The following is a 56,564-nucleotide window of genomic DNA, read 5'->3' as shown; positions in this document are numbered from 1 at the left end:
TAGTTGTCGTAAACCAAATTTCTCACTTTTGATGCTTACTTTTTATATTTTCTAACTAGCAACTTGAATTAATTACTTTTATTAGTTCATTAATCGGTAAACTGGGTATTGAAGATGAGCTTTTTCATAATATTTAGAATGTTTATAAACCCAATCCAGCTGTGCTTCGCTGTTTTTTGCAAAAGCAGGATCTTTAGTGATCTTGGTTTCCAATTCAGTTTTTAGAACTGGATTTTCTTTGAGAATCTGTGCTGCTGAATCTTCAAAGACATATTCTGAATAGCCTTCTTTTTGCTGCAGAATGGTGTCAAAAAAGTTCCAGTTAAAAAAGGAATCTACTGCTTCTGGCTCTAAGGTTTCCAGCAGGTATTTTACAGCCTTTTGTTCTGTCGAAAATACATAATCTCCTTTTGAGAAAGCAATTTTTTCTGTAGTTGTAATCAGTTTGGTATTGCGGTGGGGATAATGTCCTTCATAAGCCTGGCCCGAAGTTTTGAAATCGGATATTCTGTAGCTTTCTACTTCAATAATGGTATCTTTTTTTAATTGACTGTATTGGCAATTATTACTTTTTAATAAATCAATGACATTCCAATAGTTTTTTGAAATGATATACGCATTTGGGATGATTATATCTTTCACAGACTTATATTCTTTTATATAAGGAACGTTCTTCTGATATGGTTTTGTTCTGTCATAAAATAATCTTTTTCCAGTAGTCACTTCGCTTTTTTTATAGGAAGCTTCATATCCGGAGAATAAAAAAGCGGTTGCTTTAGAACTGTCAATTTTCCATTCAACTGGATATTTTTCTTTCGGTTTGTATTGTTTTTCGTTTTTAGCGCGCAATTCTTTTATTTTCTGGTGGTTTAATTCAATAAACTTTAAAGTACTAATCATATATTCATAGGTAGCTTTCACACGATCTGCATATTTTTTCAGCATGTGTGTCTCTACTACAAAACCAATTGTGTTGAATAATGAAGCATACCCGGTTGTGTATCTGGGTGTATCCGAAAATTGAGTAAAACCATTGTCAGGAGTTTCTCCAAATGCATTGACATAAGGTGTTGTTGGAATGTTTTTCTGTTCCAGATCTTTTTCAATAAACGGCATCATCTCGGTATTCATGTAATCGCCTAAAATGACCCCAAGTTTATTGTGCTGTGTCATAATATAAGTCAGTTTGTACTGATAATCGGCGCCATTGCTAACATGGTTGTCGATAAAAACATCCGGGTTTATTTTATGATAAATTTCAACAAAACTTTTGGTGTTTCGTGTGTCAGATTTAATCATATCCCGATTCAAATCATAGTTTCTGGCATTACCACGAAAACCATACTCTTCCGGTCCATCCTGATTGGCTCTTGATGTTGAGTTTCTATTCAGAGCACCGCCAATATTGTATACAGGTATAGTAACAATAACAGTGTTTTTAGGAGCTTTTATTTTATTCAGGGCCAGATCCCGAAACAGCTGCATCGTTGCATCTATGCCATCCGGTTCTCCTGCATGAATTCCGTTATTGATAAGCAATACTGCTTTATTTTTTTGAATTACATCAAAATCGAATTTTTTTTCGGTATTAAAAGTAATCATGTATAAAGGTTCTCCGCTATCTGTCAAACCCATTTTCTCCATTTTTACAGTTGAAAATTCACGAGCCAAAAGTGTATAAAAAGCTATTGTTTCTTTATAATCTGCCGATTGGTTTCCATTTCCTTTTTCATAAAAAGTATTGTATCTGTCATTTTGCTGAGCAAAAACTGAAACTGTAAGCAGCAGGAAACAAAAGCGGATAAATTGCATAAGACTAATTTTGTAGATAGGTTTCAAATGTAATTAATTTAAAATTATTTTTTTGTCCAAAAAAGTATCTTAGATTTGTTATACTTCAGCAGTTTATTGTATTTTTTAAAGCCTGTTTCAAAATGAAAAAAAGAATTCTGTTAATAGCATTTATCTGTAATATTCTTTATGCTTTTCCGTATACTAAAAATAGAACGTTTTTTTCTGCCAAAAGTGAAATCCTAAAGTCAAAACTGGCAGTTAATATAGATACCATTACTGATACGGTTAAAAAAAAGGAAAAGAAATTTGCTTTTATGCCTATGCCTACCTTAACGTATGACCGTTCTCAGGGAGCTGGAGCAGGGGTAATTGCCATGGGACTTTTTAAGGCTGATAATTCCAAAAAAGCACCTCTTTCCAGAGTTATGGCAGTTGGTAATTATGCTACAAACGATTCTTATTATATGATGCTGGGAACGCGTCTTTATTTGAAGGAAGATTATTGGAGAATACTTACAGCCGTTGGATTTATAAATTATAATTTTCAGGCGTTTCAGGATTTTGAGGATGGCGGTACTGGAGGAGTTACAGGTGTTTATGAAACGCCATATACGACAAAGGGAAGTTTGTTTGCTTTTGCACTGCAGCGAAGAGTTTTCGAAAATTTTTATTTAGGAATCGGGGGATTCATGATGCGTTCAGATGTAATCGTTACGCTTCCTGATGGAAGTGAGGCTGTGGAGCTAAATAATATTAATTCGCTTTCTGTACCCATTACTTATGATACTCGCAACAGTGTTTATAACCCCAGTTCAGGAATCTTTATAGATGGCAGATTCTCTGTAATTCCTTCATGGCTGGATAACAAGGATGATTTTATAAAAACAATGTTATATGTAAATCATTATAAAAAGTTAGGTGATCATAAAATTTTAGCAAGCCGTTTTGCGATGAAAGCTAATTTTGGCGATGTTCCATTTGCTTCGCAGGATTATATCGGTCAGACAGATCTAAGAGGTTATACACAAGGGGAGTATAGAGGAAATCAAACCTACACCGTTCAATCTGAATTTCGAAATAATTTTTACAAGAAATGGGGATATGTCGGGTTTGCAGGACTCGGAATTGCTTATAGAAAATCCGAAGAAGGTGCTGCGTCTGGTGATTGGTATAATTCTGGTGCTTCATGGAGCAAGCCATTGCCCAGTATAGGTGCTGGTGCCCGCTATCAGGTAATTGAAAAAGCAGGGCAAAAAGTAAATGCAGGAATAGATATTGCTGCTGGCCGTGGAGACTGGGGTTTTTATTTTAGAATTACCGAAGCTTTTTAAAAGTACCTGGGCTGTTTTTATGAAATAAAGGAGCTAAAGCAAAGTATTATTTTTGATTACCTTTGCAAAATGAATAAAAAACACCACTCCAACAATATATTGCTGAATTTAGGCATCGAAAGCCTGAATGAAATGCAGGAAACTGCACAGGATGTTATCCTGAATGATAATAATGTTTTATTGCTTTCTCCAACAGGTTCGGGAAAAACACTGGCATTTTTACTGCCGGTTTTAGAAATGCTGCAGCCCGAAATTTTATCGGTTCAATGTCTGATTTTAGTTCCTTCACGCGAACTTGGACTGCAGATTGAGCAGGTTTGGAAAAAAATGGGAACTGATTATAAAGTAAATGTGTGCTACGGCGGACATTCTATTGATACCGAAATCAAAAACCTGAGTAATCCGCCTGCTGTTTTGATAGGAACTCCCGGCCGGATTGCAGATCATATTGACAGAGGTACTTTTCGATTAGATAAAATACAGACTTTAATCTTAGATGAGTTTGATAAATCGCTGCAATTGGGTTTTCATGAACAGATGTCTTTTATTATTGGAAAACTTTCAAAGCTTAACAAGCGTGTATTAGTTTCGGCTACATCAGATATTGAAATTCCAAAATATACAAGAGTTGTAAATCCTACAGTTCTTGATTTTATTCCGACAGAGGAAGAAAAGGAAAGTAATCTGGAGACCAAAATGATAATCTCGAAAGAAAAAGATAAATTGGGAAGCTTGTTCAATTTGATCTGTTCTTTAAAATCACAATCGGCGATTATTTTTTGTAATCATCGCGATGCAGCAGAACGCATTAGTGATACTTTGAACGAAAAAGGAATTTTCTCGACTTATTATCATGGCGGAATGGATCAGGAGGAACGCGAAAGAGCCTTGATTCAATTCCGTAATGGGAGTATGAGTTATTTAGTGACTACTGATTTGGCGGCACGCGGATTGGATATTCCCGAAATGAAACACGTAATCCATTATCATTTACCATTAAAAGAAGATGAATTTACACATAGAAACGGAAGAACTGCCCGTATGCAGGCCTCTGGTACCGCTTATCTTATTGTAAATGAAAGTGAAAAAAAGCTCGACTATGTTGATTATGGAATGCCGGTTCTAAATGTAGAAAACAATACAAATCTGCCAAAACCGCCCGAGTTTCAAACTATTTATATTAGCGGCGGAAAGAAAAATAAGTTAAATAAAATTGATATCGTTGGTTTCTTTTCTCAAAAAGGAAAACTCGAAAAAGGTGATTTAGGATTAATTGAAGTAAAGGATTTTATTTCGTTTGCAGCTGTAAAATATAATAAAGTGAAAGAGCTGCTTTATAATATTAAAGACGAAAAAATGAAAGGTAAGAAGTTTAAAATTGAAGTTGCCAGAAAGGTGATTAAGAAAGAGGAAGAATAATCAGTACTCAGTTTGATTCTAAAATTATTCATGAAAAAACTACTTAATTTATTCGACTTCTCACAGAAAGTAAATTATAAAACTGAAATTTTAGCGGGGTTTACTGTAGCTATGACGATGATTCCAGAATCATTATCGTTTGCAATATTGGCTGGATTTCCGCCTTTGATGGGTTTATATGCCGCTTTTATAGCAGGTTTTGTGACAGCAGTATTTGGAGGAAGACCAGGATTGATTTCAGGTGGAGCAGGTGCAACGGTGATTGTATTAATTGCTTTGATGAAATCGCATGGGCTGGAATATGTTTTTGCTGCTGTAACTTTAGCAGGCGTACTGCAAATCTTAGTTGGTGTTTTTAAATTAGGGAAATTTATTAGACTGGTGCCACGTCCAGTTATGTTTGGATTTGTAAACGGATTAGCAATTGTGATATTTATGTCGCAGCTGGTGCAGTTTAAAACAGTTGTCAATAATAAAATAGTCTGGCTTTCTGGAGATCCAATGTATATTATGGCTGGTTTAACGGCTTTGACTATTGCGATTGTGATGCTGGTGCCCAAATTGACAAAAGCAGTTCCAGCTTCATTGATAGCTATTATGACGGTCTTTGCATTGGTTTTTTTCTTTGGAATTGAAACTAAAACAGTGAAAGATATTGCATCAGTCAGCGGTGGTTTTCCTCCATTTCATATTCCGAATATTCCACTTAATTGGGAAACTTTTCAATTGATTTTTCCATATGCTTTAATTATGGGAGCTGTTGGACTGACCGAAGGATTACTGACTTTAAATTTAGTAGATGAAATTACAGGCACTAAAGGGAATGGTAACCGCGAGTGTATCGCACAGGGAAGCTCTAATATATTGAATGGTTTTTTCTTTGGGATGGGAGGCTGTCCAATGATTGCACAGACTTTAGTAAATCTTTCTGCGGGTTCTAGAGCGCGTTTGTCAGGAATTGTGGCTTCATTGACTATTCTTCTGATTATTTTATTTGGAGCACCTGTTATCGAGAAACTGCCAATGGCTGCTTTGACAGGAGTAATGATCATGGTTGCTATCGGGACATTTGAATGGGCTAGTTTAAAAATTATCAATAAAATGCCAAATCACGATGTTTTTGTTGTTGTAATAGTAGCTTTGGTCACCGTTTTGCTGCATAATTTGGCTTTGGCAGTTTTGATTGGAGTTGTTGTTTCGGCTTTAGTTTTTGCTTGGGAAAGTGCCAAGCGAATTCGTGCCAAAAAGTATATTGATGAAAAAGGAGTGAAGCATTATGAAATATACGGGCCTCTCTTTTTTGCATCAACAGCTGTATTTACAGAGAAATTTGATGTGCTTAATGATCCGGATGAAGTGATTATTGATTTCAAAGAAAGCCGCGTTGCTGATATGTCAGCTATTGAAGCTTTGAATACAGTTACACTGCGATATTCTAAGATTGGGAAAAAAGTACATTTACGGCACTTAAGCCCTGACTGTATCAGATTATTAAAAAATGCGGAAACAATTATTGATGTAAATATTATTGAGGATCCTAATTATATGGTAGTTAATGTAAATTAGGCTTTATAATTTTGAATGTATAGTATAATTTTTTTTTGTGAAGCTGTTTTTTATTTGCTATAATTGAAATTACAAACAAAATAATCAATTTTATGTTAATAAAAAAAAGGATTGATAAAGGAGTTAAATTTTTTTATTATTATGTTTGCTGGCAAATACTTACCAAGTAGAGTATATCATTAAAACCCCAGATAAATTATGAAAAAAGTTATTGCGATTGCTGTTTTGTTTATTAGTTCTATTGGATTTAGCCAAATTAAAGTTCTTGAAACTGTTCCTGTTGAAAAATTAGGCAGAGTAAATAATAGTTTTTATGTACAAAAAATTGGTGATGAGTTTACATTTTTCTACACTACAGTACAATCTGATGATGATGAGCCATCTTTAAAGGCTTTTACATTCAAAAATGTTGACAATGCATACCAGAGCCTTTATGGAATCATAACTAAAGGATTTACTGCAAGCCCTTTGAATGATGTGAAATTGGAATTACCTAATAATTTCGTTTGGCTTCATTATATTGCAAGCTCTGACAAAACTACCGTGCAATTTATGGTTTCCAGTAAAGAAGCAGGTTCTACTCATATTTCTGAGCCATTATCAAGAGAGCAGGTAGAAAAATTATTTCAAAAAAGCTAGTTGAAGAAGAATTAAGATTTTAGAATTAAATAGTAAGACTAAAATTGGCTGCACAAAAAAAGTCCTCGGAATCGAGGACTTTTTTGTGCAATCTGTAATCTGGCAGACTATATCTTCTTAACGTACTGCGTGATAATTACTATCTGCTGTCCATCTACTTTTCCTTCAATGTATTCTGCATTTTCGTGATCTAGGCGAATGTTACGTACCGAAGTTCCTTGTTTGGCAACCATGCTCGATCCTTTTACTTTTAGATCTTTAATTAAAACAACCGAATCTCCGTGTGCTAAAACCACACCGTTTACATCACGGTGGATGATTTTGTTTTCATCATCTTCTCCTTCGCCTGTGGCTTGAGCCCATGCCAGCGTATCTTCGTCCAGATACATTTGCTCCAGTAAATCTTGATTGCGCAAACGGCTCAGCATTCTCCAAGCCACAACTTGTACAGGAATATTTTCATTCCACATACTGTCGTTTAGGCATCTCCAATGGTTTAAATCTTCATGACCAGGATTTTCTATCTGATCGATACAAGTTGAGCAGGCATAAATGCTTTCGTCTAAACCTCCTTTTTGGGTAGGCAATACTTGGAATTCTTTTAGGTTTTCGGTGGCAGCACATAATTCACATTGGGAACTGCTGCGTTTATTTAATTCTCTTTCGAAGCTCATTATTTTGTTTGTGTTATTTTTGACTGCAAAATTATGGTTAATTATAAATTTTACAAGTTTGTAGTAGTATTATTGGTGTAATATATTTTTAAAAACAAGATTTTATTAATGATGCAATAAAATATTACTTATGCAATTTAACCCTTACCGCTTCGGGAACCAGCATTTCATATTCTCCATGATTTCGGATAACATCTCTCACGATACTCGAACTGATATAAGAAGTTCGGGCTGCTGTTAATAAAAAGACAGTTTCAATTTTGGACAATCGTCTGTTCGTGTGAGCGATGGCTTTTTCAAATTCGAAATCGGCGGGATTGCGGAGTCCTCTCAGTATAAAATCGGCTTTAACTTTTTGACACAAATCGATGGTTAAGCCTTCATAAGTAATAACCTTGACTTTAGGCTCGTTTTTGAATGTTTCCTCAATGAAACGTTTTCTTTCTTCGAGTGAAAACATGTATTTTTTTTCGGCATTCACACCAATGGCAATTACAATTTCATCAAATAATGAAATTCCTCTGTTAATGATGTCTTCGTGTCCCAAAGTAATTGGATCGAATGACCCTGGAAATATGGCTTTTTTCATTTCTAAGATTTAGAGTTTAGTAGTTTTTCAATTCTAGAATCTGGAACAATCCAAAGCATAGCTACAGCTATATAAATTAGTCCAGAAATCCATGGAGATGCGAAGGCAAGCGGAATTGCCAAAAGATAGGCTAGTGCTGATATTTTGCCTTTTAAGTCCTTTTCGACGGCACGATGCAGAATAGAATCTTTGCCTTCCAGTTTTATGATTTTATTTTGAAGGAGATTATATGCGATGGCACACATTAATAAAACAAAGCCATAAATACTCATTGGCGTTGCAGCAAAATGATGTTCTCCAATCCAGCTTGTTGCAAACGGAATCAAAGACAGCCAAAAAAGTAAAAAAAGATTGCCCCACAAAATAGAACCATTCACTTTTTTGACAACCTGAAACATATGATGGTGGTTGTTCCAATAAATTCCGACATACAAAAAACTCAAAATATAGCTTAAGAAAACTGGAATCAAATGTCTTAAGGATTCAAAACTATCTTCTTCGGGTGCTTTTATCTCCAAAACCATTATGGTGATGATAATTGCTAAAACGCCATCGCTGAAAGCTTCAATTCTGGTCTTGTTCATTTTTTTATTTTGAAGATTGTTAGACTCTGCTAAGATTCTGAGATTTTTCGAATAATTATTTAATTTCTAAACATGAGACTTCAGAATATTCAGATGAATTAATAAAATCTTTTATGATTGAGTTTTTAGAATTTATTATATCTGCCAGAAAATCTGTTTTTGTATTGCCAAAACGAAGCCAAATTATTTTTGGAGGATGTCCTTTGAAATTCGATATATCAAAAAAATCAGCGTCAAATGTAACTATTGTGAAATTATTTTGTTTAGCATACTGCCAAATTTCAATATCTGAAAAATTTTCAATCCCTAGTTGTCTAACCTGTTTAGCTGTTGGAAAATTAGAAGCTATTTTGGCGACAATCCTGAAAGAAATATTTTGGTCAAATAATAAATTCACGATGCGATTTGAATTTTATGTTCTCTTTCAGCAGCATAAGCAAGACATGCTTTAATTTGTTCTGCTTTAAGTTCAGGGTAGTCTTCAATAATTTCGTTGATTGACATACCATTTGCCAGCCAGTTTAAAACATCAAATACCGTTATTCGGGTTCCAATTATTGTTGGCTTCCCAAATCGAATTTCAGAATTTATTGTGATATATTGTTTATAATCAACCATTTTTTTAGTTTCTAAGTTACTAAATATACTAAGGATTTTTAAAAGATGCTAAGTTTCTAAGTTATATTGATTGTTTAAAAACTTAGCATCTCACAAACTCAGTATCTTAATTAAGAGCTAACTCAATAGCATTGGTAAACAGATCTGTCAATGAAATGCCGGCTGCCTTGGCTTGCTGCGGAATTAAGCTTTCTGTTGTTAATCCTGGGATAGTATTCATTTCCAGCATGTGCGGTTCGCCATTTACAAAGATGAATTCGCTTCTGGAGAAACCTTTCATTTTCAAGACTTCATAGGCACGTTTTGCAGCTTCGCTTACTTTTTGGGTCATTTCGTCGGAGATTCTGGCTGGAGTTATTTCCTGAGATTTCCCTTGGTATTTGGCTTCGTAATCGAAGAAATCATTTTCTGAAACAATCTCGGTAATCGGCAGAACGATTATTTCTCCCTGATAGTTGATAACTCCGACAGAAACTTCGGTTCCGTCAAGGAAACTTTCGATGATGATTTCGTTATCTTCTTTATACGCAACTTCGATTGCAATTGGCAGTTCGGCTTCGGTTTTTACTTTGGAAATCCCGAAACTTGAACCCGATTTATTTGGTTTTACAAAACATGGCAGACCAACTGTTTTTACAATTTCGGCAGTATTGATGCTGTCGCCTTTGTTTAAATAGTAGGAAGTGGCGGTTTTTATACCGTATGGTTTTAAAACAGAAAGCATGTCACGTTTATTGAACGTTAATGCTGCTTGGTAATAATCGCACGATGATTGCGGCATTTCAATTAATTCGAAATATGCCTGCATCAGTCCGTCTTCTCCCGGTGTTCCGTGAATGGCATTAAAAACACAGTCGAAAGTAATTTTGGTACCGTTTACAGTTGTTGAAAAATCATTTTTGTCTATTGGAAATTCATTGTCATTGTCATCAACATACACCCATTTTTCTTTGAAAATGTGGATTCTGAATCCGTTATATTTTTCTTTGTCAAGAAATTTGTAAACTACGTTTCCGCTTATTAAGGATATTTTGTATTCGCTGGAATAACCGCCCATGATGATGGCAATATTTTTCATAAATTTAGTTTAATCGATTAAACGTCTAACCGATTAACCGATTAAACGCATACTAAACAAAATTATCATTTTTTTTGAAACGAAATAGGTTTATCTTTGCGGGAAACAAAAATATTTATGAGCTTAAAAAAATATCTTACGAGTCGTGTATTTTTTGGACAAGTGCTTTTGGCATTTGCAATTATTGTAGCTATAGCATATTTATTTATGCATTGGCTGACTTTTACAACAGATCATGGTCATGAAATTTCGGTTCCTGATTTGAGAAAATTGACAGAGGAGCAAGTAGAAGATAAGCTGGACGAATTGGATTTGGATTATGAATTATTGGATAGTGTTGATTTTAGGGGGGATTATCCAAAATATAGTGTTGTTGAGCAGGATCCTATGCCTGGAACTAAGGTAAAAGTTGGCCGAAAAGTATATATTAAGATTAATTCGTCTGGGTTTTCCTCTGTACGAATTCCGGATCTGATAGAAAAAACATATCGTGAAGCTGTCCCTACATTAAAAGCCTTAGGACTTGAAGCGGGGACAATTACGTATGTGCCTAATTTAGGAAAAGACATGGTTCTTGAAATGCGTTATAAAGGAAGAAATATGAAAGCGGGAGATCGTGTTTTGAAAGCTTCAAAAATTGATTTGGTTTTGGGAGATGGAAAAGAGAGTTATCAGGAAGAAGAACCTGTAGACAGCACTGCTGTTCCAGTAACAGATACAGAAACGCCTACGAATGAGCAATAATATTGAATCAATAGAAGACTTAGACGAAGAATTATTTGAGCATTACAGGTTTGAAGTGCCGAAAGGGCAGGCTATATTGCGAATTGACAAATACCTGATGAGTCTGATTCCAAATGCAACAAGGAATAAAATTCAGAACGCCGCTACGGACGGGAATATTTTTGTGAATGATTTGACTGTAAAGTCGAATTACAAAGTGAAACCCTTTGATGTGATTCAGATTATGTTATCACATCCGCCATTTGAAAACAGGGTGGATCCGGAGGATATTCCGCTGGATATCGTTTATGAGGATGATGCACTTTTGTTAATCAACAAACCGCCAGGTTTGGTGGTTCATCCCGGTCACGGGAATTATACCGGAACTCTGGTGAATGCCTTGGCTTTTCATTTTGAGAATCTGCCAATGAACAGCAGTGAGCGTCCGGGACTGGTTCATCGAATTGACAAGGATACTTCGGGATTATTGGTTGTTGCCAAGACTGAAGCAGCAATGACACATCTTGCGAAACAATTTGAAGCCAAAACATCCGAAAGAGAATATATTGCGCTTGTTTGGGGAAATGTTGCCCAAGATGCAGGAACTATTGAAGGGAATCTAGCGCGCCACCTGAAAGACCGCATGCAGATGGCTGTTTTTGCCGATCCCGAAATTGGAAAACCAGCCATTACACATTATAAAGTCTTGGAAAGATTTGGATATGTGACTTTAATTTCCTGTAAATTGGAAACTGGAAGAACACACCAGATCCGTGCGCACATGAAACATATCGGGCATCCGCTTTTTAATGATGAGCGTTACGGAGGCCACCTGATTCTGAAAGGAACAACATTTACAAAATACAAACAGTTTATCGAGAATTGTTTCAAAGCTTTGCCACGTCAGGCACTGCATGCAAAAACACTTGGTTTTGTTCATCCAAATACAGGTGAAATGATGCGTTTTGATACTGAATTACCGCAAGATTTTCAGGATTGTATTGAGAAATGGAGAGGCTATTCTAAGTCGCACCATGTGGATGATGAGGAGTAAGGTTTAACGGTTTAAAGTTTAAATTTGTTTAATGTAGTATTGTAATGAAAAATTTAAAAAATATAAGTGTATAAGAATATTTAAGAAAAAAATAGAAATATAAAATATTAGCGTTTCGCTTTAAAATCCTGTATCTGAAAGGTCGAAAATTTCAAATAGCACGGGAAGGTAAAAGTGGAAACGCCTGCGGTAAAGCGTGGGCGTTCCTTTTGCTTTGTGCTATCGGTATTCGACCACCGCAGATGCAAGCAATTGGAATTAGCTCACGCCTCTTTTTACCGCAATATGACCGCCAAACAATTTCAATACGAAATACAATCTTATCAAGAGGACTGCATTAGTAACATAATTAGTCTTTTTGAAAATTTACGCCAAAGTAAATCTTTTAGCGATGTGTTTGCTGAACATCACAGCGTGCAGAAATATAATTTTCCTGTTCAGGACAGTAAAAATATTGATGTGATGATGGAAACTGGAACGGGTAAAACCTTCACGTTTATCAAAACCATTTTTGAACTTAATAAAAATTTTGGTTACAAAAAATTTATTGTTCTTATTCCAACCGTTCCTATTCGTGAAGGGACAAAGACAAATTTACAGGACACCAAAGAATATTTTAAAAGTTTTTATGCCAACGAAAGGGAAAAAGAAATTGAAACTTTTGTGTATGAAGGCGGAAACATTTCTGCTGTAAAACAATTCATCAGCACTTCGCATTTGTCGGTTTTGGTAATGACTCCAAGTTCGTTTAATAGCCGTGACAATATTCTGAATCGTCCGTTGGAATATGATATCAGCATACCCGAATTATTTCAAAAAAACCAACAGCCTCCAAAGTCCTATTTAGAATGTTTGAAGCGTTTGAGTCCAATTGTAATCATGGACGAACCGCATCGTTTTGAAGGAGATGCTTTTAAAAAATATTTTCAGGGTTTTGATAATTACTATTTGCGTTTTGGTGCAACATTTCCCAAAAAGAAAGATAGTCTGCCACTCTCCAATGTGGCTTTTGTTTTGGATAGCATATCGTCTTTCAGACAAAATCTGGTCAAGAAAATTGTAGTTTACACTCAAGACGTTGTTGAAAATACTGATACACTTGTAACAATCGATAACAAAAAGGCAATCGTAAATACATTAACCAACGGAATTTGTGCCAAAAGAACTTTAGGCGTTGGAGGGATTTTTAATGGTAAAAATATCAAGAAAATAAACAAAGACAGTATTGTTTTAAATGACGATACGATTGAAAAAGTAGATTATTCTTTGTCTGATGAATCGTTACGGACAATGATTAGAGAAACGATAAAGATTCATTTCGAAAAAGAAAAAACCTTATTTGCGCAGGGAATAAAAGCATTGACTTTGTTTTTTATCGAAAGCGATACTTCCTTGTTTCGTGGAGGAAATCCAAAAATCAAAACCATTTTTGAAGAAGAATATAAAAAGCAGTATTCAGTAATCACTAATCAGTTGTCAGATAAGGACGCTTATAAAAAATACCTGCTAAATGACTTTGATGAAAATGGAGTTTTACAAGTGCACAAAGGTTATTTTTCTGGGGATAAAGGTAATGCTGATGAAAAAATAAAAGCAGGAGTGGATGAAATCCTAAAAGACAAAAAGAAATTATTGTCGTTTGAGAGTCCAACTCGTTTTATTTTTTCCATTTGGGCCTTGCAGGAAGGCTGGGATAATCCGAATGTTTTTACGATTTGCAAACTTTCTAATCAAGGAAGTGAAATATCCAAATTACAGCAAATTGGGCGAGGTTTGAGAATTTGCGTGAATCAGGATTTGAAACGCAACACACTAAAAGCTTTGAACGAAAATCAAGAAGAATTTTGGAAAATCAACAATCTTGATGTTGTGGTTTCCAACAAAGAACAAGGCTTTGTAGAAGCTATTCAGAATGAAATTTTGAGTAATTCGTTCTTTATTTCTGAACAGCAATTTACCGAACAGGAATTGATAAAACTACTGAAAGAAAAATCAGATTTTGATGATGACACCATAATAACTTTGGTAGATGATGTTTTGAAAGAACACAAAATGATTGTTAGAAAAGCAATTGTTGACGGACAAAAAATTTATGAAAAAGCTCCTGATTTTTCGGTAATTCTTAAAGCTCAAAATTTACCGCCGGCACAAACTAAAGTCTTGGAAAATCTCTTTGCTTTTGATGCCAGGGAATTTATTCAAAAAGGCGAAAATAAAAAAGAGAAAAAGAAAGTTTTTATCAAACCGAAGCATTTGCAGGAGTTTCAAAATCTTTGGAATACAATTAATAAAAATGCTTTTTATATGTTAGAAACTTTAAACGAAGCAAATGAAAATCAACTGATTCAAAACATAAAAGACGAAATCGAAAAGTTAAATATTGACGAAATTTTACTGCAAACCATTCGTGCCGAATTGAATATTGATAAAATAGGGGCGAATGATGCCATTACCGAAAAATTAACCGATACTGTTTCGTACAAAAGCAAGGTTGATTATTTAGAATTTGTGCGCAATTTATCTAACAATACCAAAACGCCGATTGCTTTTGTAGTAAAGATTTTCAATGCTTTGCCAAATGATTTTAAAAGTAAAATGCTGTGCAATAATCCCGCACAAGCGCTGAAAGAGATGGCTAAAATCATCAATAAAAACCTGATGAATACACTAAAAGCCAATGTGAAATACGATGGTATCAGCGGAAGTGTTCTGCCGAATGTTTTCAAGACCGAAAACGGAAAAACATATTTGGAAACAGGAAGCGTAGGTAAATTTCAAAAAGAAATAGAGACCGATTTTTCACTGAAAGAAAAATGGGTTTTTGAAGAGGTAATTGAATACGACAGCCAGTTTGAAATTGATATTATCGAAACCGATCCGAATATTGACAGCATTGAAGTTTTTGGGAAATTGCCACAGCTAAAAATCAAAACGCCTTTTGGAAATTACAATCCTGATTTTTGCTACGCCATAAAAACCAGCGAAGGCAACAAACTGTTTCTGGTAGTAGAAAGCAAAGGCTATGACACCATAACCGAAGTTTCGGATGATGAAAAAGCAAAAATTGATTTCTCTAAAAAATATTTTGAAGCATTAAACGAGCATTACAAAAACGAGAACGTAAAAATTTCATTTAAAGAACGTATCAACAGCACGCAATTGGCGAGTTTGATACATGAAAATGGATGAATTACTATTTAAAATATCAATAGAAACGGGTTTTAACCCATTTTATGAAAATGTGTTTTTGTGGCTTTAGCCAAAGTTCAAGCCAGGTTTGGCTAAAGCCAGATTGGACTATAATTTTAAACATCGGGCTAAAGCCCGACGCAATTAAATAATTAAAGAAATGAACAGAAAAGAGGAATTTATCAATTCGGGATTTAAAGTTGTAGAAACAATCGCTGACAATAAATTATTAAATTTCTTAAAAGAAAATTACCCAACCCTTATTCGTGATAATGAAATTAATATCAATGAATTAAAGGCTTTGGCGGGTTTGCCTGTCGATGAAAAAGTAAACGGTTACGGATTGAACTTTGTTGGCAGAAATTTTGCCCGAGCCAAATATGCTCAAAAAACTGAAAAAGAAGTAAAGGTAAACCAAACGCTTTCTAAAAATTTTGACACCACACAAAATTTGGTTTTAAAAGGCGATAATTTAGAAAGTCTAAAAATCCTGAAAAGCCATTATACCGAAAAGATAAAGTGTATTTATATTGATCCGCCTTATAACACTACCAGCGACCAATTTGTTTATCCCGATAAATTTGACAAAGAAGAAACCGAAGTTTTAGGGATTTACAATAATTTAAGCGAAGATGATTTTGCGAGAATGGATTTTAGTTTCAAGAGCAAGAAAAGCCACAGTGGCTGGCTGGCATTTATATATCCACGTCTTTTGCTGGCAAGAGATTTATTGAGCAAAGACGGCGTTATTTTTATTTCGATTGACGATAACGAACAAGCCAATTTAAAGTTGCTTTGTGATGAGATTTTTGGGGAGGAGAATTTTGTGGCGAATATAGTATGGCATAAAAAATATGGTGCTTCAAATGACTCAAAATATTTTTCAGAGGTGCACGATCATATTTTACTGTATGGAAAATGTAAAGAGAATTGGTTGCCGAATTTATTTGAAAGACCTAGCGAATTAAACGCAAAATATAAAAACCTTGATAATGACGAAAGAGGTGAATGGATTGCTACAAATTTATCGGTAAAAACATACAGTAAAGCAAATGATTATACTATTACAGGTCCTAACGGTGATAATTTTATACCTCCTCCCACAAGGTCTTGGGTTGTTTCAGAAAAGAAATATTTTGAATTGTTAAAAGATAATAGAATTACTTTTGGAAAGGATGGCAAATCAAGACCTTATCTTAAGACGTTTTTATCAGAAGTCCAAAACGGAATAGTGCCAACAACAATTTGGAATTATAATGAAGCAGGACATAATATTGGAGCAAAAAGTGAATTAAGAGATTTATTTATTGGTTCTACTGTTCCATTTGACACACCTAAACCAACAAAACTTATAAACAGAATCCTTCAAGTTTCAACAAGTCCAAATGACATAATCCTCGACTTCTTCGCTGGTTCAGGCACAACAGGTCACGCAGTTATGCAACTCAATGCAGAAGACGGAGGAAACAGAAAATTTATATTGTGTCAAATAGATGAACCTATTGGTCAAGATAAACCAGCCTATCAATTTTGTTTGGAAAATAATTTACCGCCTGTAATATCTTCCATAACCATAGAAAGACTAAAGCGGGCAGGCGAGAAAATTGCCAGTCAAATTGAAGAAGAAAACAATAAAACAGGTCTTTTTGAAGAAAACAAAAAACAAATTCCGGATGTAGGTTTTAAAGTTTTTGATAGTGCCGAAGCTCCAAAATTAGAAATGAAAGACGGAATGATTGTTTTTCCAGAAGCTAATACAGATACGCATTCACGCATTTACAATATGATTTTTACTGTTGGTCTGGACGAACCGACACAAACACCCGAAGTAGTTGTGGAAGATGCTATTTATAAAATCGGGAAAAATTATTATATTACTAATTCGGAAAAAGTTAATAGCTCTGATTTTTCAAACGCTATAAAAGATGGTAAAGTTTTCATAGACGGCTGGACAGCAAGCCTGAATGCTACTTTGCAACTTTATAAGGAGGATGTGAAGATTGTGTTTTGATACTGAATTACCGCAAGATTTTCAGGATTGTATTGAGAAATGGAGAGGCTATTCTAAGTCGCACCATGTGGATGATGAGGAATGATTTTTTAAGTCCTTAGTAAATTAGTCTCTAGTCCTTAGTGAAAAGTATTCTTTAGAGTTACTGAACAAATAGAAAAAAATAAAAGAGAAGCTTGAATTTATAAACTCAAAGCTTCTCTTTTTTTATGTATCAATAAACTCTAATTGCTAAGGACTAATCACTAACAACTAGGGACTATATTTAAACAGTTTCCGCTGGATTTGAAGTATCCGAAGGGTTAAAATCAGTTGATGTATTATCCACTTTTTTCACACGTTTTGGCTGTTTTTTCATTTGTTCTCCAATAATGTTCGAAGCCGAGAAACTAGTTACCATATTATTCAGCATATCACTTGCAGCTTGAGGTGAATTTGGCAGTAAAATTAAGTTAGAATTTGTATCGGCGCCAATTGCCTGAAGTGTATCATAATGCTGTGTAATCACAATCAGAGCTGATGCTTCCTGCGAATTGATTCCAACTTCGTTCAATACTTCAACACTTTCTACCAGTCCGCGCGCAATTTCTCTTCTTTGATCGGCAATACCCTGACCCTGCAGTTTTTTACTTTCGGCTTCGGCTTTTGCTTTTGCAACAATTCTGATTCTTTGTGCTTCCGATTCGAACATGGCAGCCGTTTTTTCTCTTTCGGCAGCATTAATTCTGTTCATCGCATTTTTCACCTGAATATCCGGATCAATATCAGTAACCAGAGTATTGATGATATCATAACCATACGCCATCATTGCTTCGTTTAATTCTCTTTTTACAGCAATTGCAATATCATCTTTTCTTGCAAAAACATCATCCAGAATAAGTTTTGGAACCTCGGCACGAACTACGTCAAAAACGTAAGCCGTAATCTGATCATGCGGATATTCCAATTTGTAGAATGCTTCATAAGCGTGTTCCGGAATGACTTTAAACTGTACCGAAATTTTCATTTTCACAAACACATTGTCTTTGGTCTGTGTTTCAATAATTACATCCAATTGCTGGATTCTAAAGTTTACACGGCCTGCAATTCTGTCAATAATAGGCACTTTAAGCTGTAAACCTGAGTTGCGGATACTCAAAAACTTACCAAAACGCTCAACAACAACCGCAGTCTGCTGTTTAACTGTAAAAAAGGAAGAAAAAAGAATAATCAGTCCGAAGACTAAAAGAGCAATCATAAATGGACCCATGAGTTTTTTAGATTTAAAGTTAAAATTATTATACGTGATGTCAGTATAAAAGTTACAAATTTTATGGAATCATCTTACCTCCTGGAGTAGTATTTTTCTAATCAGCATTTAACTATTATTTGTTTTTTGGAGCAGAAGCATTAGGTATTTTTGGAGATATGGGTTCCTGCTATCCGTTGCAATCTTTTTATTTTTAAAGGAAAAATAAAAAGGATTTCCTCTTCTATCAGGGCTAAGGAGAGAAATAAGGCTTTTTTGTTATGATTTTTTTCGTCTCGAATGGTCATTGCGAGGAACGAAGCAATCACATTTGCTGTATTGTTCTAAGTGAGATTGCTTCGTTCCTCGCAATGACTTTGGCGATAGAACTATTTACAGGAAAATTGCAATTAAGAAACAAATGCTTTTATCACTCCTTTAGACCCTGTTGAACCCGACTGTAATTCCAAAACCGAATTGGGTGCAAGATTGGGTTCCATTCTATGTGAAACAAACAGTATGGTTATGTTCGTTTCTTTCTTAATTGTATTGATGAGCTGTATGACCAAAGCCACATTATGATCGTCTAATCCTTCAAGCGGTTCGTCTAAAATTAATAATGGCGGATGTTTTAGAACTGCACGGGTAATAAGCGCAAGCCTTTGCTGACCAATAGAAAGCCGATTGAAAATTTTCTTTTTCAGCGGAGTCATTTCGATTACATCAAGCCATTGCGAAACAATTTTTCGCTGTAAGGTTGTCGGCTGTCTGTACAATCCAATTGAATCAAAAAAACCGGAAAGAATCATTTCTTCCAAAGTAGTATTTCTGTTAAATAAATCGGTCATCGATGTTGAGAAAGACCCGATTTTCTTCTTGATTTCCCAAATGCTTTCACCGCTTCCTTTTTTTCTTCCAAAGAGTTCAATATCCTGACCATAGCCTTTGGTGTTTTCACCTGTAATCAGCGATAAAAGGGTACTTTTTCCAGAACCGTTCGGGCCAATTAACTGCCAGAATTCCCCTTGTTTAATAGTCCAAGACAGCGAATCGATGATAGGTCTTTCATCATAAGAAACACAAACGGAATTCATTTTTATTAGAATACCGTCTTTGAAAATCTCTTTGTGAATGGGTATTTTATATTCATTATTTTCAATTGAATGTTCAATTGTACTGATATCTTTTAGTTCAAATGAGTTATCATTTATCTGCGCTTTATTGGCAATAAAAGGAAGCAGATCAATAGTTCTGTTTACTAACTGAATAATACCAACCGAATGCGAGATGGATTTAATCTCGGCTGACAATTCGATGCGTGAAGCAATATCTAAATGATCCATAGGATTATCCAGAATAATATAATCAGGTTTTTGTCTGAGGCAGTATTTTAAAAATTCTTTTTTTCGTTCACCCGATGAAAAAGTGCGCAGGTTTCGGTGTGAGTCAGCGGTGGCTTCAATGGAATCGTGTATGTATTCTTCTTCAATTAATTTCTGAATTGAAATATCAGAAAACAAAATCCCTTTCAGGTTGTTAAAAACTGATAATTTACCTATTATTCTGCCTGATAATAAGGTGTCTATGAAGCTTTTTTTGTCAACCTGATTGGATAAAAGAATGTCCCAATGTTTCATTTTGCGTGTATTGAAGTAAAAATTTAAATTTGGCAAAATTAGCCATAATTTAAATTTTGAAAAAGATTATTCAGCAAAAAAGCCTCAAAAATGAGGCTTTGTATTGTTTTAAGAAAGTTAGTTAGAGTTCTCTGTCTGCAATTTCAGGTTCTTCTTCTTTTTTTTCTGCTTCTTCTATTTGGGCTATTGGTTCTTCAAGCTGTTTTGGTTCTTCTTCATTTTCGTCGCCCTTGTTTTTAGAAAACCATCCTCTTATTTTATTTTTGAAAGCACCAAAGAGACCTAGAAACCCTAATACAATCAGTTTTCCAAATTTGGCAATTACTGCTAAAAAACCAACTTTGGCCAAAACTTTACCAGCAACTAGTCCGCCAATTGTCCAGGCCGCAACTTCATCTACATTGGAATCAAAGTCTTCATATTTGTATCCATCATTAAATTGAACGATGTCAAGTACTTTGTTAATGTCTTTTTGTACCAAAGGCAATTCATTCTCAGTTGCAATAGCATTCAGTACCAAAACACCTTTTCGCCCAAGAATTCTAACATTATAGTTTAAAGTATTCACAGAACTCTGTCCAAATTTGATTTCTTTTGCCCAATGCAGTATTTTCCTGTCCTGGTCATAAAATGGTTTTGCAGCCCAGCCTACAATTGTTACTGGTTCATATCCTGCTTTTTGGCGTTCTTTATTTTCCTCGACTGTTTCTTTCTGCATTTCAGCAAGCAGATCATCATAGTTCACATCATCAGCATCATCGTCTTCAACGTGCCCGATTTCGTCATATTGAATATTAAATACATATCCATTTTGACTTAAGACCCCTTGATTTTCAGGCAAAAGCAATCCTAATGTTAAGTTTTCGCCTTTCGGATTTCCCCAGATATCAACTAAAACTCTTTCAGCCTGCACTGGTTCAAGATATTTAAACCCTTTAGGAATATTTATTTTTCCAATTCCGTTTTTTAAATCAATGGATCCATGCTGATATTTAAATGATTTTTCAATTGAATCCATCTTTTTTAATGTGTTTTCATCTTGAGCAGACATACAAAAAGTGAACAGGCAGGTAATAAGGGTTAAAACAGTTTTTTTCATTTTAAAGGGGGGATAGGTTTGTTAAAATAGTAGTTAAAAGACTATTTTTATCCAAATGTAAGTTTTGTTTTTAATATATGTTAATTTTTTTTTAAATTTTTACAGATAAAAAAAAATATATTTTTATGACCACTTAAAAAAGCTGCCTGCCGGAAAAATAGAATTGAAAGAACAGTTATTTAATAGGATAATTTGTTTCAAAAGCTTTAAAACGATTATCCAGATCCAGTGTTAATTGTTGTTTTACTTTGGTGTCCTGAATAAAGCTGTAATTGATACTGTTGTAAACAAACTGCTTGATTTCACTGTAGGTAATTGCCGGATATCTTTTAGCCAATAAAACATACTGCTCAGTCATATTAGTGCGCAGTATTCCAGCATCGTCGGTGCTGATGACAATTGGTACACCAAATTCTTTATATAACAAAATAGGATGACGGTTCTCTTTTACTTTCAAAATAAATTCGTTGCTCGCAAGATTGATTTCTATAGCTATTTTGTTTTGAGCCATATAACGCAGTAAATCATAGCTTTTCTGTTCATATGCGATATCGACTCCATGACCAATTCTATTGGCTCCAGCGGTAAAAACAGCCGAATTGATATGCCATGTCAATTCTTCCGGGCGAACTAATCCTAAAGTTAATTCACCTGCGTGCATAGCGTATTTTACTTTTGGAAAATGGCTGTGGCAATACTTGAACATCAGCATGTGTAATTCATAATCTTTCATCGAAGTTTCTCCGTCTTCGGGAGAAACAATATTGACTCCCGCCATAAGCGGACTGCTGTCGGCCGAGATAAAAGCTACTACCAGATTTTTGAATAAATCGACAGGCTCCATAAAACGCAATACAAAATTCTGATAACGCATCGTGAATTGACTGTCATCGATTTTGAGGTCTTTGTGCATTTTGGCAACAAAGTTTTCATTAAAATCGGAAGCATATTTTTTGGCATCTTTTTTAATGAAAATGGCATATAGCGAATCCAGAGACTGCATTACGGCTTTTTCGTTTTTATGGGCAGTTATTTTTCGCAAATAGGTATTGTATTTTGCTAAATCATCTGTTTTTATAGCACATGGAATGGTCGATAATTGGGTTTCGATGTAGCTTACATTTTCTTTGACTGCCCTGTTTTTTAGTTCCAATAGCCCTGCTTCAAAATTACCACTGATAGCAGGCTCAAATTTCATAAAAGATTCAAAAAACAATTTATCCGATGGATAGTCAACATTGTTGTAATCTTTGACTGACCATTTCTGCATTATTTTTTGTTTGTAGGTTTCCAATTCTCCGTTCTTTTGCAAAGCAGAAAATAAAACCCATTCATTTCCAGATTGTTTCTCTTGGCTTACGGCCATTGTTAATGTGTTGATATAAAAATCTTTGGCAATGGCGTGAGCTAATAATGGCTCTGCATAAATAGATCCAGAATAATGATGATGCAGATCGCCACCTTTGGGCATTTGAGAAAAGAAAGCAGTCAGCAGCGCTTCGTTATTTCTAATTTTTTCGAAATACTGATCTGCCGATTGCGCAAATACAGCATGGAATAAAAAGTAAAAAAGAGGGGTGAAAAATATCTTCATTTTATAAATTTCATTCAAATGTAACAATTATTGGGGAAATTGTTTTTGGATTGCTTTAAAAATTGATTTATAAAATGGCAGTTCCCATCTGATATTTCTATCACAGCATCAAACAATTCAATTTATTGTTTGTCAATTATAGTTTTCAATTTGTATTTTTGAACCTACAAACAGTTATATATGAAAATTGTATTATCGCCTGCCAAGTCATTGAATTTCGAAAAAGAATTACCAACATCTCAGCATACTTCCTCCTCTTTTTTAAAAGAATCCAGACAAGTCCATAAAGTTTTAAGACAGCAGTCTCCAAAATCGTTATCCGATTTGATGTCAATTTCGGATAAATTGGCGGATTTAAACTGGAAACGCAATCAGGACTGGAAAACTCCTTTTACGCCCGAAAATGCCAGACCAGCTATATATGCTTTTGATGGTGATGTCTATACAGGGCTTGATGCGTATACGATTCCAGTCGAAAAATTAGGCCAGCTTCAAGATAGCCTGCGAATATTATCGGGATTATATGGGTATTTGAAGCCATTGGATTTAATACAGCCATACCGATTGGAAATGGGAACCAGACTGCCCATTGGCGAAAGCAAAAACTTATATGAGTTCTGGAAAAAGACACTTACCAGTTCTTTAAACAAAGAACTTAAAAAAGACGAATTGTTTATCAATCTGGCCAGCAATGAATATTTCTCGGCTATAGATGTAAAAGCATTGAAAGTTCCTGTCATCAATCCCGAATTTAAGGATTACAAAGATGGAAATTTGAAGATTATCAGTTTTTTTGCCAAAAAAGCCAGAGGACTTATGGTTCGTTATATTTTGGATACCAACGCTCAGACTCTTGAGGATTTAAAAGGTTTTAATTATGATGGCTATCAGTTTGATGCCAATTTATCCAAAGGAAACAATCTGGTTTTTACGAGATAGATTTTAAGCTGTTGAAATACACCCAGGCAATAGCGTTTAGAAAACAGAATAAATTTTAAGGTTTTCCGGGAGTAATATCGAAAGCCAAAATTTGCTGCCGATTAAAAAGATTCCCACAGATTTCTTATGAAACTTAATAGAATCTGTGGGAATCAGTGTAATCAGCAGTAAAAATATTTATTTAATTTCCGCATTTCCATTATATTTTGGATCAAAATCTACCATCCATTCGATACCGTATTTGTCTCTAAACATTCCAAAATAAGAACCCCATGGGCTATCATCAATTGGCACTTCGATATTGCCGCCCGCCGAAAGTCCGTTGAATAACTTATCGGCTTCTTGACGGCTTTCTGCGCTAATAGATATTTTAGACCGGTTTTCATTTTCATTTACGCGTCCCATTATTTCGGGAACGTCATTTCCCATCAAAATATTTTTGCCGATAGGCAGGGCAATGTGCATTATTTTATTGGCTTCATTTTCTGATATTGGATTATCAGGGCTTGAGATGTCTTTGAAACGCATAATCATTGCGAACTCTCCGCCAAATACTGATTTGTAAAAATTGAATGCTTCTTCGGCATTGCCGTTGAAGTTAATGTGTGGATTGATAAGTGCCATAATATTGCTTTTTGTATTAATTTATAGAGGAATTAATTTTGTGATAAGAAATATAGGAAGCCGTCAAAATACCTAAAAAGATTAATGGGAAAAAGGATTGAAAATTCATTCCATCTATAGCAAAATGACTAATGCATGCAAAAATAAAATCGAAAGCAAAGCCGGCATATGCCCATTCTTTAATGCGTTTTGATACTTGCGGAATGATTAGCGACAGCGCACCTAAAACTTTGAAAACTACTAATGCATTTCCAAAATATTCAGGATAACCCAAATGCCGAATACCCTCTTTGGCCATTTCTGTCTGCGAAGTAAACGCAGGAATTAAACCTTCCATTATAAAGATCAGCCCTGTTGTTACCCAAAAAATGATTTTTTGCTTTTTCATAGTTTTATTATTTATTGTTGAGGAAATTTTGACATATCCATAAAGAAAATCTCCCAGGTGTGTCCATCAAAATCTTCTATGGTCCGCTGTTGCATAAACCCATAATCTTTCATTTCGACAGGTTCTATTCCTCCTGCTTTTAAGCCATCATCCATTATTTTATTTACAGCTTCAACATTTTCCATCGATAGCGAAAAAAGTCCCGCAATGTTTGTCTTAGTATCAGCAATTGGCTTAGATGTAAAGGATGAAAATTTTTCGTGTGACAAAAGCATCACAAAAATGCTTTCATTCCATACCATGCATTTTCCTGTTTCATCAGAGAATTGCGGATTGTTGGAAAATCCTAATGCAGTATAAAATTGCACTGACTTCGCAAGGTCATTTACTGGCAAATTAATAAAGATCTGTTTGTTCATTTTGTCTGTTTTTTAAATTTAAAACTTATTAAGGATTAAGAATAATGTTTTTTTTAAACATATAAGTCATATAAGTTTTGGTTATATCTGCTGTTGCACTTATATAACTTAAGTAATAACAAGTTCATATAAGTTTTGATATTTATTATGCTTATATGACTTATATGTTTGATATTTTTAAGCGTCAGGAATGTTAGGCTCAACTAATTTTTTTAATTTTTCTAAAGATTCCTGCCATCCTAAATAACACATTTCTGCAGGAATCATTTCTGGAATCCCTTCCTGAGTGATTTTTATATCGGTACCGCATTGTACTTTTGTGAGCCATACTGTTGTAATCATTTCGCCAGGCAGATTTGGGTCATCAAATTTATCAGTGTACTTTAAAAATTCATTTTCTTTCAGCTCTAAATATTCTCCTCCAAAAGAATGTGTGCTGCCTGTAGTAAAATTAGTGAAAGACATTTTATAACTGCCACCAATCTTAAGATCTAAATGATGAACTTTGGCTACAAATCCATAAGGAGGTATCCAGGAAGCAAGAGCATCGGCATCTGTAAGGGCACGATATATTTTTTCGGGACTAGCAGTGAAAACTCTGTGTAATGTTACGTTGTTGCTTTTCATTTGGTTTATTTTTAATTGTTATTTGTTTCTCTCGTATAATTAAGGAGCCAATGGTTACCGTATTTGTCTGTTAAGCCCCCAAAAATGGCACCCCAAAACGTATCTTGCAATGGATGAGCAGAACGGCCGCCAGCTGATAAGGCTCCGTATAACTTTTTAATTTCTGATTCGCTTTCGCAATCAATCATTAAAGATAAATTATTCCCTTTAATGAATTCGTTTTGCGGTGCCATATCTGTTGCCATTATCACCACATTCCCATTGGTTAGCGAGGAATGTAAAATACAGTCTTTCATTGTTTTTGGCATCTGCGCGGAGGCTGGTGATTCGCCAACAGGTTGAAAATACAATTCGCCACCTAAACATTCTTTATAAAAGTGCATCGCCTCTTTGCAATTGCCGTTGAAAGTTAAATAGGAAAGGATATTTTTCATAAGAGTACCTTTTTAAATTTATAAGTAATTGAATAATACAAAGATGGTGCAGTAATGTGAAAAAAGGATTGTGTATAAAAGACAAAAAAAAGGTCATTTGCGACAAAATGTTTTTTAATTTAGTGATATGAAAAACGTATCAATTTTAATACCCGAAAATTCGGTTATGCAAGCCATCGCAGATCCGCAATATTGTTTTAATGCAGTAAATCAGTTTTTGGCCGTATCTGGGAAAAAGCCTTTATTTAATGTAGAACTGGTTGGTTTGAAAAAAGAAATTTTTATAAACGAAGGTAAATTTTCTATTCATACCGATGCATTATTGAAAGATGTAAAAAAAACAGATCTGGTTATTATCCCTGCTTTGTTTGGAGATATGCCTCAAGCCATTGCCTCCAACAAGAAAACTATTTCGTGGATTACTGATCAATATAATAATGGTGCCGAAGTGGCTTCGCTTTGCGTAGGCGCCTTTCTGCTGGCCTCTACAGGTTTGCTTAATGGCAAAAAATGTTCGACACATTGGGGATTTCAAAATGAGTTTAGAGAAATGTTTCCCGAAGTCGAAGTTCAGGACGGCAGTATTGTTGCCGAAGAAGATGGGATATACTCAAGTGGCGGTGCAAATTCCTATTGGAATTTATTATTGTATCTGGTTGAAAAATACACAGACCGTGAAACTGCTATTCTTACTTCTAAATATTTTGCCATAGACATTGACCGTGAAAGCCAGTCGGCTTTTGCAATGTTTCAGGGTCAAAAAAGCCACACTGACGAAGCCATAAAAAACGCGCAGAACTATATTGAACAAAATAGCAGTGAACGTATTACTGTCGAAGAATTAGCCGCAATTATTGGCTTAGGCAAAAGAAGCCTGGAACGCAGGTTTAAGCTAGCTACCAACAATACGGTTTTAGAATATATTCACCGTGTAAAAATTGAATTTGCTAAACGGAGTTTTGAAAACAGCCGCAAAAATATTAATGAAGTAATGTTTGATGTGGGGTATACAGATACAAAAGCATTTAGGACTACTTTTAAAAAAATCACTGGGCTTTCTCCTGTTGAATACCGTAATAAGTACAATAAAATGGTGAAGAGTAATTAGTTTGTTTTTGTATTGGGAAGTTGTTGTTGTTCAAGTAGCGATTGAAATCTTCATATGTCTTCTGAATTCGAATAAATTATTCGGATAAGCACTTTTTGTACTTCTTTTCAAATATAGGAAATAATGGCTACAAATTTATAAGCAAATAAGAAAGGCTAAGCAGTAGATTTACTCCCGCTAAAGGGTAGTTTCACTCCGTGTTTTTGGTAGGTAAAGGGGGTATAAAGGGCAGGTATGTCCCCTATAAGCCCCCGTTGTGCTGAAAATTAGCAGTTTAAAGCAATTATTAGCCTCTTATTGAAACATAAAAAAGCCGAATTCGTAGGATTCGGCTTTTCTGTATTCTAAAATCTGTAATCTAATCTAATGCATAGCATCGGCAGGGTTTACTTTGTTTTTCCCTTTTTTGACCAAAAGAATGATAGGAATGCAGCATAAAAACATGATTCCCAGATAAAGGAAAATATCCATATATGATAGTACGGTACTTTGTTTCATTACTGAAAATTCAATCACTTTATGGGCTTTGCTCAGAGCTTCGTTACTGCTGAATCCTTTGGACATAAAGCTTCTTTGCAATCCTAGGATCCGCTGCTGTACCTGATAATTGCTCGGGTCTAAATGGGTGAGTAAATTTACTCTGTGTTCCTGACTCCAGCGGGTGATAAATGTGGTAATAATAGCAATACCAAATGATCCTCCCAATTGACGCATCATTCCTGTAAAAGCGGCTCCCTCTCCAATATGTTTTCCTTTTAGGGTCGAAAGTGAAAGCGTGGTTATTGGTACAAATAATAATCCCAATCCAATTCCCCTTAAAATCAATGGCCAGTATAAATGTTCTACTCCAGTATCGGGAGTCATGTTGCCGTACATCATAAAACAAAAGAAGAAAAAGATTAAAAATCCAACCGCTACCATATAAGTCTGCGGTACTCCTTTTTGAATTAAATTACCAATAATTGGCATCATGAAGGCTGTTGTTATCGAACCCGGAATCAGTAATAATCCCGCATCGGTTGCCGTCCAGCCCAATATGGATTGAGTATAGATGGGTATAATTAATGTTGAACCATATAACCCGAAACCAAGAATGAAACACATTACGGTTCCTATCCTGAGGTTTCCGTCTTTTAGAACACTTAAATTTACAATTGGATGTTTATACGTGAGTTCTCTCCAAATAAAGAGTATTAACCCCATAATAGTTACTACGCTCAAAGCAGTAATTAAAGGGTCGTTGAACCAATCGTCCTGCTGTCCATGCTCTAAGACAAATTGTAAAGATCCGATGAAAGCTGCCAATAGTATAATGCCCCACCAATCGACCTGATTGGCTTTTAGCTTTTCTCCGTATTTTGGACTTCTTACAAAAGAAATTGCCAGTACGGTTGCAATAATTCCCAATGGGATATTGATGTAAAATATATATGGCCATGAATAATTATCAACTAGATAACCTCCTAATGGAGGGCCAAGGGTAGGTCCAACGATTACACCCATACCGTAAATAGCTTGTGCCATTCCACGTTTTGCTATGGGGTAGCTCTCGGTAATAATAGTTTGTGCGGTTACCAGTAAGGCTCCTCCTCCCATACCCTGTACGAATCGAAAGGCTACGAGTTCCCAAATGTTTGTTGCGTTACCGCAAAGGAAAGAACAAACTGTAAAAAGTATGATCGAAGCCACAAAGTAGTTGCGTCTTCCAAATTGCTGTGATAACCAGCTTGTCATTGGAATTACAATAACATTTGCAATTGCATAGGCTGTAATTACCCATGCAACATCGGTTAAAGTCGCTCCAAGACTCCCTCGCATATCGGTAAGCGCTACATTTACGATGGTGGTATCAACAATTTCCAGCAAGGCACAAAGTACTGCTGTTATTGTGATAAGAACACGCCTGTAACCGTATTCGACTAAATCGTCGTCGGGTGCTTGTACTGTTTTTGTCATTTTTATATGAATTTTAAATTCAGTGATTAGTGAATAGTAAAGAGTAATTAGCCCCAAATTACTAACAGCTATTCACTAATCACTAACAGTTATTTTATTTCAAATGAACATCAACATCTGCATTCATCCCTGGGCGCAATAATTTTACTTTTTCAGGATCATTTGTTGCATCTAAACTGATTTTTACAGGCAGTCTCTGAATAGTTTTTACGAAGTTTCCTGTAGCATTATCCGGTGGCAATAAAGAGAAACGAGAACCTGTTGCTGGTGAAAATGATGTTAATGTACCTTGAAAATCATAGTCAGGATAGGCATCTACTTTTACAGTTACTTTTTGGCCAACAACCATTCTGTTTAATTGTGTTTCCTTAAAATTGGCCACAACCCAAGCTTCGTTATTATTGATGATATAAAATAAAGACTGTCCAGCCTGTACCAATTGTCCTGGCTGTATATCAATTTTAGAAACCTGGCCATCAATAGCCGCAGTTACTACTGTGTAAGTCAAGTTTAACTGAGCAGCTTCCAATTGGGCTTTAGCTTTTTTAATATTAGCGGCAGCTACCAGTGTCTGTTTATCCGAAACTCTAGATTTAGCTTCAATAGCTGATTTCTGGTAAGAACTTGCTTTTTGCTGCTGCTGCAGAATACGTACCTGGCTTTCGGCTTCTTGCTTGGCTGCCAATGCCTGCTCGTATTGCTGTTTGGTGATTGAATGGGATTTGTATAAATTTTCATAACGGATATAATCGCTTGTAGCTCTTCCTAATCTGATTTTGGCAGTTTCAATATTCCCTCCGGCAGATTGTATATTGGCATTCGAAACAGCAACACTTGCCAATGCGCTTCCTATTTCTTCCTTGGCAGATTCAAAACTGCTTTCGGCACCTATGTAAGCAGCATTTGCTTCTTCAATTTTTAACTGATAATCTCTTTTGTCGATGGTAAATAAAGTATCTCCTTTTTTTACAAAATCATTATCCTTTACATACACTTTGCTGATATATCCTGAAACCCTTGGAATTATTGGGTTCATGTTTTTCTCTATCTGAGCATCATCTGTTTCTTCATGTTTTTGTGAATGCAGGTATTTTGTGATTCCATAAGTTCCTCCAACTAGGATTAAAACCGATAGGATTATAATGAATTTTTTGTTTGTTTTTTTCTTTTCCATGATATGGTTAGTTATATTTTTGAAAGGTTGAAGGTTTGTGATAATTGACCAGTAGCCGAAAGCAATTCGTAGTATTTCTGGATAACATCTACTTTGGCAATGGTTTCACTGATTCTTGATCTAAGCTGTTCTACATCTGCATCTAATAAATCATTGGTGTCCGAAAGGCCATTGTCATATTTGTCTTTTACGATTCGGTAATTTTCGGCAGATTGTTCGACAGCTTCAGTCAAAACAACGCTTTGCTTTACAGCCAGATCATAACTGGTAACGGCTTGCTGTACTTGAATACGGATATTGTCTTTTAATAATTCTTCAGAATTTTTGACTTCAAGGGCTTTGCTTTTTGCCACTTTTACTTCGGTTCCATTTTTCAGGATTCCGCTGATATCATAGGAAAGACCAACACCAATAAACATGGCATTTTCTAAGGTTATGACATTGCTGAGGTTTAAGGCAGCATATCCGCCGGTTATGGCAACACTTGGGTAATAATTGGATTTTGCTATATCAATACTATTCTGAGAGGCTTTTTCCTGATATTGCAAAGCTTCCAGATCCTTTCGATGCTGCAATGCAGGCTGTTCATCGGCAGGGATACTGTTTTTAGGAAAAGTGATTAAATCTCCTTCGTTGACAGCTAGTTTTGTTCCTGTTGGCAATTTCAGCAGAGTTACCAGATAGTAATTAATAACTGTTTCGTTATTGATTGCTTCATCAAGTGACAGCTGAAGTTTAGAAACCTGAAGCTGTGCTTTCAATAAATCATTTCGGGGTATGATTCCATTTTTTTCCATAGCAGTAAAATCAGTTACACGCTGTTGTGCGCTTTTCTGATTTTCTTTTATAAGTTCAATGGTTCTTTGTGCTTTATATAAATTGGCATAATAACTTATTACCCTCATGGCTACATCTTCTTTGGTTTTAGAAGCCATTGCATTTTCTGCCTGATATAAATTATCATGAAGCTTAATGCCGTTTTGAATTTTCATTCCAGAATAAATGGGTACTTTTAAACTGGCTTGGCCAATAAGCACCTGATCTGGAGCTGGAAATGCACCCGATCCAGCATCAAAATCCAATTTGATAGTTGGCTCCGTCAAATGAAGATACTGACCAGTAAGTTTTAAATCTGGATACTGATTGTTTTTTACCGATTGCAGTTCCTGTTTTTTTGTATCGACTTTGGTGTTTGCCAATGAAACTTCATTGCTTTTTGTCCAAGCCAATTGTATTGCCTCTTCCAGCTTTAAATTGGTCTTCTCTTGGGCAGTCATAGATGAAATTCCAACGAAGAAACCTCCAAAGAGTATTAAATAGCTAATTTTCATGTGTTAAAAAGGCTTTAATAGTTTGTTGAATATGCATTGTTAAAGTTGTTTTTATATAGGTATTGTATTTTTCTTCGGTCTCTAATTGAAAGAGTTCCTGATAAAAAGGCCTGTTTAAATGAAAATGAAAATAGGTGCCAAGTATTGTTGTTGTAAGAAGCGGAATAACAATATCTTTTCTAAAAACTCCATCCTTTTGGCCATCTTCGATAATGGATTCCAGTACCTTTAAATTCCCTCGTTTTAAATCAGTAAAAGCCTGTAGATTGATTACCCGCTGGCTTGTAGAAAATTCAAAGTGCATAATTTTGTATATGCATCTGTTGGTATTGATTTTGTCTATGTAAAGAGCAACCAGCTTGTTAATCTTTTGGAGTGGATCTAAATCTTCCAGCATTAAATTATCCAGCTGCAGTTTTATGCCAGAGGCTCTGTATAAAATGATAGACTCCAAAAGCTGTTCCTTAGAACCAAAGTAATAGGAAACCATAGCAATGTTTATTTTGGCTTCTTTGGCTATGTCTCTTATCGATGTGCCGTCAAATCCTTTTTCTGCAAAAAGATTTTCAGCCACCAAAAGAATCTGTATCTGTTTGTCGTTAAAATCCGTTTTCACAATCGTATTTTTAAATTCAGTGCAAAATTAAACAAGTGTTTAAATTAAACGATTGTTTAATTTTATTTTAACTTTTTTTTAACAGCTTAATCTTTGGAATCAATAGCACCCAAATTTACATAATTTTGATGTAAAATGGTTGGAGTATGAGTGTAATTAACTGTTTTTGAGATTAATGTAAATTGTGGATATCTATTTTGCGATTTAAGTATTTTTTCTGCTGTAAAATCTATCTTTGGCATCCTTAAAAAAATATATATGAGCGCAATTTGGTACGAATGCAAAATTAAATACAGAAAAACCGACGAAGCAACAGGAACACAAAAGGTTACTACAGAACCTTATCTGGTAGACGCCGTGTCATACACAGAGGCAGAGAGCAGAATAACCGAAGAGATGTCTGCCTATATTAGTGAAGAGTTTAAAATCACCAATATTAAAGTAGCTAATTTTGCCGAAATTCATCCTTTTGAAAATACAGACCGCTGGTTTAAGACTAGAGTTTCGTTAATGGCTTACGATGAAGAAACTGGCAAAGAGAGAAAATCAAACATGTATTTACTGATACAGGCCAACGATGTAAAGGAGGCCTTTGATAATACAGTTCATGTTATGAAAACTACTATGAGCGAATATACGATCCCAGCAATATCTGAATCTCCTATCATGGATGTTTTTCCATATTTTTCGGGTGAAGATGGAGAACTGGAAGAATTGGAAAAGTTTAATGCACGTAAAAATTCCAAGCCAGAAATAATAAAGAATAGCGATTTTGAAGATCCTATGGAATTTGAAACTGTTTTAAAAGAGGAAGAGCAGGACGTTTAAAACATAGATTTTTTTTTATGTTTTTTAAAGCATCAAGGGTAGTAGAAAACAAAGATTAGCCATTATTATTTTGGCCTGTTTTTTTTCTTTTGCCATTTTGATGCTTTTTTTTTGTCTGACTATACTATATTTATAAAAAAATAGTGACATTTGGAGTTGCAATTATTTAGATTGGATATGGAAAAGAGAAAAAATGAGTTTAGTTATGAGGAGCTTCTTCATAAGGTTAAGGAGCAGGAATTGCTGATAAAACAGCTCAATGATGAAAAACTGGACTTAGCCAATTTTGAATATTTTATAAAAGATTCTTTGGATCTAGTATGCATTGCAGATTATGATGCCTATTTCAAGATGGTAAATGATGCCTTTACTACAGCGCTTGGATATTCTAAAGAGGAATTATTGTCGAAGCCATTTCTGGAATTTATCCATCCCGATGATATAGAATCTACCTTATCTACATTCAAGCTTTTAGCAAAAAATCTGCCGGTAATCGATTTTGAAAACAGATATATCAGGAAAGATGGAGAAATAGTTATTCTGCAATGGAAAGCTAATTTAAATACAGCCAATAATTTAATATATTCAATCGCCAGGGATATTACCGTTTTTAGAAAAACTCAGGAAAAATTATTAGCCAGCGAAAAGTCACTGAATGAAGCTCAGAAAATTGCCAAAATCGGAAGCTGGGATTTTAGCCTGATAACCCAGGAGCTGAATTGGTCTAATGAGTTATATGAAATTTTTGAATTTGAAAAAATCCCAAATGACACGGAGCTTTACGGGAAATATCTGTCTTGTTTTCTGCCAAAAGATGCCGAAGTATTAAGGATGAATATCAACAAAACTATCGCTGATAGGCTGCCATACGAAATGGAGCATCAGATCATCCTGCCCAATAAGATTATAAAATGGGTTTTTTGTACCGGTGTTGCAATGGTAGACAGCAATAATAACGCGGTTGCCCTGAAAGGAGTTGTTCAAGACATCACCCAAAAAAAGCAAATGGATGAGACGATAAAGGCCAAGGAAATGGCTGAAGCGTCCAATAAGGCAAAATCCGATTTTCTTGCAAACATGAGTCATGAGATTCGAACACCGCTTAACGGAATTATCGGTTTTACTGATTTGCTTCTGAAAACTGATTTCGACAAGGATCAGCTGGAATACCTTGCAACATTAAATGATTCTGCCAATACCTTAATGGAAATTATCAATAACATTCTTGATTTTTCCAAGATAGAATCAGGCAAACTGGAATTGATTTCGGAAGAGATTGATATTTATGAATTGTCAAATCAGATTATAAATTTATTTAAATACGAAGCCAATCACAAAAAAATTGATTTGCTGCTGCACATTGACCGTGATGTTCCACAATTTATAGCAGGAGATTCTTTCCGTCTGAAACAGATATTAGTCAATTTGCTGAGTAATGCCATGAAATTTACTTTTTCGGGACATATTAAACTAAATATTACCCAAGCCGATGCTGATGAAAAAATATCAAAAATTAAATTTTCGGTAGTAGATACAGGAATTGGAATTAAGGTTCAAAATCAGAGGAAAATTTTTCAATCCTTTATTCAGGCTGATAATACTGCAACCAGAAAATATGGAGGGACTGGTTTAGGACTGGCAATTTCAAGCCAGATTTTAGCATTAAAAAACAGCGAATTAAAATTAAGCAGTTCCTATGGAGCGGGCAGCGAATTCTTTTTTATCATCGCTTTTGAAAAACTTATTCGAAAAAAAGAGAATCCAGAAGCCAAAATGAATGTAAGGGAACCTGAGCCTTATAATTCAAATTTAATGGAAAACTATAAAATATTAATTGCCGAAGACAATAAGATCAATATGCTTTTAGCTAAAACATTGGTTAAAAAAATTATTGCTAATTGTACAATAATTGAAGCGGCAAATGGCTATGATGCTGTAGCACTGTCCGAAATTGAAATGCCAGATCTTATTTTGATGGACATTCAAATGCCTATTCAAAACGGCTACGATGCTACTGTTGCCATCAGGAATAACAAAAGTATTATGCAGATTCCTGTAATTGCCCTTACAGCGGGTGTATTAAATGGTGAAAAAGAAAAATGCATCAGCCACGGAATGTCAGATTACATTACCAAGCCAATCGTCCAAGCCGATTTGGAAAAAATACTGCAGAAATGGCTGATTAAATAAGCCAAAAGACAATCCTGCAAAAAATAGCAGTACTAACATTGAATATGTTTTTAAAAAAGTAAACAGCAGTTTCCTGCTGCAGTTTTTTAGGCAGTCATATTTTAATTGTTTGTAAATTAGTGTGTTGTATCTAATAAATTTTATATCTTTAATTAGCTGTTTTTCATAAAAAATTATCTGTATGAAAATAGCTATTTTGTAAGTGCGTATACCTTTCATGCGGCATTTATGATGCCAATTATTTGTGCCAAAAAAGCGGTTCCAGATCAATCTCATTATTAATCTATTTTGCAGATATGAAAGAAAAATTACCAGCTGTTGACGAATTATTGCAAAAAATAAAAAAGCAGGAACTTACGATTTCACTTTTGCAGAAGAAGATTGATTCTATTGCAAATTTTGAGTTTTTTACCCGGGAAACTTCCGATTTTATATGCGTTTCTGACTCCAATAGAAATCTCAGAGATTTTAATCTTGTATTCATCCATAAGCTGGGTTATTCCAAACGGGAATTGCTAATCAATAGTTTTACCCAATATATTTATCCAGACGATATTCCAAAAACCGATGAAGCTGCGCATGAGCTTTTGCAAAATAAAACAACCGTAATTTTCGAAAACAGGATTCTTACCAAGAGTGGCGATCTCATAACAGTGCAATGGACATCAATCATCAACCCATCGGATAATTTAATTTATTCTATTGGAAGGGATATTACCGAAATAAGAAAAATTCAGGAACAATTATCTGCAAGCGAAAGTTTATTGAATGATGCTCAGAAAATTGCAAAAATAGGAAGCTGGGAATTCAATCTGCTAAACAATGATTTAATCTGGTCCAATGAATTGTATAGGATTTTTGAAATTGACAGCAGATCAAATTCTAATCTATTTGACAGCTACTTACAATATTTTACACAAGAAGATAAGGAATTGATTAGGAGTAAGATAAATGAATGTGTTAAAAGCAGATTACCGTATGAGCTGACACACAGGATACTATTGCCAAATAATAGGATAAAATGGATCTATGGTACAGGAATTCCAATCCTGAATGATAAAAATGAAGTTATAGCATTAAGGGGAGTAGCTCAGGATATTACTGAAAAAAAGCAGATTGAAACTGAAATTCAAGCCAAAAACAAAGAAGTTGAAATCATAAAAGATAAGGAACGGGAACTGAAAAGCAATGCGAAATTTAGAAATTATGTAGAAAATGCACCCGATGGGGTTATGGTAGTCAGTATGAATGGACAATTCCTGGAGGTAAACCCTGCTGTATCAAAGATTACGGGATATTCCAAAAAAGCATTATTAAAAAAATCACTGATAGAGATTACGCCAGCAGATTTTTTAGCGAATATTGAAACTATTTTCAGGACTCTTGCTTTGAAAGAAACCTCAAGAGACATGATGCCATTTATACATAAAAATGGCAGTGTTAATCTCTGGTCAATTGATGCTGTCAAACTGTCGGAAAAACAGATTCTGTTATTTGTAAAAGATGTTACTGAGCGCAAAAAGGCAGAAGCAAAACTCAAAGAAAGCGAGCTGTTTTTAAAAGAAACTCAAAGCATAGCCCAGATAGGTACTTACAGTATCAATATGTACACAGGAAAATGGAGCCGGACAGGCCTGCTGGATACGATTTTAGGCATTGATGCTGATTATGATTTAACCGCCGAAACCTGGAAAGCTTTGGTACATCCCGATTGGAAAGAAAATTTAGAAATCTATTTTCAACAAGAAGTGATCAATAATAAAAAGCCGTTTGACAAGGAATACAAAATCATAAGAATAAATGATAAAGCCGAACGGTGGGTACACGGATTAGGATCCTTGAAATGGGATGATGATAACAATCCTTCTGTGGTATTAGGTACAATCCGTGATATAACTGAACATAAACTGCTGGAATTGGAATTGATAAGAGCCAAAGAAAAAGCCGAAAAGAATGAGAAAGAACTGTATAATAAATATGTGGAGTACGAGGAAATAAACGAAAAACTGAAACAAACCAATAAAGAACTAAAAAAGGCCAAAATTCAGGCAGATGAGGCTAATAAAGCCAAATCAGATTTTTTATCCAATATGAGCCATGAAATTCGGACACCATTAAATGGAATTGTCGGTTTTACTGATTTATTGATGAAAACGGAGCTCGAGAAAAATCAATTGGAATATATGTCTACGGTTAATATTTCTGCCAATTCATTGATGGAAATCATTAATGATATTTTGGATTTTTCAAAAATAGAATCGGGAAAATTAGAGCTGCATTTAGAAGATATAGATTTGTTTAGGCTATTGCATCAGGTAATCGAATTGTTTAAGCATCAAGCTAATTTAAAAAATATTGATTTGAGTCTTATAATAGAGAATGGTGTGCCTCAGTACATTCATGCCGATTCAATCAGGCTGAAACAGATATTGGTAAATTTAATAAGCAATTCTTTGAAATTTACCTCGTTTGGGCATATTATATTGGATGTCGCAGTAATAAAATCGGGTAAAAAGAACACATTTTTAAAATTTTCTATTAAAGATACCGGTATTGGAATCAAACAGTACAATCAAAAAAAGATTTTCAATTCATTTGTTCAGGAAGACAGCGCAACGTCACGAAAATTTGGAGGTACGGGTTTAGGCCTGGCAATTTCCAATCTGCTGTTAGGACTAATGAAAAGCCACATGCAGCTGAAAAGTAAATATGGAGACGGAAGTGATTTTTTCTTTTATATAAAATTTAAAAAAGCCCAGCCAATACCCGATAATTTTGCTGAATTAACTGCAGCTGAATCCAAAGTCAGGAAGAATAAAAAAATGGACAAGCTTCGTATCTTGATTGTTGAAGACAACAAAATCAATATGTTTTTGGCCAAAACCTTAGTGAAAAGAATTATTCCAAATGCTATTATTCTCGAAGGAAGGGACGGGGAGGAAGGCGTAGAACAATTTCAATTAAATAAGCCAGACCTCATTTTAATGGACATTCAGATGCCTATAAAAAATGGATATGATGCCACTCTCGAAATCAGGAGTCTTGAAAATGGCAGTAAAGTACCTATTATTGCTCTGACAGCGGGAATTATGGTTGGAGAAAAAGATAAATGCCTTGAGTTTGGCATGAATGATTATGTCTCAAAGCCTATAGTAGAAGATGATCTGGATGCAATTATTCATAAATGGCTGCCCAAATAACCTTAATAAAGATAATCCCTGTACTGCAAAAAAAAAGAGTGTTGAACTTATTTTTTCAACACTCTTTTCGAAACATTATAAAATTACATTACATTACGCTTTCTTTGTTGTTTTAGAAGAACAGCACGTTTTTTTAGACTTATCACATGCTTTTTTTTCTTTCGCTGTGCATTCTTTTTTAGGCGTTTCTTTCGGCTTTGTTTCTTGAGCGCTCACATTCATACCAGCCGAAAAAAGAGCTACTGCTAAAATAGTAATTAAGTTTTTCATCTTTTTGATTTTTGATTTTTTGATGATTCAAAAGTATAGCTTTTTTTGAATCACAATTATTAATTAACTTTTTTATAACGAAATATTTAGGAACATATATTCGCAATAAAAAGCATCAGGAAATATTATCTTATTGTGTAATTATACGCTGTATTTTTCTGTGATAATTTTAATTAAATCTGAACTGCCGACAACTCCAGACTGTCTCCATAATTGCTTTCCGTTTTGGAAAAGAATCATGGTAGGAACTCCACGGACCTGATATAGCGAAGCAAGCTGCTGGTTTTTGTCTACATCAATTTTAATGATTGAAATCCGGTCGCCCAGACTGTCTTTAACTTCTTTCAAAATAGGTGCCAATGTTTGGCAAGGTCCGCACCAGGTGGCAAAAAAATCGACCAGAACGGGTTTCTCTGATTGTATGATAGTATTAAAAGTACTCATTTTTTACGTTTTTTGTTTTTAGGTATGGCACAGCCATTTGACCCACAGCCTGAATTAAATAATGCTTGGATAAAGAAAAATAATCCAAAGATAATAAAAAACCACTCGTGCGTATTGTAGGCCTGCACGAACAAAAATACGGAAAAGGCTAAACGGAAAATCCGCATGGCATTCCAGTTGTTAAATAATAATTCCTTCATTTTAGTTGTTTTTTTGAAATTCAATCCATAATTCGGTTCCAGCTCTTGGGGCGGCAGAATTCTGGCACGCCTCCATTTTTATAAAATTGAAAGTATTCCCGAAGAGCATTTCATATTCTTCTTGGCTGCCGCCAAAGGGAGGACTGCTTTCAAATATCTTGTTGAATAAAAGGCCGGCAATTTTGCCTTCTTTGCTTAAAAGCTGATGCATTTTCGAAACATATTCCTGCCGCATTGCTGGTGGCAAGGCGCAAAAGAAAGTCTGCTCGATTATCAGATCATATTCTCCTTGATGTGTAAAAAAATCTCCCAATATAATGTTGAGGTCAGGATTGTCTTTGAATCTCATTTTTAAATTCTCTACCAGTGTGGGAGCAATATCAATAACAGTAATATTGGCAAAGCCCTGCTGCAAAAGATATGCAGCTTCATAACTGCTGCCACAGCCTGGAATTAAGATTCGGAGGTTTTTATTTTCTAAAGTATCGATATAGCTTTTTATGGGAGGAGATATGGTTCCAAGATCCCAGCCTAATGTGTTGTCTTTGTATTTATTGTCCCAAAAATTCTGATTGCTGTTTTTCATTTTTAACAGGTATTGCTAGGCGTTTGATTTTCGACCTGATTGTTTCTTGTTTTTTTAAAGATGCCATTGAAAATGCCATTGAAATTGAAAATTGTTTTTGGCTATCGTATCTTGCTTTGGCAAATAAAATCGGTAGTAGGAACATCGGTTTTGGCAATTGCATTGAATCCGCCTTCAATCTCGCTAAAATTACGAAATCCTCGTGCTTGCAAAATCGATGCAGCAATCATGCTGCGGTATCCTCCTGCACAGTGCATAAAAAACGGCTCGTTTGGGTTGATGTCATTGATCCAATCGTTAATGCTTGATAATGGTTTGCAATAAGCTTCGGATACATGCTCGGCGGCGTATTCAGTTTCTTTACGAATATCAATAATTTTGCTCTCGCCAATCTTAACTTGTTTCTGAAACTCCTGGGCGGTGATCCTGTTTATGGTATCAATGTCTTTTCCTGATTTTTTCCAAGCATCAAAACCATCTTTTAAGTGACCAGCTAAATTGTCAAAACCCACTCGGCTCAGGCGGGTGACGGTTTCTTCCTCTCGCCCTGGCTCGGTAATCAGCAAAATAGGCTGTTTTACATTGGCAATCAAAGCACCAACCCAGGGAGCAAAATCGCCGTCAATACCAATATTTATAGATTGCGGAATAAAGCCTTTGGCAAAATCACTGTTTTTTCGGGTGTCAAGAATCAAGGCCCCGGTTTCATCGGCTTTAGATTCGAATTCGCTTACTGATAGAGCATTCATGCCATGTTCTAATACCTCATGAAAGCTGTCATATCCATTTTTGTTCATCGCTACATTCATGCCAAAATAGGCTGGGGGAGGGAGCAGTCCATCGGTTACCTCGGTTATGAATTCGGCTTCGGTCATATTGGCTCTCAATGCATAATTGCTTGCTTTTTGATTCCCAATAGTCGAAACTGTTTCTTTGCTCATATTTTTGCCACAGGCACTCCCTGCACCGTGGGCTGGATACACAATAACGTCATCTGCCAAGGTCATAATTTTGTTTCTTAGCGAATGATAAAGCAATCCAGCCAGCTGTTCCTGAGTCATTGATGCCGCTTTCTGGGCGAGATCTGGTCTTCCTACATCACCAATAAACAATGTGTCTCCAGAGAAAATGGCATGGTCCTTTCCGTTTTCATCTAGAAGCAGGTACGTTGAACTTTCCATAGTATGTCCTGGTGTGTGAAGTACTTTTATTTTGATCTTTCCTATTTCGAACAGCTGATTATCTGTCGCAATTATAGATTCGAATTCGGGTTTTGCTGTGGGGCCGTAAACAATTTGTGCGCCCGTTTCTTTGCTTAAATCCAGATGTCCCGAAACAAAATCGGCATGAAAGTGGGTTTCAAAAATGTATTTCAGTTTCACACCGTCGCGTTCAATTCTGTCCAGATAGGGCTGTGTTTCTCTTAACGGATCAATTATTGCCGCCTCACCATTGGAACTGATATAATAAGCACCTTGTGCCAAACATCCTGTATATATTTGTTCTATCTGCATGATTTTATTTTGTATAAAGTTACTAAGATTTTGAGATGCTAAGTTTAAAGTTTAAAAGTTTCTAAGTTGAAATCCAGGAACATAGAAAAATCAGCATCTTAGCTGTTAAAAAAAAAATTCCTTGACAATGATATAAATTCCCATCACTAATATGAACCAGCCAAAAATAGGCTTGAGCTTTTCTCCGTCTATTCTTTTGGATAATCGGGTGCCTATCAGCATTCCTATAAAAGCCATGCCCGAAATACTTGCTAAAAAGATATAATTGATTGAAGTGCCTATGTATAGATCTCCCAAAAAACCGACTGCCGAATTAATAAATATGATTAATAAAGAGGTACCGACTGCTTGTTTCATGGGTAGATTGGCAAAAAATAAAAGCGCAGGAATAATTAAAAAACCACCTCCAGCACCAAGAAAACCTGTTATAATCCCAACCGCAGCACCTATTGCTGCCAGCTGCCAATAATTCGTGCTGACAAACTGTATTTTTTCTTTGGCTTTGCTAATCATTGAAAATGACGCTGCGACCATCAATATTGCAAAGATGATCATGATTAATAAGTTCTTGGTAATTTGAAAATCATTAATAGTAAAAAGGATATTGGGAATCTTTAAAATGATTACCTCACGAATAACCAAAACCGAAAAAACAGAAGGAACCGCAAAATACAACGCAGATTTTATTCTAAGATTCCCCATCTTGTAATGGCTAAAACATCCAGATAGTGATGTAATTCCTACAATGAATAAGGAATAGCTCGTAGCGAGTTTAGGATCTATTTTAAATAAATAAACTAATATGGGAATGGTCAAAATAGAACCGCCACCACCAATGAGCCCCAGTGAAAGGCCTATTATGACTGAAGCTAGATAACCAATGTATTCCATACCGCTTTTTTAAATTCCAGACAAAGATGCAAAGTCTTTTTGTGTAACAATGTAACTTTTGTCACAATGCTGATGATTTGTTTAAGAATATTTCGAAGTCAACAAAAAAATCTGTCAATTAACAGCAGAAAAGGGACAACTACAGTATTTCAATCTGGCTGCGGTGCAAAATGACCAGACCTCGCTGCTCCATTTTCTTTAGCAGTCTCGAAATAACTTCTCTGGAAGTATTCAGATCAGATGCGATTTCCTGATGGGAAAGTTTTAGCTCTTTGCATCCGCAGGCTTCAACCTGACGTTTTAGATAGAATTCCAAGCGTTCGTCCATTGCTCTGAAAGCGATGCTGTCAATTACTTCCAGCACTTCTTCCAGACGATTGCGGTAAGAGCCTACAACAAATTCGTACCAGCTTCGGTGACGCATCATCCATTGATCCATCATAGTCAATGGAAGCATAATTATTTCGGCATCTTCGACCGCTTTGGCCATGATTTGGCTTTTTTCATTCTTGATTGCACACACCATTGATAAGGCACAAGCTTGTCCTGGCTGTAGATAATACATGAAAAATTCCCCGCCATCACTGTCTTCACGATAGACTTTAATAGTTCCTTTTACCAGCAGGACAGTGTGTGTGATATACTGCCCTGTCCGCATGATTACTTCCCCTGCACTGAATGTCTTGATAATTTCATGCGTTTTGATATCTTGAATTAATTCGGCAGAAAAGTAAGGGAATGTTTTTTTTAATATCTCTGGCATTTTGTTTTATTTAGAAATCAGCAAGAATACAACAGCACAAAAATAACTAAAAAACAGGAGCTTATTTAAAATTAAGCAGCGTGTGGAGCTGGAGTGTTTTAGGTATTACGAAAACGATTTCTTTAATTTATTATGTAATTCACAAAAAAGAGGTATATTGTTTGAGGAAAATCTCGTATTTTTACGAAAAAATATATATTATGAAATCGCTTCTTAAAGGTTTGCATAACCAGCACTGCTAAAGAAAAGCGGCCCAGACGGAAACGAACTGGCAAATCATAACATATAACCTATTAATAAATAAATTTTACATATATGAATTTGACACAAGAAGAATGGGTTTCTCAAAAGGAAGCTGATGAAAATGCAGTCCTGTTAGATGTAAGAACTGAAGACGAATGCGATCAAGGCATAATAGAAGGTGCTATTAATATTGATATTCATAAAGGTCAGGAGTTTGTAGATGCTATTGCGGCGTTAGATAAAAGCAAAAATTATTATGTGTATTGCCGCTCTGGAATGAGAAGTGCAAAAGCATGTGAGATCATGAACGAGTTAGGTATCAGCAATACTTACAATTTACTCGGTGGCATTATAGAATGGGAAGGTGATGTAGTATAACATCATATCAAGAGGCCAGCACCTCTTTTAAATTAATGGAAATTAACCAACAAAACTAGAATGAATACAATACCTCAAGAATTTCAAATAACGTCTCTGCTTAATCAAGATACTTATCTGGTAAACGGAGAATTAAAAAAATGGACAGGAAAAACTACACCAGTATATTCAACGATTTCTTCAACCGAAAAATATGAACCCACATTATTAGGTTCTATTCCGTTTATGGGAGAAGCAGAAGCATTGGAAGTAGCAGCATCTGCCGAAGCAGCATTTAATAATGGACAAGGATTATGGCCTACTATGAAAGTAGTGGACCGTATCAAATGCATGGAAAAGTTTGTTGCCAAAATGAAAGAAACCCGTGCAGAAGTAGTTAAACTCTTGATGTGGGAAATTGGAAAAACACTTGGCGATTCTGAAAAAGAATTTGACAGAACAGTTGAATATATTCAGGATACTATCGAAAGTTATAAAGAATTGAATAGCCGTTCGGCCTATTTCTCGAAAGTGCAGGGAATCAACGCTATGGTACGCAGAGGGCCAATTGGAGTTGTTTTATGCCTTGGACCTTATAACTATCCTTTGAATGAGACTTTTACATTGCTTATCCCAGCTTTAATTATGGGGAATCCTGTAATTTTCAAGCCAGCAAAACACGGTGTTTTATTAATTTCACCTTTATTAGAAGCTTTCAAAAGCAGTTTTCCAAAAGGAGTAATCAGTATTGTTTATGGCAGAGGCCGTGAAATCGCATCGCCGATAATGAAATCCGGAAAAGTAGATATTTTGGCATTGATTGGAAATAGTAAATCAGCCATTGCTTTACAGGATCAGCATCCAAATAAAAACAGATTGCGTTTAGTATTAGGATTAGAAGCTAAAAACCCAGCCATTATATTGCCAGATGCCGATTTGGATCTAGCTATCCAGGAATGTATTGCTGGTACTTTATCTTTCAATGGGCAAAGATGTACAGCGCTGAAAATTATTTATGTACACGAAAATGTTGCAGCCGAATTTAACAAACGTTTTGCTGAGAAAGTTGATGCATTGAAATTTGGAAATCCTTGGGAAAAAGGAGTTTCTTTGACACCGCTTCCAGAGACCGAAAAACCAGCTTATATTCAGGAATTAATTGATGATGCAACTGCAAAAGGGGCTAAGGTAATTAATGCAAAAGGTGGGGAACATTCGGATAATTTTATATTCCCTGCTATTTTGTTTCCAATCAATAAAGAGATGAGAGTGTATCATGAAGAGCAGTTTGGGCCAGTGATACCAGTATTGACTTTCAAGGATATTCAAGAGCCATTAAATGATATGGCCGAATCTAATTATGGTCAGCAGGTAAGTTTATTTGGTAAAAATATCAAAACCATTGCACCGCTTATTGATACTTTAGTAAACTTAGTCTGCCGTGTAAACCTGAACAGTTCCTGCCAGAGAGGACCAGATGTTTTTCCTTTCACAGGAAGAAAAGATTCTGCGTTTGGAACATTAAGTATTCATGATGCTTTGCGTTCTTTCTCAATCAGGACTTTCGTAGCTTCAAAGGATAATGCCTATAATAATGAAATACTGCAGGAACTGCTAAATAGCAAAGAATCAAATTTCATTAACACCGATTATATTTTGTAATCGTTTTTTAAATTACTTAAAGCCGCATCTTTTTTTTTAAATGATGCGGTTTTTTTATGGCAATAAAGCAAAATGCTGTGAGTTCAATTGATTGTTTTTTAATGGAATAGTTTTAAGTGCTGGTAAAATGATTATATTTGCAGGAGGTACTTTATTAGTAAATTCTATTGCAGTTTTGTATCAGGCCATCCTGATATTCTATCCTATTCTACAATTAATAAGCAGCTATCAGAAAGAAAGCAAAAATAGTCGCCCAAAACGTTCACGAGTATTTGAATCGTGAGCCTCGTTATGTGCATCCAAAATTGAAATTTATACCTAATATAATTGTGAATGGCATCAGTTTAGTTATTGCCATCGCTTTTGTGAGTGTTATTTTATATCTTTTAGTAAGTTATCTGATAAAATTATTTTATCATTTATAAATTCCCAAAACATTTTTTTTGCTGATTCTCCCTATTCAATAAAATGCATAGTTTTTTTAAAGGCGTTTTCTAATTTGAAAAATATAACATTTACCCTAAAAGATGTTGTAATAATAAAAACAGCATTCTTCCGATAATGATATGTTTATGATTGCCATTTTATTAAATATTTTGTTGAATATTTAATAAAATGGCTTTATATTTAATTATTAAAAATTTTTGTTCTTTATATTGGTTTTTATTTAAAAAAAATCCGATTCTATGATAAATATCAGTTTCTGTGCTATAACGTTTTCTTAAATTTGTTGTATAATTAATAGCACAAGTCATGAAAACAAATTTTAGATTTTTAGCACTGATAGCTTTATGGATTATAACAATAAACGGCTATGCACAGGAAATAAGCTGGACTGCGCCTGAGTATGCAAACTCTGTGCAAAATCCATTTGCTGGAAAGCAGAAGGCCACAGATGAAGGCAAAATAATTTTTAATCAGATGTGCGTGCTGTGCCACGGCAATAATGGGCAAGGAAATGGTGAAGCAGGTAATGCATTGCAGCCACGTCCTGCCAATTTTAAAGCCCTGAATGTAAAGAATCAGACAGATGGTGCCATCTTCTGGAAAATAACCAATGGAAAAGCCCCAATGGCTAGTTATTTTGAAATACTGACTGATGAACAGCGATGGAAATTAGTCAACTATATACGAGAATTAGAAAAAAAATAATTTTGAATTAGTACCCCTAAATGTTTTTTTTTAAACAAAACCGTTACCGCAAAAGTCTGAGCGATAACGGTTTTTTATTTTTATAAATACCGGCCGTTTTTTTGAGGAATTAAATTCCTTGTGAGGTCTTTTTTCCCGTCAATCCATACCACTTTTGTTTTTTTGCTGTAATAGTAAATCTCTGGATTTCGCTTAATTTCTCTTAATTTTTTTAATGAATTAAATTGAAATTTGATAATTTTTATGATGAATTCTATAATCTGAAAAATTATTAAAATATGAAATTTATCTCTGAGAATTAGTGTATTATAATTTAAAAATAAAGTTATGGGAGATCACAAGAATTTGAGAGACAGTGCTGCTGTTCAGAAAATAAAGGATTTAGCAGAAAATATAAAAACCTGTATGTTTTGTACTTACAACGGTGACAGACTTTGTTCAAGACCGATGTCTGCACAGAAAGTAGATGATGATGGGAATCTTTGGTTTTTATCGGATAAAACCAGTGTCAAGAATCATGAAATATTAGAAAATTCTAAAGTAGAACTATTTTTCTCGGCACCTCATGACCAATTTTTAACACTGCATGGTCATGCCACTATTTTGTATGATAGAGAAATTATAAAAGAATTATTCACACCAATTGTAAAAGTATGGATGCCAGAAGGCGAAGATGATCCGAATTTAAGTGTGATAAAAGTAGTTCCTGAGGAAGGTTATTATTGGAACAATAAAAACGGAAGAGTGGTTGCAGCCGCAAAAATGACTGTCGCTTTTATTACAGGCAAAACTATGGATGATGGGATTGAAGGTAATTTGAATTTGTAAAAAAAACTGCTGGTCTTTTTTATATTTTTTAAAAGTTTTTTAATCAAAAATTCCACAGATTAATTTTGTAAAAATGTGTGGAATTCCGGTTATTCGCACTGGCTTAACCCTAAATCCGCATAAAACTGATCAATTTCTTTGGTGTTCCAGCCCATTGATATAATTATAGCTTTGGCTTTTTTTGCATTTTCAATAGCATTCTTTTTATCATTAATCTTATTGTAAAGCCTTGCTGATAATAAAGTATTTTCGGCGGTGGTATTCAATTCTACGGAACGCTTGGCCCATGAAACTGCTTTTTTTAAGGCTTCTTTATCAGTAATGTGATCAATATATACTTTGGAAACGGCATTGATTGTTGAGTAATCATTCCAAGCCAGTCTGTCTACTGATTCTAAAGTAGTCTGCTGGTAGTTTTTCCAGTTTTTGATACCCTCATACATTTGCAGATCATATCTGAAAACTAATGAATCTGCTTTTGTGAGATTAAGTTTTTTTGCGAGAATTCTATTTTTGGAATAGCCGATGGAATCAAGATAATTCATGTTTTGGGTTAGTGTTTTTTTAACCACGTTTATAATTTTGGCTTCGACTCTTTTGGCTGAAGAGACTTTGGCAAAATCGGTTTGATGATTTACGATTGTTTCAAATCCTTTTGAATCCAGATTGTTAACTCCATAAGCGACAATTTTCCAATTGATTGGTGTTATCAGCTGGTCTTTAGATTGTGTTGCTAAATATTTGGCAGTTACTTCATCACTTTTATCCGAGTCAATGCTTTTTCGTAAGGCGTTTAAATAAATAATGCAATTTTCAGGATTTGCGACATCTTCATTAAACTTTTTTTCGAGATAAGGCAATTGTGTATTTGGGTTTAAAGCTTTTTGTGTTTCTGCAAGAAATTCTTCGGTGGTAAATTCGCCTCCAGTGCTATACAGATGGGTTTCTTTTTCGTTTAGAAACAGGAAAACAGGAAACGATTTTATGCTGTATTTTTTCATAAACTCTTTTCCCGCGGGCATTTCAGAATCTATCATTAGATTTATGAAATTATTATTGAAGAAGGTAATCACCGCAGGCTCTTTTAAAACGGTGCTTTTCATTTTGTTGCAATGGCTGCACCAAGTGGCATAGACCATTATAAAAATGGTTTTCTGGGATGCTTTGGATTGTTCAAGTGCCTTTTTATAATCGTTTTCTATAAAATTTATTGATGTATTTTGTGCTTTTAGAACAGGTGTTGCAAGTAATAGCAGGATAATAAAGATGTGTTTAACAGAAACTTTCATTATATTGATCGTTTGGAAACTGGTTTATTAATTTAAAGCTGGAATTTACTCTTTTAATTTAGAAACCTTTTTAAAATTATATTAAAATTAGAGTTTTCCTTCTTGGCTGGTTTTTCTCAAGCCTCCCTTGGACTTCATTGAATAGTTTTTGATGAGGATAGTAGTCCGCTTCGGGTGAGCAGCTGTATTTGCTAACAAACAATTCAGACCATATATTATACTTTTAGATTCAAATATTAATCCTTACTTTTGAACCTCATAAAAAAACAAAAAAATATGGCGACAATAACATTAGGAGGAAATCCAGTGCATACTTCAGGAGAATTACCAAAAGTGGGTTCAAAATTAGCTGATTTTAAATTAGTTCAAAACGACTTGTCTATAGCTGATTTAAGCACATTTGCAGGCAAAAAATTAGTTTTAAATATTTTTCCAAGTATAGATACGGGGACTTGTGCTGCTTCTGTTAGAAAATTTAACGAAAGTGCCAGCAGTCTTGCGAACACTACTGTTTTGTGTATTTCTAGAGATCTGCCATTTGCCCAGAAACGTTTTTGTGGCGCAGAAGGCCTTGAGAATGTGGTAAATTTATCTGATTTTCAAGAAGGTGCTTTTGGAAAAAGCAATGGATTGGAAATTGTTGACGGGCCATTGGCTGGTTTGCATTCCCGTGCTATTATCGTTACTGATGAAAACGGTGTGGTAACCCATACAGAGCAAGTAGCTGAAATTGCTCATGAACCTAATTATGAAGCGGCTTTGGCGGCACTTTAAAAGTTTACAATGGAATTTCAAAAAGACAATACATTACTTACAGGCCGATTGAAAAGCGTGAAATACGCTTTTCTTGGTGCTGTAAAATTAATAACTACCGAGCATAGTATAATGGTTCAGTTTTCTCTTGGGATATTGATGACTATTGCTGGTTTTTATTATCATATCACAGCTACCGAATGGCTTTTTCAAACCATGGCTATTGGTTTGGTTATGAGTATAGAAGGGTTGAATACAGCAGTGGAAAAAATTGCCGATTTTATTCACCCTAATTATCATGAAAGAATTGGTTTTATCAAGGATATTGCAGCAGGAGCTGTATTTTTTGCAGCAATGACAGCAATTGCAGTTGGTCTTATTATCTATATCCCAAAATTTTTCTAGGCTCAATTTAATTTAAGAATGGCAAAATCTACAAAAAAAGAAACTTTAGATAAAAAGAAAGACTCAGAACCTAAAGGTCTAAAATCATGGCAGCTGACTAAACAGCATCGGATTGTTTTGGGGGCGTTATTGGTTTTGTTTTCTATAGCATTATTGGTTGCGTTTGTTTCCTTTTTTATTTATGGAAAGATAGACCAGAGTGCTGTTTCTGAATTGACAGATCGAAAGGAAGCAGTTCAGAATTGGCTTGGTAAATTTGGAGCCTATCTCGCTGATTTAATTATTTATCGCGGTTTTGGGATTGCCTCATTCTTATTTGTACGCCTTTTTTTTCTTACTGGGATGTATCTGGTTTTAGATCTTTCTATCAAAAAATTAAAAGGTACCTGGTTTTGGGATTTGTTTGCCATTATTATAATATCAGTTTTATTTGGATTCTTTGCTGTTTCAGTGCCAGAACTGGGAGGAACTATCGGATATGAACTCAATTTATTCATTCAGGATTATATTGGCAAAACAGGAACGCTTTTAGCTCTTGTTTTCGGGTTAATTATCTATTTGATTTTTAAGATTCAGGTCTCTCCGGAAAAAGTTCAGGCTTTTTTTGAAAGTACTAAAAAAGAAATTAAAGAAGACATAGCTACGCAGCCAATCGCTGTACCATCCTCCAATGACCCTAGTTATAATCTGGAAGAATTTGCTGTTGAAGAGCCAGATGAAGCTGATGAAGAGTTGGATAATATTCATTTGAAAACTACAGGTTCGCAATTTGAAATCAATAAGGAAGCTTTGAAGCCTACCATTTCAAGTGCTTCCGAAATTAATCTGGAGCCAACGCTTAAGCCGCTTCCTATGGATGTTCTGCCTCCAAACCCAGAACCTGTAAAAGAGGAAGCTTTTGTAATTGAAAAAGCTGTTGAAGAAGATATAATCGAAGACAATCTGGCATCTCGCCTGGTTTCAGATTTTGGGCTGTTTGATCCTACTTTGGATCTGTCCAATTATAAATATCCAACGATCGATTTATTAAAAGAATATTCGACTGGCGGAATTACGATCAATCAGGAAGAATTAGAAGAAAATAAAAACCGTATTGTAGAAACACTTCGCAATTATAAAATTGAAATCGCACAGATAAAAGCTACCGTTGGGCCATCGGTGACATTATACGAAATTGTGCCCGAAGCGGGAATCCGTATTTCAAAAATCAAGAGTCTTGAGGATGATATTGCTTTGTCTCTTTCGGCATTAGGAATCCGTATTATTGCCCCGATTCCTGGAAAAGGTACTATTGGTATCGAGGTTCCCAACAAGAATCCTACTATGGTTTCTATGAAGAGTGTAATTGGTTCAGCCAAATTCCAAGAGGCCGAAATGGAATTGCCTATTGCTTTGGGAAAAACCATTTCGAATGAAACCTTTGTAGTAGATTTGGCCAAAATGCCTCACTTATTGATGGCAGGTGCTACAGGACAAGGAAAATCTGTTGGGTTGAATGCGGTAATCACTTCACTGCTTTATAAAAAACATCCTGCCGAGATTAAATTTGTAATGGTCGATCCTAAGAAAGTCGAGCTGACACTTTTTAATAAAATCGAAAGACATTATCTGGCCAAACTCCCAGATACTGACGATGCAATTATCACTGATAATGCAAAGGTCGTTAATACCTTGAATTCTCTTTGTGTCGAAATGGACAACCGTTATAATCTGTTAAAAGATGCAATGGTTAGAAACATAAAAGAGTATAACGAAAAATTCAAATCCCGAAGACTGAATCCTGAAAATGGACATCGTTTTTTACCTTATATTGTACTGGTTGTCGATGAGTTTGCCGATTTGATTATGACCGCTGGAAAAGAAGTAGAAATGCCTATTGCGAGATTGGCACAATTAGCTCGTGCGATTGGTATTCACTTGATTATTGCAACCCAAAGACCATCGGTAAATGTAATAACTGGTTTGATTAAAGCCAATTTTCCTGCGAGAATTGCTTTTAGGGTTTCTTCAAAAATTGATTCACGAACTATTCTCGATACACAGGGAGCCGATCAGTTAATTGGTCGTGGAGATTTACTGTATTCCAATGGTAATGATGTGGTTAGGGTGCAATGTGCTTTTGTGGATACTCCCGAAGTAGATAAGATTGTCGATTTTATCGGTTCGCAAAAAGCATACGCAACCGCTTATCTGCTTCCTGAATTTATTGGCGAAGATGGTGGTCCAAGTTTGGAAATGGATATTTCGGAAAGAGATACTTTATTTAGAGAAGCGGCCGAAGTGATTGTAAATGCACAGCAGGGTTCGGCATCATTATTGCAGAGAAAACTGAAATTAGGTTACAATAGAGCCGGCAGGTTAATTGATCAACTGGAAGCTGCAGGAATTGTAGGTCCTTTTGAAGGCAGTAAAGCCAGAAGCGTGAATATACAGGATATGGCCAGTCTGGATCAGTTTTTTAATAATGAGAATTAAATTTTTAGACTTTTAGATTATTGGATTTTTAGATTTTGAACTTTGGATTTTGGACTCTGAAATGGATCTGATAGTAGAAATTTATCTTTTTTTTAATGCTTTTAACTTTATTGCTTTTTATTTTTGCACCGAATTTCTAGTTCTTTACTTTGCGTCTTAGCGCCTTAGCGAGAGTAAATAAAGCTTAAAACTTAATGAAATTGGGAGAAGTAAGCAGGAGCAATAACCAACTGACGAAGTGAATAATTAGAAATACACTAAAAAATACAAGCACAACAAAATACAGAACAATGACACTACATAATAAAATAGGAATGAAAGCAATTTTGGGACTTTTGACGGTTTTTTTGATAGGATTTTCGGCTCAGGCTCAGGATGCTAAAGCAAAAGCTTTGCTGGATAAAGTTACTGCCAAAGTAAAAAGTTATGAGAATATTACAATTGATTTTAAATATTCACTGAATAATGCCAAAGAGAATATTAATCAGGACAGCAAAGGCACAGTGGTGATGAAAGGGAATCAATATGTTTTGAACTTTATGGGAGTTACTAAGATTTTTGATGGTAAAAAATCCTATACTGTTGTTCCCGAAGATGAAGAAGTAACAGTTTCTACCCTAAATGAAAAAGATGAAACGGCTATTACTCCTTCCAAAATGCTGACTTTTTTTAATAAGGGTTATAAATTCTCTATGGATATTGTGCAGAATGTAAGTGGTAAAAAAATACAATACATAAAGCTGGTTCCAGCTAATCCAAAAGATCAGAGAAAAGAGATTCTGGTAGGAGTTGATTCTAAAACCAATAATATCTACAAAATTATTGAAATAGGAAAGAAAGGGACAAAAACTACATTAACCGTGAATTCTTTTAAAACTAATCAAGCATTGCCAAAAAATCAGTTTACCTTTGTCGCGAGTAAATATCCCAATTATTACATCAATAAATTAGATTAATTATTTAGGTGAAGATTTTAGACAGATACTTATTAAAAACATTTCTTGGAACATTTGCTACGGTATTTGTTATCCTTTTTTTTGTATTCATATTGCAGACCGTCTGGCTTTTTATAGCTGAATTGGCAGGTAAAGATTTAGATTTCTTTATGGTAATTAAATTTTTGGCTTTTTCGATGCCTCGGATTGTGCCGTTAGTATTACCGCTTTCTATATTGCTGGCTTCGATAATGTCTTTCGGAAATTTGTCTGAACATTATGAGTTCGCAGCCATGAAATCTTCTGGAATTTCATTGCAGAGAGCCATGAGAAGCTTGACTATTGCGATAACTATATTGAGTTTTATAGCTTTTTTATTTGCTAATAATGTAATTCCGTATGCCGAATTCAAGTTTATCAATTTCAGGAAAAATATTGCTCAGGCCAAGCCGGCATTGGCAATCACTGAAGGACAGTTTAGTGACGTTGGCCTATACAATATCAAGGTGAATAAAAAATCAGGAGAAAATGGCAACCATCTTACAGGAATTACAATTCACCAGAAAGCGCAGAATGGTGACGGAAGCAAAACCGTCATTCGTGCTACAAATGGAGAATTAATCAGTAATGAAAAAACAAATCTGCTGCAGCTGGTTTTAAACGATGGAAACTATTATCAGGACATAGTGCCTAAAAAGTATGAAGACAGAAGTAAATTGCCATTTGCTAAAAGCTCATTCAAGGTGTACAGGATTAATATTGATTTGTCTCAAATGAATAAATCGGATGCTAAAGATGAATCCGTTTCAAACACAAATAATATGTTGAATGTAAGTGATTTGAAATATACTTTAGATTCACTCAATAAGAATAGAGATAATGAGATTATTGCTTTTTCCGAAAACAGTAATTCCAGAATCCAGGTTCTTAACAATAATAATGCTCCTGCTCCCAGTAAAAAGAAAGGCCTGGTAAAAGATTTATTATCAGTTTACAGCAATAAAAAAAAGAGTGAAATTTTAGCTTCAGCAAGCAGTAATGTACAAAGCCTGATGTATTCTATAGATGCCACTAAGACTGAATTAGATAATAAAAAGAAAAATATTAACAGCCACATTTTATCATTCTATGATAAGTTTGTTATTGTATATGCCTGTTTCCTGATGTTTTTTATAGGAGCTCCATTAGGGGCTATTATCCGCAAAGGAGGCATTGGCCTGCCAATTGTATTTGCTGTATTGATTTTTATATCGTTTCACTTTATCAATACTTTTGGTAAAAGAATTTCACAGGAAGATGGATTAACGCCTTTTCTAGGTGCTTGGATGTCTTCTATTATTTTAACGCCATTGGCACTTTTATTGACTTATCGCGCTACAAATGATATTGGCCTAATTAATTTAGATGTGATCCTGACACCAATCCAGAAAGCATTTCAAAAAATAGTTCAAAAAATAATTCCATCTCAAAATAAAGAATAAAAATGTCTCCCACAAAAATACAGCTCAACACTATAGAAGAAGCCATTGAAGATATCCGTCAAGGCAAAGTCATTATTGTAGTTGATGATGAAGATCGCGAAAACGAAGGTGATTTTTTGGCTGCAGCCGATAAAGTAACTCCAGAAATGATCAACTTTATGGCTACACACGGTCGCGGTTTAATATGCGCTCCATTGACTGAGAGCCGCTGTAAAGAATTAGGCTTGCATGTAATGGTAAGCAATAATACAGATCCTATGGAAACTGCTTTTACAGTTTCGGTAGACTTAAGAGGCAAAGGAGTGACAACTGGGATTTCTGCGGCAGATAGGGCGCAAACGGTACTCTCTTTAGTAGATCCAAGTACCAAACCGCATGATCTGGCTCGTCCAGGGCATATTTTTCCGCTAATTGCAAAACAGGGGGGGGTATTAAGAAGAACAGGACATACTGAGGCTGCTATAGATTTTGCCCGATTGGCAGGTTTTAAACCAGCAGGAGTAATCGTCGAAATCATGAATGAAGATGGTTCTATGGCCCGATTGCCACAATTGGCTAAAGTGGCGAAGAAATTCAATTTAAAATTAGTTTCCATCGAAGCCTTAGTTGCTTACAGGATGCAGCACGACAGCTTAATCATCAAAAAAGAAGATTTTGATATTAACACCCGTTTTGGAACTTTCCGTTTACGTGCCTATGAGCAGATTACCAACAAACAAATACATATTGCGTTAACCAAAGGGACATGGAATCTAGGAGAATCTATTTTAACCAGAATTCATTCTTCTCAGGTTAATAATGATTTATTAGGAACATTGACTAATAATGTAGACCAGCAATTGGATGATATGTTTAAGATTATTAATGATAATGGCAAAGGGGCGGTAATATTCATCAATCAGGATATGTCGGCAGTAAATCTGCTTAATCGCATTACCGAATTAAAGACACTTCAGGCTGAGGGGACAATGAAAGCTCCAAAAGTGGTTATAGACACCAAAGATTATGGAATTGGAGCCCAGATACTGCATGATATAGATATTTCTAAAATCCGTTTAGTATCCAATACTGAGCAAAGCAAGAGAGTGGGGATGATAGGATACGGGCTGGAAATTACAGAATATGTAAAGTATTAAAACTTTTTTTTCAAAAAAAATACATGTAAAGTATAGCAGATGAAACAATTAAAAAGCAACTTAAAAAATAGCTGTAATTTTTCTAAAAATACGCTTGCATAACCAAAAAAGGTTCTTATATTTGCACTCGCAATCACGAAATGATAGCGACATACTGGAGAAATGGCAGAGCGGTCGAATGCGGCAGTCTTGAAAACTGTTGACTGTAACAGGTCCGGGGGTTCGAATCCCTCTTTCTCCGCGAGCTGAAAAGCAAATGGTTACAAAACCCACTAAATTCAACGATTTAGTGGGTTTTTTCGTTTATAGGATATTCAAATTATTCATTTAATCTCAAAGTTTTGGTGTCTTTCGAGGTGTCACTAAATTATTAAAATTTAAGTGACACCTCTCGCAGAAAATCACCAGTACAACAAGGTGTTTAAGAACATATTCAAAATATGGGATCAGGTGCAAAAGTTGGGGATTAAGCAAAAAGATTTGATAATCTGAAGAGGAAAAAATCTACTTTTCTTACTC

At 35.1% G+C, this 56,564-nt stretch carries 52 protein-coding genes and 1 tRNA gene; 24 read left to right on the top strand and 29 right to left on the bottom strand.

Going from position 1 to position 56,564, the window contains the following annotated elements; genetic code table 11:
* Window positions 1-81 precede the first annotated feature (81 nt).
* Complete coding sequence (locus ABEG11_RS17545; RefSeq protein ID WP_348825485.1) at window positions 82-1,812, bottom strand: M14 family metallopeptidase; 1,731 nt, start codon at window positions 1,810-1,812, stop codon at window positions 82-84.
* Between the two features lie 122 nt (window positions 1,813-1,934).
* On the opposite strand from ABEG11_RS17545, the gene ABEG11_RS17540 reads away from it, so the two are divergent.
* The 4 genes from ABEG11_RS17540 to ABEG11_RS17525 all read left to right on the top strand — a co-directional run bounded on the left by ABEG11_RS17540 (window position 1,935) and on the right by ABEG11_RS17525 (window position 6,749).
* On the top strand, window positions 1,935-3,125 hold the full coding sequence (locus ABEG11_RS17540) for a BamA/TamA family outer membrane protein (RefSeq protein WP_348825484.1): 1,191 nt from the start codon (window positions 1,935-1,937) through the stop codon (window positions 3,123-3,125).
* Window positions 3,126-3,194: 69 nt separating this feature from the next.
* The gene (locus ABEG11_RS17535; protein ID WP_348825483.1) at window positions 3,195-4,544 is read left to right on the top strand and encodes a DEAD/DEAH box helicase; all 1,350 of its coding nucleotides are present in this window, start codon (window positions 3,195-3,197) and stop codon (window positions 4,542-4,544) included.
* Window positions 4,545-4,574: 30 nt separating this feature from the next.
* Window positions 4,575-6,110, top strand: a complete 1,536-nt coding sequence (locus ABEG11_RS17530) for a SulP family inorganic anion transporter (RefSeq protein ID WP_348825482.1) — start codon at window positions 4,575-4,577, stop codon at window positions 6,108-6,110.
* 198 nt (window positions 6,111-6,308) lie between these two features.
* Window positions 6,309-6,749, top strand: coding sequence for a hypothetical protein (locus tag ABEG11_RS17525; protein WP_348825481.1), 441 nt, complete (start codon window positions 6,309-6,311; stop codon window positions 6,747-6,749).
* A 107-nt stretch (window positions 6,750-6,856) separates the two neighbouring features.
* Here the strand turns inward: ABEG11_RS17525 and ABEG11_RS17520 are convergent, their stop codons facing one another.
* From ABEG11_RS17520 to ABEG11_RS17495, 6 genes are all read right to left on the bottom strand, one after another.
* On the bottom strand, window positions 6,857-7,423 hold the full coding sequence (locus ABEG11_RS17520; RefSeq protein ID WP_348825480.1) for a PhnA domain-containing protein: 567 nt from the start codon (window positions 7,421-7,423) through the stop codon (window positions 6,857-6,859).
* Window positions 7,424-7,547: 124 nt separating this feature from the next.
* A complete protein-coding gene (gene coaD, locus ABEG11_RS17515) occupies window positions 7,548-8,012 on the bottom strand; it encodes a pantetheine-phosphate adenylyltransferase (RefSeq protein WP_100430051.1) in 465 nt (154 codons plus the stop codon).
* A 2-nt stretch (window positions 8,013-8,014) separates the two neighbouring features.
* Entirely contained in the window at window positions 8,015-8,596 is a 582-nt protein-coding gene (locus ABEG11_RS17510; protein WP_348825479.1) for a TMEM175 family protein, read from the bottom strand.
* A 55-nt stretch (window positions 8,597-8,651) separates the two neighbouring features.
* Window positions 8,652-8,993: a DUF5615 family PIN-like protein gene (locus tag ABEG11_RS17505; protein ID WP_348825478.1), complete on the bottom strand. Its 342-nt coding sequence runs from the start codon at window positions 8,991-8,993 to the stop codon at window positions 8,652-8,654.
* Window positions 8,990-9,214: a DUF433 domain-containing protein gene (locus ABEG11_RS17500; protein WP_348825477.1), complete on the bottom strand. Its 225-nt coding sequence runs from the start codon at window positions 9,212-9,214 to the stop codon at window positions 8,990-8,992. The genes ABEG11_RS17505 and ABEG11_RS17500 overlap by 4 nt, the downstream gene beginning before the upstream one ends.
* A gap of 106 nt (window positions 9,215-9,320) precedes the next feature.
* Window positions 9,321-10,292, bottom strand: a complete 972-nt coding sequence (locus tag ABEG11_RS17495; protein WP_348825476.1) for a D-alanine--D-alanine ligase — start codon at window positions 10,290-10,292, stop codon at window positions 9,321-9,323.
* A 117-nt stretch (window positions 10,293-10,409) separates the two neighbouring features.
* Between ABEG11_RS17495 and ABEG11_RS17490 the strand changes: the two genes are divergently transcribed.
* The 4 genes from ABEG11_RS17490 to ABEG11_RS17475 all read left to right on the top strand — a co-directional run bounded on the left by ABEG11_RS17490 (window position 10,410) and on the right by ABEG11_RS17475 (window position 17,269).
* Window positions 10,410-11,036 carry a PASTA domain-containing protein gene (locus ABEG11_RS17490; protein WP_348825475.1) on the top strand — a complete coding sequence of 209 codons (627 nt, stop codon included), beginning with the start codon at window positions 10,410-10,412 and terminating at the stop codon, window positions 11,034-11,036.
* Window positions 11,026-12,069, top strand: a complete 1,044-nt coding sequence (locus ABEG11_RS17485) for an RluA family pseudouridine synthase (protein WP_348825474.1) — start codon at window positions 11,026-11,028, stop codon at window positions 12,067-12,069. Before ABEG11_RS17490 ends, ABEG11_RS17485 begins: the two co-directional genes overlap by 11 nt.
* Before the next feature lie 174 nt (window positions 12,070-12,243).
* A complete protein-coding gene (locus ABEG11_RS17480; protein WP_348825473.1) occupies window positions 12,244-15,258 on the top strand; it encodes a restriction endonuclease in 3,015 nt (1,004 codons plus the stop codon).
* Between the two features lie 160 nt (window positions 15,259-15,418).
* Complete coding sequence (locus ABEG11_RS17475; RefSeq protein WP_348825472.1) at window positions 15,419-17,269, top strand: site-specific DNA-methyltransferase; 1,851 nt, start codon at window positions 15,419-15,421, stop codon at window positions 17,267-17,269.
* A gap of 265 nt (window positions 17,270-17,534) precedes the next feature.
* On the opposite strand, the gene ABEG11_RS17470 is transcribed toward ABEG11_RS17475, so the two are convergent.
* From ABEG11_RS17470 to ABEG11_RS17455, 4 genes are all read right to left on the bottom strand, one after another.
* The gene (locus ABEG11_RS17470; protein WP_348825471.1) at window positions 17,535-18,518 is read right to left on the bottom strand and encodes an SPFH domain-containing protein; all 984 of its coding nucleotides are present in this window, start codon (window positions 18,516-18,518) and stop codon (window positions 17,535-17,537) included.
* 389 nt (window positions 18,519-18,907) lie between these two features.
* Window positions 18,908-20,134 carry an ATP-binding cassette domain-containing protein gene (locus ABEG11_RS17465; protein ID WP_348825470.1) on the bottom strand — a complete coding sequence of 409 codons (1,227 nt, stop codon included), beginning with the start codon at window positions 20,132-20,134 and terminating at the stop codon, window positions 18,908-18,910.
* Between the two features lie 121 nt (window positions 20,135-20,255).
* Entirely contained in the window at window positions 20,256-21,233 is a 978-nt protein-coding gene (locus tag ABEG11_RS17460) for a DUF2167 domain-containing protein (RefSeq protein ID WP_348825469.1), read from the bottom strand.
* 175 nt (window positions 21,234-21,408) lie between these two features.
* Window positions 21,409-22,827, bottom strand: coding sequence for an adenosine deaminase (locus ABEG11_RS17455; protein WP_348825468.1), 1,419 nt, complete (start codon window positions 22,825-22,827; stop codon window positions 21,409-21,411).
* Between the two features lie 180 nt (window positions 22,828-23,007).
* Here ABEG11_RS17455 and yaaA point away from each other — a divergent pair, with 180 nt between their 5' ends.
* On the top strand, window positions 23,008-23,766 hold the full coding sequence (gene yaaA, locus ABEG11_RS17450) for a peroxide stress protein YaaA (protein ID WP_348825467.1): 759 nt from the start codon (window positions 23,008-23,010) through the stop codon (window positions 23,764-23,766).
* 177 nt (window positions 23,767-23,943) lie between these two features.
* On the opposite strand, the gene ABEG11_RS17445 is transcribed toward yaaA, so the two are convergent.
* The 5 genes from ABEG11_RS17445 to ABEG11_RS17425 form a co-directional block, all read right to left on the bottom strand.
* Complete coding sequence (locus tag ABEG11_RS17445; RefSeq protein WP_348825466.1) at window positions 23,944-24,390, bottom strand: VOC family protein; 447 nt, start codon at window positions 24,388-24,390, stop codon at window positions 23,944-23,946.
* A gap of 16 nt (window positions 24,391-24,406) precedes the next feature.
* Entirely contained in the window at window positions 24,407-24,778 is a 372-nt protein-coding gene (locus ABEG11_RS17440; protein ID WP_348825465.1) for a DoxX family protein, read from the bottom strand.
* A gap of 11 nt (window positions 24,779-24,789) precedes the next feature.
* Window positions 24,790-25,197, bottom strand: coding sequence for a VOC family protein (locus ABEG11_RS17435; protein ID WP_348825464.1), 408 nt, complete (start codon window positions 25,195-25,197; stop codon window positions 24,790-24,792).
* 177 nt (window positions 25,198-25,374) lie between these two features.
* Window positions 25,375-25,824: an SRPBCC family protein gene (locus ABEG11_RS17430; protein ID WP_348825463.1), complete on the bottom strand. Its 450-nt coding sequence runs from the start codon at window positions 25,822-25,824 to the stop codon at window positions 25,375-25,377.
* Window positions 25,825-25,835: 11 nt separating this feature from the next.
* Window positions 25,836-26,258: a VOC family protein gene (locus ABEG11_RS17425; RefSeq protein ID WP_348825462.1), complete on the bottom strand. Its 423-nt coding sequence runs from the start codon at window positions 26,256-26,258 to the stop codon at window positions 25,836-25,838.
* A gap of 127 nt (window positions 26,259-26,385) precedes the next feature.
* On the opposite strand from ABEG11_RS17425, the gene ABEG11_RS17420 reads away from it, so the two are divergent.
* A complete protein-coding gene (locus tag ABEG11_RS17420) occupies window positions 26,386-27,366 on the top strand; it encodes a GlxA family transcriptional regulator (protein ID WP_348825461.1) in 981 nt (326 codons plus the stop codon).
* A 363-nt stretch (window positions 27,367-27,729) separates the two neighbouring features.
* Here ABEG11_RS17420 and ABEG11_RS17415 read toward each other — a convergent pair whose 3' ends face one another.
* The 4 genes from ABEG11_RS17415 to ABEG11_RS17400 form a co-directional block, all read right to left on the bottom strand.
* Complete coding sequence (locus tag ABEG11_RS17415) at window positions 27,730-29,322, bottom strand: MDR family MFS transporter (RefSeq protein WP_348825460.1); 1,593 nt, start codon at window positions 29,320-29,322, stop codon at window positions 27,730-27,732.
* A 94-nt stretch (window positions 29,323-29,416) separates the two neighbouring features.
* On the bottom strand, window positions 29,417-30,496 hold the full coding sequence (locus ABEG11_RS17410; RefSeq protein ID WP_348825459.1) for an HlyD family secretion protein: 1,080 nt from the start codon (window positions 30,494-30,496) through the stop codon (window positions 29,417-29,419).
* Between the two features lie 11 nt (window positions 30,497-30,507).
* Complete coding sequence (locus tag ABEG11_RS17405; protein WP_348825458.1) at window positions 30,508-31,827, bottom strand: TolC family protein; 1,320 nt, start codon at window positions 31,825-31,827, stop codon at window positions 30,508-30,510.
* Window positions 31,817-32,443: a TetR/AcrR family transcriptional regulator gene (locus ABEG11_RS17400; RefSeq protein WP_348825457.1), complete on the bottom strand. Its 627-nt coding sequence runs from the start codon at window positions 32,441-32,443 to the stop codon at window positions 31,817-31,819. Before ABEG11_RS17400 ends, ABEG11_RS17405 begins: the two co-directional genes overlap by 11 nt.
* A 258-nt stretch (window positions 32,444-32,701) precedes the next feature.
* On the opposite strand from ABEG11_RS17400, the gene ABEG11_RS17395 reads away from it, so the two are divergent.
* From ABEG11_RS17395 to ABEG11_RS17385, 3 genes are all read left to right on the top strand, one after another.
* On the top strand, window positions 32,702-33,271 hold the full coding sequence (locus tag ABEG11_RS17395) for a DUF4494 domain-containing protein (RefSeq protein ID WP_348825456.1): 570 nt from the start codon (window positions 32,702-32,704) through the stop codon (window positions 33,269-33,271).
* A 177-nt stretch (window positions 33,272-33,448) separates the two neighbouring features.
* On the top strand, window positions 33,449-35,461 hold the full coding sequence (locus tag ABEG11_RS17390) for a PAS domain-containing protein (RefSeq protein WP_348825455.1): 2,013 nt from the start codon (window positions 33,449-33,451) through the stop codon (window positions 35,459-35,461).
* A gap of 296 nt (window positions 35,462-35,757) precedes the next feature.
* Complete coding sequence (locus tag ABEG11_RS17385) at window positions 35,758-38,661, top strand: PAS domain S-box protein (protein WP_348825454.1); 2,904 nt, start codon at window positions 35,758-35,760, stop codon at window positions 38,659-38,661.
* A 93-nt stretch (window positions 38,662-38,754) separates the two neighbouring features.
* Here the strand turns inward: ABEG11_RS17385 and ABEG11_RS17380 are convergent, their stop codons facing one another.
* The 7 genes from ABEG11_RS17380 to ABEG11_RS17350 all read right to left on the bottom strand — a co-directional run bounded on the left by ABEG11_RS17380 (window position 38,755) and on the right by ABEG11_RS17350 (window position 43,329).
* Window positions 38,755-38,931, bottom strand: coding sequence for a hypothetical protein (locus ABEG11_RS17380; protein WP_348825453.1), 177 nt, complete (start codon window positions 38,929-38,931; stop codon window positions 38,755-38,757).
* 141 nt (window positions 38,932-39,072) lie between these two features.
* Window positions 39,073-39,375, bottom strand: coding sequence for a thioredoxin (gene trxA, locus ABEG11_RS17375; RefSeq protein ID WP_348825452.1), 303 nt, complete (start codon window positions 39,373-39,375; stop codon window positions 39,073-39,075).
* Window positions 39,372-39,575 (bottom strand): hypothetical protein, encoded by a 204-nt coding sequence (locus ABEG11_RS17370; RefSeq protein ID WP_348825451.1) that lies wholly within the window; start codon window positions 39,573-39,575, stop codon window positions 39,372-39,374. Before ABEG11_RS17370 ends, trxA begins: the two co-directional genes overlap by 4 nt.
* 1 nt (window position 39,576) lies before the next feature.
* Complete coding sequence (locus ABEG11_RS17365) at window positions 39,577-40,161, bottom strand: methyltransferase domain-containing protein (RefSeq protein ID WP_348825450.1); 585 nt, start codon at window positions 40,159-40,161, stop codon at window positions 39,577-39,579.
* Window positions 40,162-40,262: 101 nt separating this feature from the next.
* A complete protein-coding gene (locus ABEG11_RS17360) occupies window positions 40,263-41,675 on the bottom strand; it encodes an MBL fold metallo-hydrolase (RefSeq protein WP_348825449.1) in 1,413 nt (470 codons plus the stop codon).
* Window positions 41,676-41,780: 105 nt separating this feature from the next.
* Window positions 41,781-42,566 carry a sulfite exporter TauE/SafE family protein gene (locus tag ABEG11_RS17355; protein ID WP_348825448.1) on the bottom strand — a complete coding sequence of 262 codons (786 nt, stop codon included), beginning with the start codon at window positions 42,564-42,566 and terminating at the stop codon, window positions 41,781-41,783.
* 139 nt (window positions 42,567-42,705) lie between these two features.
* Entirely contained in the window at window positions 42,706-43,329 is a 624-nt protein-coding gene (locus ABEG11_RS17350; RefSeq protein WP_348825447.1) for a Crp/Fnr family transcriptional regulator, read from the bottom strand.
* Between the two features lie 315 nt (window positions 43,330-43,644).
* Here ABEG11_RS17350 and ABEG11_RS17345 point away from each other — a divergent pair, with 315 nt between their 5' ends.
* Window positions 43,645-43,950, top strand: coding sequence for a rhodanese-like domain-containing protein (locus tag ABEG11_RS17345; RefSeq protein ID WP_348825446.1), 306 nt, complete (start codon window positions 43,645-43,647; stop codon window positions 43,948-43,950).
* Between the two features lie 60 nt (window positions 43,951-44,010).
* Window positions 44,011-45,591, top strand: a complete 1,581-nt coding sequence (locus ABEG11_RS17340) for an NADP-dependent glyceraldehyde-3-phosphate dehydrogenase (RefSeq protein ID WP_348825445.1) — start codon at window positions 44,011-44,013, stop codon at window positions 45,589-45,591.
* 587 nt (window positions 45,592-46,178) lie between these two features.
* On the opposite strand, the gene ABEG11_RS17335 is transcribed toward ABEG11_RS17340, so the two are convergent.
* Window positions 46,179-46,346 (bottom strand): hypothetical protein, encoded by a 168-nt coding sequence (locus tag ABEG11_RS17335; RefSeq protein ID WP_348825444.1) that lies wholly within the window; start codon window positions 46,344-46,346, stop codon window positions 46,179-46,181.
* Between ABEG11_RS17335 and ABEG11_RS17330 the strand changes: the two genes are divergently transcribed.
* Both ABEG11_RS17330 and ABEG11_RS17325 read left to right on the top strand, forming a co-directional pair.
* Entirely contained in the window at window positions 46,345-46,743 is a 399-nt protein-coding gene (locus ABEG11_RS17330; protein ID WP_348825443.1) for a c-type cytochrome, read from the top strand. The two genes, ABEG11_RS17335 and ABEG11_RS17330, sit on opposite strands and share 2 nt — an antisense overlap.
* Window positions 46,744-47,070: 327 nt before the next feature.
* The gene (locus tag ABEG11_RS17325) at window positions 47,071-47,571 is read left to right on the top strand and encodes a pyridoxamine 5'-phosphate oxidase family protein (protein WP_348825442.1); all 501 of its coding nucleotides are present in this window, start codon (window positions 47,071-47,073) and stop codon (window positions 47,569-47,571) included.
* An 89-nt stretch (window positions 47,572-47,660) separates the two neighbouring features.
* Here the strand turns inward: ABEG11_RS17325 and ABEG11_RS17320 are convergent, their stop codons facing one another.
* On the bottom strand, window positions 47,661-48,860 hold the full coding sequence (locus ABEG11_RS17320; RefSeq protein ID WP_348825441.1) for a thioredoxin family protein: 1,200 nt from the start codon (window positions 48,858-48,860) through the stop codon (window positions 47,661-47,663).
* A gap of 276 nt (window positions 48,861-49,136) precedes the next feature.
* On the opposite strand from ABEG11_RS17320, the gene tpx reads away from it, so the two are divergent.
* The 7 genes from tpx to ABEG11_RS17285 all read left to right on the top strand — a co-directional run bounded on the left by tpx (window position 49,137) and on the right by ABEG11_RS17285 (window position 56,286).
* Window positions 49,137-49,634: a thiol peroxidase gene (tpx, locus tag ABEG11_RS17315; protein ID WP_348825440.1), complete on the top strand. Its 498-nt coding sequence runs from the start codon at window positions 49,137-49,139 to the stop codon at window positions 49,632-49,634.
* A gap of 9 nt (window positions 49,635-49,643) precedes the next feature.
* The gene (locus ABEG11_RS17310; RefSeq protein WP_348825439.1) at window positions 49,644-50,018 is read left to right on the top strand and encodes a diacylglycerol kinase; all 375 of its coding nucleotides are present in this window, start codon (window positions 49,644-49,646) and stop codon (window positions 50,016-50,018) included.
* Between the two features lie 18 nt (window positions 50,019-50,036).
* Window positions 50,037-52,493, top strand: coding sequence for a DNA translocase FtsK (locus ABEG11_RS17305; RefSeq protein ID WP_348825438.1), 2,457 nt, complete (start codon window positions 50,037-50,039; stop codon window positions 52,491-52,493).
* 314 nt (window positions 52,494-52,807) lie between these two features.
* On the top strand, window positions 52,808-53,449 hold the full coding sequence (gene lolA1 / locus ABEG11_RS17300) for an outer membrane lipoprotein periplasmic chaperone LolA1 (protein WP_348825486.1): 642 nt from the start codon (window positions 52,808-52,810) through the stop codon (window positions 53,447-53,449).
* Between the two features lie 8 nt (window positions 53,450-53,457).
* Window positions 53,458-54,909: an LptF/LptG family permease gene (locus ABEG11_RS17295; protein WP_348825437.1), complete on the top strand. Its 1,452-nt coding sequence runs from the start codon at window positions 53,458-53,460 to the stop codon at window positions 54,907-54,909.
* Between the two features lie 2 nt (window positions 54,910-54,911).
* The gene (gene ribB / locus ABEG11_RS17290; protein WP_348825436.1) at window positions 54,912-56,045 is read left to right on the top strand and encodes a 3,4-dihydroxy-2-butanone-4-phosphate synthase; all 1,134 of its coding nucleotides are present in this window, start codon (window positions 54,912-54,914) and stop codon (window positions 56,043-56,045) included.
* 156 nt (window positions 56,046-56,201) lie between these two features.
* A tRNA-Ser gene (locus ABEG11_RS17285) sits at window positions 56,202-56,286 on the top strand.
* Window positions 56,287-56,564: the final 278 nt, after the last annotated feature.

Origin of the sequence: Flavobacterium aestuarii (genome assembly GCF_040049115.1) — a bacterium.
GTDB lineage: Bacteria > Bacteroidota > Bacteroidia > Flavobacteriales > Flavobacteriaceae > Flavobacterium > Flavobacterium aestuarii.
Note: the sequence above shows the minus strand (reverse complement) of the source record. Positions and strands in the feature narration are given on the sequence as shown.

What these genes read in the sequence shown, in the direction of transcription:
- ABEG11_RS17545 (WP_348825485.1), bottom strand. Translation starts at nt 1,812, where the DNA reads ATGCAATTTATCCGCTTTTGTTTCCTGCTGCTTACAGTTTCAGTTTTT.
- ABEG11_RS17530 (WP_348825482.1), top strand. Translation starts at nt 4,575, where the DNA reads ATGAAAAAACTACTTAATTTATTCGACTTCTCACAGAAAGTAAATTAT.
- ABEG11_RS17360 (WP_348825449.1), bottom strand. Translation starts at nt 41,675, where the DNA reads ATGCAGATAGAACAAATATATACAGGATGTTTGGCACAAGGTGCTTAT.
- ribB (WP_348825436.1), top strand. Translation starts at nt 54,912, where the DNA reads ATGTCTCCCACAAAAATACAGCTCAACACTATAGAAGAAGCCATTGAA.
- ABEG11_RS17475 (WP_348825472.1), top strand. Translation starts at nt 15,419, where the DNA reads ATGAACAGAAAAGAGGAATTTATCAATTCGGGATTTAAAGTTGTAGAA.
- ABEG11_RS17345 (WP_348825446.1), top strand. Translation starts at nt 43,645, where the DNA reads ATGAATTTGACACAAGAAGAATGGGTTTCTCAAAAGGAAGCTGATGAA.
- ABEG11_RS17510 (WP_348825479.1), bottom strand. Translation starts at nt 8,596, where the DNA reads ATGAACAAGACCAGAATTGAAGCTTTCAGCGATGGCGTTTTAGCAATT.
- ABEG11_RS17415 (WP_348825460.1), bottom strand. Translation starts at nt 29,322, where the DNA reads ATGACAAAAACAGTACAAGCACCCGACGACGATTTAGTCGAATACGGT.
- coaD (WP_100430051.1), bottom strand. Translation starts at nt 8,012, where the DNA reads ATGAAAAAAGCCATATTTCCAGGGTCATTCGATCCAATTACTTTGGGA.
- ABEG11_RS17485 (WP_348825474.1), top strand. Translation starts at nt 11,026, where the DNA reads ATGAGCAATAATATTGAATCAATAGAAGACTTAGACGAAGAATTATTT.
- ABEG11_RS17365 (WP_348825450.1), bottom strand. Translation starts at nt 40,161, where the DNA reads ATGAAAAACAGCAATCAGAATTTTTGGGACAATAAATACAAAGACAAC.
- ABEG11_RS17380 (WP_348825453.1), bottom strand. Translation starts at nt 38,931, where the DNA reads ATGAAAAACTTAATTACTATTTTAGCAGTAGCTCTTTTTTCGGCTGGT.
- ABEG11_RS17355 (WP_348825448.1), bottom strand. Translation starts at nt 42,566, where the DNA reads ATGGAATACATTGGTTATCTAGCTTCAGTCATAATAGGCCTTTCACTG.
- ABEG11_RS17325 (WP_348825442.1), top strand. Translation starts at nt 47,071, where the DNA reads ATGGGAGATCACAAGAATTTGAGAGACAGTGCTGCTGTTCAGAAAATA.
- ABEG11_RS17470 (WP_348825471.1), bottom strand. Translation starts at nt 18,518, where the DNA reads ATGGGTCCATTTATGATTGCTCTTTTAGTCTTCGGACTGATTATTCTT.
- ABEG11_RS17435 (WP_348825464.1), bottom strand. Translation starts at nt 25,197, where the DNA reads ATGAACAAACAGATCTTTATTAATTTGCCAGTAAATGACCTTGCGAAG.
- ABEG11_RS17340 (WP_348825445.1), top strand. Translation starts at nt 44,011, where the DNA reads ATGAATACAATACCTCAAGAATTTCAAATAACGTCTCTGCTTAATCAA.
- ABEG11_RS17395 (WP_348825456.1), top strand. Translation starts at nt 32,702, where the DNA reads ATGAGCGCAATTTGGTACGAATGCAAAATTAAATACAGAAAAACCGAC.
- ABEG11_RS17405 (WP_348825458.1), bottom strand. Translation starts at nt 31,827, where the DNA reads ATGAAAATTAGCTATTTAATACTCTTTGGAGGTTTCTTCGTTGGAATT.
- ABEG11_RS17420 (WP_348825461.1), top strand. Translation starts at nt 26,386, where the DNA reads ATGAAAAACGTATCAATTTTAATACCCGAAAATTCGGTTATGCAAGCC.
- ABEG11_RS17500 (WP_348825477.1), bottom strand. Translation starts at nt 9,214, where the DNA reads ATGGTTGATTATAAACAATATATCACAATAAATTCTGAAATTCGATTT.
- ABEG11_RS17425 (WP_348825462.1), bottom strand. Translation starts at nt 26,258, where the DNA reads ATGAAAAATATCCTTTCCTATTTAACTTTCAACGGCAATTGCAAAGAG.
- ABEG11_RS17430 (WP_348825463.1), bottom strand. Translation starts at nt 25,824, where the DNA reads ATGAAAAGCAACAACGTAACATTACACAGAGTTTTCACTGCTAGTCCC.
- ABEG11_RS17440 (WP_348825465.1), bottom strand. Translation starts at nt 24,778, where the DNA reads ATGAAAAAGCAAAAAATCATTTTTTGGGTAACAACAGGGCTGATCTTT.
- yaaA (WP_348825467.1), top strand. Translation starts at nt 23,008, where the DNA reads ATGAAAATTGTATTATCGCCTGCCAAGTCATTGAATTTCGAAAAAGAA.
- ABEG11_RS17540 (WP_348825484.1), top strand. Translation starts at nt 1,935, where the DNA reads ATGAAAAAAAGAATTCTGTTAATAGCATTTATCTGTAATATTCTTTAT.
- ABEG11_RS17320 (WP_348825441.1), bottom strand. Translation starts at nt 48,860, where the DNA reads ATGAAAGTTTCTGTTAAACACATCTTTATTATCCTGCTATTACTTGCA.
- ABEG11_RS17465 (WP_348825470.1), bottom strand. Translation starts at nt 20,134, where the DNA reads ATGAAACATTGGGACATTCTTTTATCCAATCAGGTTGACAAAAAAAGC.
- trxA (WP_348825452.1), bottom strand. Translation starts at nt 39,375, where the DNA reads ATGAGTACTTTTAATACTATCATACAATCAGAGAAACCCGTTCTGGTC.
- ABEG11_RS17525 (WP_348825481.1), top strand. Translation starts at nt 6,309, where the DNA reads ATGAAAAAAGTTATTGCGATTGCTGTTTTGTTTATTAGTTCTATTGGA.
- ABEG11_RS17495 (WP_348825476.1), bottom strand. Translation starts at nt 10,292, where the DNA reads ATGAAAAATATTGCCATCATCATGGGCGGTTATTCCAGCGAATACAAA.
- ABEG11_RS17535 (WP_348825483.1), top strand. Translation starts at nt 3,195, where the DNA reads ATGAATAAAAAACACCACTCCAACAATATATTGCTGAATTTAGGCATC.
- ABEG11_RS17460 (WP_348825469.1), bottom strand. Translation starts at nt 21,233, where the DNA reads ATGAAAAAAACTGTTTTAACCCTTATTACCTGCCTGTTCACTTTTTGT.
- ABEG11_RS17370 (WP_348825451.1), bottom strand. Translation starts at nt 39,575, where the DNA reads ATGAAGGAATTATTATTTAACAACTGGAATGCCATGCGGATTTTCCGT.
- ABEG11_RS17350 (WP_348825447.1), bottom strand. Translation starts at nt 43,329, where the DNA reads ATGCCAGAGATATTAAAAAAAACATTCCCTTACTTTTCTGCCGAATTA.
- ABEG11_RS17445 (WP_348825466.1), bottom strand. Translation starts at nt 24,390, where the DNA reads ATGGCACTTATCAATCCACACATTAACTTCAACGGCAATGCCGAAGAA.
- ABEG11_RS17410 (WP_348825459.1), bottom strand. Translation starts at nt 30,496, where the DNA reads ATGGAAAAGAAAAAAACAAACAAAAAATTCATTATAATCCTATCGGTT.
- ABEG11_RS17305 (WP_348825438.1), top strand. Translation starts at nt 50,037, where the DNA reads ATGGCAAAATCTACAAAAAAAGAAACTTTAGATAAAAAGAAAGACTCA.
- ABEG11_RS17310 (WP_348825439.1), top strand. Translation starts at nt 49,644, where the DNA reads ATGGAATTTCAAAAAGACAATACATTACTTACAGGCCGATTGAAAAGC.
- ABEG11_RS17490 (WP_348825475.1), top strand. Translation starts at nt 10,410, where the DNA reads ATGAGCTTAAAAAAATATCTTACGAGTCGTGTATTTTTTGGACAAGTG.
- ABEG11_RS17330 (WP_348825443.1), top strand. Translation starts at nt 46,345, where the DNA reads ATGAAAACAAATTTTAGATTTTTAGCACTGATAGCTTTATGGATTATA.
- ABEG11_RS17520 (WP_348825480.1), bottom strand. Translation starts at nt 7,423, where the DNA reads ATGAGCTTCGAAAGAGAATTAAATAAACGCAGCAGTTCCCAATGTGAA.
- lolA1 (WP_348825486.1), top strand. Translation starts at nt 52,808, where the DNA reads ATGAAAGCAATTTTGGGACTTTTGACGGTTTTTTTGATAGGATTTTCG.
- ABEG11_RS17335 (WP_348825444.1), bottom strand. Translation starts at nt 46,346, where the DNA reads ATGACTTGTGCTATTAATTATACAACAAATTTAAGAAAACGTTATAGC.
- ABEG11_RS17385 (WP_348825454.1), top strand. Translation starts at nt 35,758, where the DNA reads ATGAAAGAAAAATTACCAGCTGTTGACGAATTATTGCAAAAAATAAAA.
- tpx (WP_348825440.1), top strand. Translation starts at nt 49,137, where the DNA reads ATGGCGACAATAACATTAGGAGGAAATCCAGTGCATACTTCAGGAGAA.
- ABEG11_RS17390 (WP_348825455.1), top strand. Translation starts at nt 33,449, where the DNA reads ATGGAAAAGAGAAAAAATGAGTTTAGTTATGAGGAGCTTCTTCATAAG.
- ABEG11_RS17455 (WP_348825468.1), bottom strand. Translation starts at nt 22,827, where the DNA reads ATGAAGATATTTTTCACCCCTCTTTTTTACTTTTTATTCCATGCTGTA.